This window comes from Streptomyces sp. NPDC058157 (assembly GCF_042884105.1).
GTDB lineage: Bacteria > Actinomycetota > Actinomycetes > Streptomycetales > Streptomycetaceae > Streptomyces.
In genome coordinates, this window is the sequence record NZ_JBHVUQ010000056.1 from 1 (window position 1) to 43,215 (window position 43,215).

36 protein-coding genes and 6 pseudogenes are annotated in these 43,215 nt (G+C 71.5%); 19 read left to right on the top strand and 23 right to left on the bottom strand.

Annotated features, from left to right (window positions below; translation table 11 throughout):
• Positions 1-62 precede the first annotated feature (62 nt).
• From ACFVXK_RS16565 to ACFVXK_RS16575, 3 genes are all read right to left on the bottom strand, one after another.
• Entirely contained in the window at positions 63-224 is a 162-nt protein-coding gene (locus tag ACFVXK_RS16565; protein ID WP_389612256.1) for a hydrophobic protein, read from the bottom strand.
• Between the two features lie 258 nt (positions 225-482).
• A complete protein-coding gene (locus ACFVXK_RS16570; RefSeq protein ID WP_389612258.1) occupies positions 483-848 on the bottom strand; it encodes a hypothetical protein in 366 nt (121 codons plus the stop codon).
• Positions 849-1,308: 460 nt separating this feature from the next.
• A complete protein-coding gene (locus ACFVXK_RS16575) occupies positions 1,309-1,494 on the bottom strand; it encodes a hypothetical protein (RefSeq protein ID WP_389612260.1) in 186 nt (61 codons plus the stop codon).
• A 167-nt stretch (positions 1,495-1,661) separates the two neighbouring features.
• Between ACFVXK_RS16575 and ACFVXK_RS16580 the strand changes: the two are divergent.
• The 4 genes and pseudogenes from ACFVXK_RS16580 to ACFVXK_RS16595 all read left to right on the top strand — a co-directional run.
• Positions 1,662-1,853: pseudogene (locus ACFVXK_RS16580) on the top strand (transposase); the annotation flags it as partial.
• A 180-nt stretch (positions 1,854-2,033) separates the two neighbouring features.
• On the top strand, positions 2,034-2,852 hold the full coding sequence (locus tag ACFVXK_RS16585) for a glutamate ABC transporter substrate-binding protein (protein WP_389612318.1): 819 nt from the start codon (positions 2,034-2,036) through the stop codon (positions 2,850-2,852).
• Positions 2,853-2,989: 137 nt separating this feature from the next.
• Complete coding sequence (locus ACFVXK_RS16590; RefSeq protein ID WP_389612262.1) at positions 2,990-3,418, top strand: hypothetical protein; 429 nt, start codon at positions 2,990-2,992, stop codon at positions 3,416-3,418.
• Positions 3,419-3,692: 274 nt separating this feature from the next.
• Positions 3,693-4,394 (top strand): histidine phosphatase family protein, encoded by a 702-nt coding sequence (locus ACFVXK_RS16595; RefSeq protein ID WP_389612264.1) that lies wholly within the window; start codon positions 3,693-3,695, stop codon positions 4,392-4,394.
• A gap of 533 nt (positions 4,395-4,927) precedes the next feature.
• Here the strand turns inward: ACFVXK_RS16595 and ACFVXK_RS16600 are convergent.
• From ACFVXK_RS16600 to ACFVXK_RS16620, 5 genes and pseudogenes are all read right to left on the bottom strand, one after another.
• Complete coding sequence (locus tag ACFVXK_RS16600) at positions 4,928-5,131, bottom strand: cold-shock protein (RefSeq protein ID WP_019072426.1); 204 nt, start codon at positions 5,129-5,131, stop codon at positions 4,928-4,930.
• 240 nt (positions 5,132-5,371) lie between these two features.
• Positions 5,372-5,716, bottom strand: coding sequence for a MerR family transcriptional regulator (locus tag ACFVXK_RS16605; RefSeq protein ID WP_384583095.1), 345 nt, complete (start codon positions 5,714-5,716; stop codon positions 5,372-5,374).
• Between the two features lie 1,718 nt (positions 5,717-7,434).
• Positions 7,435-7,843, bottom strand: a pseudogene (locus tag ACFVXK_RS16610) (DUF2267 domain-containing protein).
• A pseudogene (locus ACFVXK_RS16615) lies at positions 7,836-8,006 on the bottom strand (DUF2267 domain-containing protein); the annotation flags it as partial. The pseudogenes ACFVXK_RS16610 and ACFVXK_RS16615, both read right to left, overlap by 8 nt.
• Before the next feature lie 106 nt (positions 8,007-8,112).
• On the bottom strand, positions 8,113-8,553 hold the full coding sequence (locus ACFVXK_RS16620; RefSeq protein WP_389612267.1) for an Hsp20/alpha crystallin family protein: 441 nt from the start codon (positions 8,551-8,553) through the stop codon (positions 8,113-8,115).
• A gap of 158 nt (positions 8,554-8,711) precedes the next feature.
• On the opposite strand from ACFVXK_RS16620, the gene ACFVXK_RS16625 reads away from it, so the two are divergent.
• Positions 8,712-9,347, top strand: coding sequence for an HSP18 transcriptional regulator (locus ACFVXK_RS16625; RefSeq protein WP_389612269.1), 636 nt, complete (start codon positions 8,712-8,714; stop codon positions 9,345-9,347).
• A 20-nt stretch (positions 9,348-9,367) separates the two neighbouring features.
• Here ACFVXK_RS16625 and ACFVXK_RS16630 read toward each other — a convergent pair whose 3' ends face one another.
• Entirely contained in the window at positions 9,368-9,850 is a 483-nt protein-coding gene (locus ACFVXK_RS16630) for a hypothetical protein (RefSeq protein ID WP_389612271.1), read from the bottom strand.
• Between the two features lie 1,570 nt (positions 9,851-11,420).
• On the opposite strand from ACFVXK_RS16630, the gene ACFVXK_RS16635 reads away from it, so the two are divergent.
• The gene (locus ACFVXK_RS16635) at positions 11,421-11,708 is read left to right on the top strand and encodes a helicase associated domain-containing protein (protein ID WP_389612273.1); all 288 of its coding nucleotides are present in this window, start codon (positions 11,421-11,423) and stop codon (positions 11,706-11,708) included.
• A 425-nt stretch (positions 11,709-12,133) separates the two neighbouring features.
• On the opposite strand, the gene ACFVXK_RS16640 is transcribed toward ACFVXK_RS16635, so the two are convergent.
• The 3 genes from ACFVXK_RS16640 to ACFVXK_RS16650 form a co-directional block, all read right to left on the bottom strand.
• A complete protein-coding gene (locus tag ACFVXK_RS16640) occupies positions 12,134-12,583 on the bottom strand; it encodes a hypothetical protein (protein WP_389612275.1) in 450 nt (149 codons plus the stop codon).
• 472 nt (positions 12,584-13,055) lie between these two features.
• The gene (locus ACFVXK_RS16645) at positions 13,056-13,184 is read right to left on the bottom strand and encodes a hypothetical protein (RefSeq protein ID WP_389612277.1); all 129 of its coding nucleotides are present in this window, start codon (positions 13,182-13,184) and stop codon (positions 13,056-13,058) included.
• Between the two features lie 9 nt (positions 13,185-13,193).
• Positions 13,194-13,535 carry a hypothetical protein gene (locus tag ACFVXK_RS16650; protein ID WP_389612279.1) on the bottom strand — a complete coding sequence of 114 codons (342 nt, stop codon included), beginning with the start codon at positions 13,533-13,535 and terminating at the stop codon, positions 13,194-13,196.
• A gap of 273 nt (positions 13,536-13,808) precedes the next feature.
• On the opposite strand from ACFVXK_RS16650, the gene ACFVXK_RS16655 reads away from it, so the two are divergent.
• The 4 genes from ACFVXK_RS16655 to ACFVXK_RS16670 all read left to right on the top strand — a co-directional run bounded on the left by ACFVXK_RS16655 (position 13,809) and on the right by ACFVXK_RS16670 (position 16,631).
• Entirely contained in the window at positions 13,809-14,492 is a 684-nt protein-coding gene (locus ACFVXK_RS16655) for a hypothetical protein (protein WP_389612280.1), read from the top strand.
• A gap of 349 nt (positions 14,493-14,841) precedes the next feature.
• Positions 14,842-15,258 carry a hypothetical protein gene (locus tag ACFVXK_RS16660; protein WP_389612282.1) on the top strand — a complete coding sequence of 139 codons (417 nt, stop codon included), beginning with the start codon at positions 14,842-14,844 and terminating at the stop codon, positions 15,256-15,258.
• A 108-nt stretch (positions 15,259-15,366) separates the two neighbouring features.
• Entirely contained in the window at positions 15,367-16,416 is a 1,050-nt protein-coding gene (locus ACFVXK_RS16665) for a sulfite exporter TauE/SafE family protein (RefSeq protein WP_389612284.1), read from the top strand.
• Entirely contained in the window at positions 16,413-16,631 is a 219-nt protein-coding gene (locus tag ACFVXK_RS16670; protein WP_389612286.1) for a heavy-metal-associated domain-containing protein, read from the top strand. The genes ACFVXK_RS16665 and ACFVXK_RS16670 overlap by 4 nt, the downstream gene beginning before the upstream one ends.
• A gap of 104 nt (positions 16,632-16,735) precedes the next feature.
• On the opposite strand, the pseudogene ACFVXK_RS16675 reads toward ACFVXK_RS16670, so the two are convergent.
• The 4 genes and pseudogenes from ACFVXK_RS16675 to ACFVXK_RS16690 form a co-directional block, all read right to left on the bottom strand.
• Positions 16,736-17,097, bottom strand: a pseudogene (locus ACFVXK_RS16675) (GNAT family N-acetyltransferase).
• 16 nt (positions 17,098-17,113) lie between these two features.
• Positions 17,114-17,425, bottom strand: a complete 312-nt coding sequence (locus ACFVXK_RS16680; protein ID WP_389612288.1) for an ArsR/SmtB family transcription factor — start codon at positions 17,423-17,425, stop codon at positions 17,114-17,116.
• An 82-nt stretch (positions 17,426-17,507) separates the two neighbouring features.
• Entirely contained in the window at positions 17,508-17,873 is a 366-nt protein-coding gene (locus ACFVXK_RS16685) for an ArsR/SmtB family transcription factor (protein ID WP_389612290.1), read from the bottom strand.
• A 271-nt stretch (positions 17,874-18,144) separates the two neighbouring features.
• Positions 18,145-18,447, bottom strand: coding sequence for a hypothetical protein (locus tag ACFVXK_RS16690; protein ID WP_389612292.1), 303 nt, complete (start codon positions 18,445-18,447; stop codon positions 18,145-18,147).
• 18 nt (positions 18,448-18,465) lie between these two features.
• Here ACFVXK_RS16690 and ACFVXK_RS16695 point away from each other — a divergent pair.
• From ACFVXK_RS16695 to ACFVXK_RS16720, 6 genes and pseudogenes are all read left to right on the top strand, one after another.
• A pseudogene (locus tag ACFVXK_RS16695) lies at positions 18,466-18,862 on the top strand (transposase); the annotation flags it as partial.
• 972 nt (positions 18,863-19,834) lie between these two features.
• Positions 19,835-19,918: a putative leader peptide gene (locus tag ACFVXK_RS16700; protein WP_389612320.1), complete on the top strand. Its 84-nt coding sequence runs from the start codon at positions 19,835-19,837 to the stop codon at positions 19,916-19,918.
• A 179-nt stretch (positions 19,919-20,097) separates the two neighbouring features.
• Positions 20,098-20,970, top strand: a complete 873-nt coding sequence (locus ACFVXK_RS16705; protein ID WP_389612294.1) for an ABC transporter permease — start codon at positions 20,098-20,100, stop codon at positions 20,968-20,970.
• Positions 20,943-21,689 (top strand): ABC transporter ATP-binding protein, encoded by a 747-nt coding sequence (locus ACFVXK_RS16710; protein ID WP_389612296.1) that lies wholly within the window; start codon positions 20,943-20,945, stop codon positions 21,687-21,689. Before ACFVXK_RS16705 ends, ACFVXK_RS16710 begins: the two co-directional genes overlap by 28 nt.
• A 101-nt stretch (positions 21,690-21,790) precedes the next feature.
• Positions 21,791-22,831, top strand: a complete 1,041-nt coding sequence (locus tag ACFVXK_RS16715; protein ID WP_389612298.1) for an ABC transporter substrate-binding protein — start codon at positions 21,791-21,793, stop codon at positions 22,829-22,831.
• Positions 22,831-24,040, top strand: a pseudogene (locus ACFVXK_RS16720) (LLM class flavin-dependent oxidoreductase); the annotation flags it as partial. The gene ACFVXK_RS16715 and the pseudogene ACFVXK_RS16720, both read left to right, overlap by 1 nt.
• 816 nt (positions 24,041-24,856) lie before the next feature.
• On the opposite strand, the gene ACFVXK_RS16725 reads toward ACFVXK_RS16720, so the two are convergent.
• Positions 24,857-25,126, bottom strand: coding sequence for a hypothetical protein (locus ACFVXK_RS16725; RefSeq protein ID WP_389612300.1), 270 nt, complete (start codon positions 25,124-25,126; stop codon positions 24,857-24,859).
• A 118-nt stretch (positions 25,127-25,244) separates the two neighbouring features.
• Between ACFVXK_RS16725 and ACFVXK_RS16730 the strand changes: the two genes are divergently transcribed.
• Together ACFVXK_RS16730 and ACFVXK_RS16735 are read left to right on the top strand one after the other, a co-directional pair.
• Complete coding sequence (locus ACFVXK_RS16730) at positions 25,245-26,309, top strand: aldo/keto reductase (protein WP_389612301.1); 1,065 nt, start codon at positions 25,245-25,247, stop codon at positions 26,307-26,309.
• 607 nt (positions 26,310-26,916) lie between these two features.
• Positions 26,917-27,648, top strand: a complete 732-nt coding sequence (locus ACFVXK_RS16735; RefSeq protein ID WP_389612303.1) for an alpha/beta fold hydrolase — start codon at positions 26,917-26,919, stop codon at positions 27,646-27,648.
• A 338-nt stretch (positions 27,649-27,986) separates the two neighbouring features.
• Here the strand turns inward: ACFVXK_RS16735 and ACFVXK_RS16740 are convergent, their stop codons facing one another.
• The 6 genes from ACFVXK_RS16740 to ACFVXK_RS16765 form a co-directional block, all read right to left on the bottom strand.
• Positions 27,987-29,438 carry an FAD-dependent oxidoreductase gene (locus ACFVXK_RS16740; protein ID WP_389612304.1) on the bottom strand — a complete coding sequence of 484 codons (1,452 nt, stop codon included), beginning with the start codon at positions 29,436-29,438 and terminating at the stop codon, positions 27,987-27,989.
• A 76-nt stretch (positions 29,439-29,514) separates the two neighbouring features.
• A complete protein-coding gene (locus ACFVXK_RS16745; protein WP_389612306.1) occupies positions 29,515-30,729 on the bottom strand; it encodes a LuxR C-terminal-related transcriptional regulator in 1,215 nt (404 codons plus the stop codon).
• Positions 30,726-32,477, bottom strand: a complete 1,752-nt coding sequence (paaN, locus tag ACFVXK_RS16750; RefSeq protein WP_389612308.1) for a phenylacetic acid degradation protein PaaN — start codon at positions 32,475-32,477, stop codon at positions 30,726-30,728. The genes ACFVXK_RS16745 and paaN overlap by 4 nt, the downstream gene beginning before the upstream one ends.
• A gap of 357 nt (positions 32,478-32,834) precedes the next feature.
• Positions 32,835-33,722, bottom strand: a complete 888-nt coding sequence (locus tag ACFVXK_RS16755) for an SDR family NAD(P)-dependent oxidoreductase (RefSeq protein ID WP_389612310.1) — start codon at positions 33,720-33,722, stop codon at positions 32,835-32,837.
• A 56-nt stretch (positions 33,723-33,778) separates the two neighbouring features.
• Positions 33,779-34,960, bottom strand: a complete 1,182-nt coding sequence (locus ACFVXK_RS16760) for an FAD-dependent monooxygenase (protein WP_389612312.1) — start codon at positions 34,958-34,960, stop codon at positions 33,779-33,781.
• Position 34,961: 1 nt separating this feature from the next.
• Entirely contained in the window at positions 34,962-42,188 is a 7,227-nt protein-coding gene (locus ACFVXK_RS16765) for an amino acid adenylation domain-containing protein (RefSeq protein ID WP_389612314.1), read from the bottom strand.
• Positions 42,189-42,385: 197 nt separating this feature from the next.
• On the opposite strand from ACFVXK_RS16765, the gene ACFVXK_RS16770 reads away from it, so the two are divergent.
• Positions 42,386-43,177, top strand: coding sequence for an alpha/beta fold hydrolase (locus ACFVXK_RS16770; protein WP_389612316.1), 792 nt, complete (start codon positions 42,386-42,388; stop codon positions 43,175-43,177).
• Positions 43,178-43,215: the final 38 nt, after the last annotated feature.

Below are 43,215 nucleotides of genomic sequence, written 5' to 3' on the forward strand. Positions count from 1 at the left end.
GGACCGCGCGGGGGCCCCCACCCCGGCATGGGGTGCGGGCCACCGCCATGCGCCGCGTACGGCTACCAGCGGTACCAGCGGCCGGTGCCGCCCTTGGGGCGGGCGACGAATCCGAGCAGCCAGAGGACGAGGACCGCGAGGGCTACCCACCAGAGCACCTTCACCGCGAAGCCGACCCCGAACAGGATCAGGGCGAGCAGAAGAACGAGAAGCAGGGGAACCATGATTATCAACCTCCGAAGCGGCTCCTGCCCTCCCTCCGCCCAGTCATGCGCATGATATTTATGGGTTTCTTATGCACCGGACGGGGCAGAAGGGTCCGCCGGATCATCCCGCCGCCCGGGCGAACCGGCCCGGTGGTGACGGCTTCGGCCGGCGCCGGTCCCGGGCGGCCGACGCATCGCCCGGCGCCCGGCCGACCCTGGCCGCCGTGGCGACGTAGGCCTCTCAGAGGTCGTTCCGGCAGCGCGGCCTGCCGACGGTCAGCCCCGTACTACGGTGAACAGCACCGATGTACGGATGCCGACGTGAGCGGCAGAGTCGGCCACCGTCGCAGCGAGCCAGCCGACGGCGTCACAGGACCACTCCGCCAACGCGCCGGAGAGAGTCACCCTCTGCGAGGGTGGACCGTCCCAGAAGCGGTCGTCGAGCGGCGGCGCCGGGAAGGCCGCTGGGGGAACGGCCTCGTCGATCCGGCCGGCGAACACATGCTGGTCCGCAGGGACGATGCGACGGGCGAGCTGTGGCGCCATCACGGAGATCGCCGGGTCGAGGCCGCCGTCGAGGCGCACCTTCACCGGCTCCCGCGCCCCGGGGTCGCACTCCCCGAGCCAGTCCGGTGTCCGCATGGAGGGCACCAGTGCGTACGGCGTCCGAGCCGAGGCATCGATACCCTGCACCGGCAGAAGAACCTGGACGGCGGTGAAGTGCGCGGCGCCGATCCGTTCTGTCGTGTCCTGCGCGCAGCGCAGGGGGGCGGCTCCATCCCGCGTCGTTCATGGCCCACAGCCCTGGCGCTGCATGCGTGCGCTGGCCGGAGGCGTTCACGTCCTCAGAGCCCGCCCTGTCGTCGAGCCAGCCCATCGCCGGCGACCGCTGATGGAACAGCTGGTATGCGTCGCGCTCCGACGCGGGATCGTGCCACGCGTGCGCGACGAGCTCTCCGTAGAGTGCGGCGAACATGGTTCCCGCGGTGCGGCGAGCGGCGGGCGCCACGCCCGGCTGCGCGACGGCGCCCTGCTCCGACATGCCGCTCCCCCTCCCGACGGGACTGGACGACCCACCGCCAATGGTGGCCGACAGAGCCCTTCAGTACACGCGGCAGTTCACTTCAGCCTGGTTCATGGGCTTCTCCCCGGTGCCGATCTCGCCGATCACATCGACGTCCACGTGATTTCGCCACGACGTGCGTTGGGTGTCGCGGCAGTCGCGGCGGGCGACCGTGCGCTGGACGCTGCCGCCCCCCGGCTTGAGCGTCTCGGTATCTCCGAGCATGCCTGCTGCCGCCAGGTGTTGTCGGTGTACCACTCATACAGGCAGGTGCACACCTTGGCGCGGTCGCCGCATTGACCTACAGCGGAATTCGGTATGCGGGAAGTCTCTGGACGGTCGTGGTGCGGGCGGAGCGGTTCAGCAGATGCCGGGCATGCAGCACGTTCCCCGGCGAGCACGGCGGCAACAGCCGCAAAGGCACCCGGGCGAAGACCGTCCTCGCCGATGTCGGCCCGGTGGGGACATCCGCGCCCCGGGACCGGGACGGATCCTTCGAGCCGAAGATCGCCAAGAAGCGACAGAGGTGCCTGACCGGCGTGGACGAGCTGGTCGTCTCCCGGTCCGCGAAGGGCCTGACCACCGCTCTGCGCACCGGTCGAGCCGGATCGTTACCTCAAGTTTTGCCAAGATCCAGTGACACCGCGGCGGCAGCATTCTTAGCTTCCTCGTACACGCGTCTTGACGCTTCTACGTACCCCGCGGTTCCCCGCGCACCGGCGATCCCGCTCCGCGTCCCGCGCCCCCGAGGAAAGAGTTGCAACATGAAGGTCCCCAAGGCTGGCGCGATGGCTGCTGTGATCGGCCTCGCCCTGACCGCCACCGGCTGCGGCGGTAACGAAGGACCCAAGGGGACCCTCTCCATCGGCATCTCCTTCGACCAACCCGGTGTCGGCCTGCGCGAAGCGGCGGGCACCTTCTCGGGATTCGACGTGGACGTCTCCAGGTACATCGCCAAGGAACTCGGCTACAAGCCGGAGCAGATCGAGTTCAAGCGGGTCGACACCTCCGACCGCGAGCTGCTGCTCCAGTACAACGAGGTCAAGTTCGTCGCCGCGACCTACTCGATCAACGACAAGCGCCGGGAGAAGGCCGACTTCGCGGGCCCGTACTTCACGGCCCACCAGGACCTGCTCGTCCGCGCCGACGACGCCACGATCACCAAGGCCGAGGACCTCAACAACAAGAGGCTCTGCTCCACCGCCGGCTCCACCTCGGCGCAGAACATCAAGCAGAGCCTGGCGCCGAAGGCCAGCCTGCTCGAGCTCGACGGCTACTCGGAGTGCGTGATCGCCCTCCAGGACGGCCTGGTCGACGCCATGACCACGGACAACGCGATCCTGGCCGGTTACGCCGCCCAGAAGGGCAACACGGGCAAGTTCCGCCTCGTCGGGCTGAACCTGAGCAACGAGAGCTACGGCATCGGCATCAAGAAGGGCAACCGGGACCTGCACGCCAAGATCAACGCCGCCCTCAAGAAGATGGTCCAGGACGGCTCCTGGGACGCGGCCGTGAAGAAGAACTTCGGCCGGGCCAACTTCAAGCACGAGCCCGCCCCGCAGATCACCTCCGCGAGCAGCTGACGACACCACGCCCCGGGCGTACGCGGACGCCTGCGCGTCAGTTGTCAGGCCTGTGGCTCCACTGGTGCGACGGCGGCCTCGGTATGCCGCTGCGCGGCCGCCTCCTGGTGTGCATCAGGCCGCGTACCCTCGGCCGCGTGCCTCGTCATTCGAAGAAGCCCCGTCGGTTGGTGGCCGACGGGCGCGTATACCTGTGGACGATGCGCCACAGCCACCGGAGGGACCATGACGGCCGGTCTGTGGACTGCCGCCAGATCATCACCCTGTCCCCGCAGCCGGCCGGCACCGGCGGGCCGCTGCGCATCGTCTTTGCCCACGGGCCAGGCCGATACGTCCCTGGCGGGGCTCCCCTCGGCTCCGGGGACGTGGGCTTCACCCAGGGCGCAGACCTGAACCTGCACGAGCCGGGCGCCGTCCGGGCCCTGCTCGACGTGGCACTGGACCGTGGGTGGCAACCGGCGGAGCGGCGGACGGTGGAGCGGCGGACGGTGGAGATCGACGGCTGGCCCCTGCTGGAGGCGGCGGCAGCCGCGCGAGCCGGGAACACCGGCCCCGACTGCCTGTAGGTGGTGACCGATTGCCCGGGTGATCGTGGAACGGTCGACGCCGAACCAACAGGCCAGACCTGTGATCTTCCGGTCGCCGACGATCGCTGCACGGCACACGTTCCCCACGACACGAACAGGATCAGGGATCACGATCCGGCGTCGCACCGCCAACCATGCACGAGGACGTTGTAGCGACTGGGGACGGGCGGGTCGGTTGCTCGGGCCACGACGAATGTGCTCCTCTGTGCTCGGCCCAGAGGTGGGCACCGCACCGAACGGGGAGTCACGAGGCATGGTCCACGACTACGAGGGACGGTCTTCTGCGCTCAGCCGCCGCAGTGTGATCGGGGGGCTGAGGGCGGTGCCCCTACTGGTGGCCGGCTGCGCCTCCAAGAGCAAGAGCGCCACCCCGCCGCCGTCCGCGCCGAGCCCATCGCCTGGCGCGACGACCGGTGGAGACGGCAGCGGCAGCGGCAGCGGCGACCTGGTCGTGATGATCATCCGGCACGGTGAGAAGCCCACCGGCAGCGAGAAGGGCAGGGACGACAACGGCAAGCCGGACAGTCACTCCCTGACCGACCGGGGCTGGGCCCGGGCCAACGCCCTGCCGCGGCTGTTCGCCCCGAAGCCGGCCGCCGGGCTGGAGCGGCCCGTCAAGGTGTATGCCGCCACCGATCAGGGGCCGGACGCCGGAGGCCACCGGATGCGACAGACCGTCACCCCGCTGGCCAGGCAACTCGGCCTGTCCATCGACCTCACCTACGCCGAGTCGAAGGAAACCGATCTGGCGGCGGCCGTCTCGGCGGCCGCCGGCCCCGTGCTGATCTGCTGGGAGCACTCCCGGATCCCCACGATCGCGAAGGCCCTCGCACCGCGCAGCGGTGCCCCCACCTCCTGGCCGGACCGCTTCGACCTGGTCTGGGTCCTCACCCGCACCGCAGGAACCTGGTCGTTCAAGGAAGTCGACCAGCGCCTCCTCGACACAGACGCCTGAGCGGGTGGCTCAGCACGTGCGATCCCGCTCCGCTCGATCGGGCGATGCGCGGCCGAGGTCAGCTGATGCCGACGGCGGCCAGCGCGGTGGTCCCGTCGGTGGCGACGGCACGCTGGGCCGGGGCGAGCCGGATGGTTCCGGCGCAGGCCGCCTGGAGCTGGGACTCGGCCCTTGTCGACGGCGGTGGAACCGCCCGCCTGGTAGCGGGGTTTCGGCCACAGGTTCTGCGGGCTGGTGGGGTTTCCACCGAGGCTGAGAATGATGGGGAGGTGTTCTTGGTCGGCCCGCTGTCGCTTGGCCTGTCCGCGCGTGGACATCCGCGCACCGCATCACCCGCTGTCGCGGGGCGGGGCGAACTCGTCTCGGCTGCCGGCCCGGACATGGATCGGGGCCGTGCGGCAAGAGCCGCGCGGCCCCGATCTCGTTCCTCCTACCTCCGCCCGCCACCCGCGTCAGGCGTGCTCGTTCGCTGCTCGAGGCGCCTTCTCTTCGAGCACGGTAAGCCGCTGGTCTGCGGGCGGTGGTGGACAGGGTCAGGCCGGGTTGATGTTCTCCGCCTGCGGGCCCTTCTGGCCCTGGGTGACGTCGAACGTCACGGCCTGGCCCTCCTGGAGCTCACGGAAGCCGGAGGAGTTGATGGCCGAGTAATGGGCGAAGACGTCCGGGCCACCGCCGTCCTGTGCGATGAAGCCGAAGCCCTTCTCCGCGTTGAACCACTTCACAGTTCCCGTAGCCATATCCGTGCCTTCCAGTCGATGGATGCCTCCCGCACCATGCGGGAGGCGGAGGTGATCGCCCTGGTCCCTGCGGCACAGCACAGCAACAGACCCTCGCCGAAGGCGTGGGCATAACGGCAACGTCCGAACCACGACAGCTGACCCAGACGGTACACGCAGACACACCCTGTCACCAGACCGGAGAGGTCGAGACACAGCAGCACCTCACCCCCGTGCCGGCGGCACCTGGCGCCGGCCGTTTCAGGGCGCGGCCGGATGCTCCTCGGCGGCACGGCGGTATTCGGCGTTGAGCCGCTGGGCCTCTTCAAGCTGGTCCTCGAGGATGACGATCCGGCAGGCGGCCTCGATGGGGGTGCCCTGGTCGACGAGTTCCCGGGCTCGGGCGGCGATCCTGAGCTGGTAGCGGGAGTAGCGGCGGTGTCCGCCGGCGGAGCGGAGCGGGGTGATGAGGCGGGCTTCGCCGATGGCGCGGAGGAAGCCCTGGGTAGTGCCGAGCATTTCGGCGGCCCGGCCCATGGTGTAGGCGGGGTAGTCGTCGTCGTCCAGGTGGCCGTCGAGCGGGCCTGTCGGATCCGGTGCTGTCATGGAACCTCTCTCGAAACGCGTGGAGGGGCCCTGACGCCTATCGCGCCAGGGCCCCGAAGGAACTGCTACACCATCTGCCGACCCTGATCATGCGTCGGCCTTCTGTGTCCGCCGCCTCGACCAGAATGCTGTCGGGGCTGCGGGGATCGCGGTTGCTTGACCGGAGACCACCTCACTATCGATGTCCTGCGGTACCCGGGATCTGCTTCCTCCCGGGCGATCCTGATGGCGTCTCGTTCCTCCGTTCTTCCCTCGGTGATCAACTGCTTTACCAACGGGTACTGCGAACTGCTTGTACTGCGTCCTGCACTGCTGGGTACTGCAACCACTGCGTCAACTGCTTGTACTGCCGCCGGCGGCCCCTGATCACTGCGGGCCGCCCGGTCCGGTGACCAGTCCCGTCGCCGTCCTGCAACCAACCTGGCTTCGAAACTCCGTCACCGTACCGTCATGCGCACTGCAACTACGGGTCTTACTGCCCGGCAGTTCGTCTCTGCCGGGCCCTTCGATCTCTTCGGGCTACGAGAAGAACAATACCGCCATCACCATCCAATGTCTATCTCGGCCAACGTAGATTTACGGAGACTCGCGGATGAGGTAATCGATGCCGAACAGCGCCCACCGAGGAGCATGGAAGCGGTGGCCGCAGGGTTGTCCTCCCCCGGACGGGGCACAAGCACGGGCGGTCCCAGGCGGGGCACTTCAGGGAGCCGGGGGCAGGCGATGGACATGATGAGCGTCCATGTAGGGGCCGCGTGCCCCACCGCCACTACCGCCGACGCTCGTGAGCGAACCCGAGACTTCCTCGAGGTCCCGGTCCCCCCGCTCGGGGCCGAGGCCGCCGACAGAGGTGGCCGTCCACGATCCGAGCCCGCAGGCGCCGCGTTTGCGGACCCCCGACCTGAACCGCGGCACGGGCGGCTTCGGCTGACCCATGGTCGACCGCCTCTCCCGCACCACCCGTGTCACCGAGGCCCCCACAGGCGGCAAGACCGTACGCGCCCTCCTGCCCCGATAGAGCCCGCCGCACCCGCCGCCCACACGGCGATGCTCCCCGGATGAGCCGACCTCGTTGAAGCCCACGAGACGTTCCTCGAGCCGGCCCCGCCTCGGGCCGTCCCGGCTACCCCAGGGCCAGGGCCACCACCGCCTCCGCGCACCCGCCGAGCAGGCCCTTGGGCCGATGCAAGGCCCGGGGACTCGGAAGGGTCACTTCCGGATACCTGGACGACCGCGACCTGGCGAACGAAGGTCAGACACGGGTCGCGAAGAGAGGCCGAAGATCGGCCCCTCGCCTCTTGAACGGTCGAGGCGGCGCCCTGCAGAGGCACCTCTCCTTGGCTATCCAGCGGTGCCCGGGAAGCAGCCAAAGCACAGATCGCCTGGCCGCCTGCGACGGCGGGTGTCCGAGAAGCGGAAGAATCGTTTTGATGAGGTGAGGCCGATCACGGGAAGAGCAAGTCGAATTGGCCGCAGCAGAAAGGCCCCCTCGTGATCCACGCTTCGCTGGTGACCTTCTCTCCTGAGCAGGCAGTGATCAGCTGTGCCTGGTGGGCAGACGGCCGAGCCCAGGGCGACCAGGCCAAGGGACATGCCCGCCGGGCCTTGGAGAGATCAAGGGCACCTTCAAGCACTGAGGCTCCGCCTCAGGCGACGGGTCCGGGACCGCAGCAGCGGTCCCGGACCCGTTTCTCATGTGCCGGGTGCCGGGGCGCCGGTCAGGCGGCGGCGGGCTCGGGGCGGCGCAGCTGTGCCCGGCCGAAGAGGAGGGGCGTAGTCGTCGGGGAGCTGGCCGAGGATGCGGGCGAGGAGGTCGAGGCCGGCGAGGCGGGTGGCGACGGCGAGTACGGCGCCGATGTCCCAGCAGGCGACAGCCGGGCTCACACCGGTGCGGGCTGCCAGGTCTTTGAGGAAGCCCCAGCCGGTGAGGTGCTGGGTGTCGGGGATCTGGGCGGTCAGGATGAGGGCGGCTTCGACGGGCAGCCGCTGGGCGAGGTCGACGCGTTCGTAGCCGGTGAGCTGGCGGCCGAGGGCGGCCAGGACCTGGTGGACGGCTTCCGCGGCACGTTCGCGGGTGGGGTAGGCGCCTTCGTAGCGCACTCGTTCCAGCATCTGGTCGAACGCCATACGCCTCGGGGAGCCGGGCAGCGAGCTCGGCCCGGACCGTCCCGACGAGGTGGGCGCCGAGCAGGGCCAAAACGACACGGGCAGCGCGGTCGGCTTCCTTCGCGGTCTCGTACTCGCCGCGCTCCTGGACGTGGGCCAGGAACGACTCCCTGCGCATCGACATCGACATCACCTCCGGGAAGGGGTGAAGCAGGTCACATGGGGTGGCGGAGGGCGGGTGCCGGAGGGGGATCGACTCTTGCCCGCCCTCCGCCGGCTGCTGGTGCGCTTCAGGCGGAGATCTGCCGGGGGCCGGTGTCGGCCGCGGTGCCGATGCTGATCTTGCGCGGCTTGGCGCGCTCGGCGATCGGGATCCGCAGGGTCAGGACACCCGCGTCGTACTCGGCTTCGATGTGCTCGGTGTCCAAGGTGTCGGCCAGCATGATCTGGCGGGAGAAGACACCCAGCGGCCGCTCGGAGAGTTCCATCTTCACCGAGTCGGCCTTCGCAACCGGGCGGCGCTCCGCCTTCACGGTCAGCATGTTCCGCTCGACGTCGATGTCGATCGCCTCGGTACTCACGCCGGGGAGGTCGAAGGCGATCACGTACGCGTCGCCCTCGCGATAGGCGTCCATCGGCATGACCGACGGCTTCGACCAGGTCCCCGACGCACCCGACAGCTGCTGGACGATCCGGTCCATCTCGCGGAACGGGTCGGTGCGCATCAACATCGCGAAACACCTCCAGTTGGTTCAGGCAGAAACTGCCAATGCGCTTCAACGTGCCACCGTTGTAACATGTCATCGAAACGATGACAAGCAGGCAGTCATCTGGAGGATGACAAGACGACGAGTGTGCCGTGACCCCGGCAGATACACCCCCCGTACCCGTGTCCTTCCACGCCGCCGCAGCGGCCTTGGAGGCCATCAACCGGTCCGTGGAAGAGGCACAGCAGTCCTCACCAGCGACGCCGACCGCAGCACCGCCCGCCGAAGCCTCCGGTCCGCACCCGGCCCTGGCCGCACTGCTGATGCTCCGCGAGGTCCGCGAGCAGCTCGCCGGCTGGGAGAGCGGCCTGATCGAAACCGCCCGCGGGAAGGGAGCCAGCTGGGCCGACCTCGCACAACCCCTGGGCGTCGCCAGCCGGCAGGCCGCCGAACGCCGCTACCTACGCCTGCGTCCCGGCGCCGCCGGAAGCACCGGCGAGGAACGCATCCAGGCAACCCGCAACACCCGCGCCGCCGACCGCACCGTCACCGCCTGGGCACGCGCCAACGCAGCCGACCTCCGACGCATCGCCGCACAGATCACCGCCCTCACCGGCCTCCAGACCGGCGCCGACCACGCGATCGGCGAGCTGAACCTGACCCTCGCCGACAACGACGCCGCCCGCCTGGTCCAACCCCTGGCCGCTGCCCGAGCACACCTACGACCCCAGGACGCCCACCTCGCCGAACACATCGACACCCTGACCCGGCACACCGAGCAACTCCGCCAAAACACCCGTGACCAGCGGAGCGCGTAACACACAACCTCGCCTCCCCCTCACCTGGGCATCCTCACCGTGCGTTCGGGGTGGGCGGCGGTGACGTAGTGCATGGCGGTCTTCTCTGTGATCCCGAAGAGCCTCATCAGCCGGAGGGGGTCTGCGGTTTCGGCTGCCTCGTTGAGGATGCGGTCCTGGCGCAGGCCGACCAGGGTCAGCCCTTGGGGCACGCCGTCTCGGAGCAGGGTCTTGCCGACAGGGGGATGGTCAGGGGCGAGCGCCGATCTCTGGCTGACGATCAGGCGTGGGTTGGTAGACGCAGGCCATCGGCGGTGCCGGCAGTCAAGCCAGTCGGCCGCGGTCTGGTGGGTGAGTTCGTCCAGGTAGAGGGTGTGCCGTCGAAGGCCGCGGCGGATGACGAGGGTGCCACGCGCGAGATCCAGGTCGCAGGTCAGGATCGTGCGGAGCTCGTGGACGGGCACGGCGTGGACAGCGGCCAGGACGAGGACCAGACGCCCGAGCGGCGTCTTCGTCTGCCGCAACGCGTTGGCCAGCAGGTCGCTGGGGATCGGCTTGGGGATCCCCGTCGGGCTGCCGACGCGGGTGCTGGGCGGGATCGCGGAAGACCACCCGTTCCCGCTTCAGCGTCCTGAACAGGCTGCGCAAGGCAAGGGCGAGCTGCCTGCGGGCACGTCCGGAATGGCAGGTCACGGCCGCGTCGACGTGATGCCGGGTGACCTCTCGAAGCGAGAGCACATCGGCCTCTGCCCAAGCGGTGAGCACGGGCTGGAGGGAGGCCAGGTACGGGCGAATCGCGTCGTAGCCGCGGACCTCGCCCTCGTGGCGCCCCCGGCTCCGTAGCACCTTCACCCACTGCCCTACCTCGTCGGCGAGGATCTCCGGCAGCGCGGCGAGGGTGATGTCGATCCACGTCAGATCGACGTCGCGATGGAGGTCGGGGTCCTGGAGGAGGATGCCCCGGTCGCGCAGGAACTGGCAGACGGTCTTGGCCGTGAGATCTGGTCCGTTCCGGGCCAGGTCGTGGATGTCCCGCTCGGAGATGGCGGCTTGGGCGCCGCACCAGTGGACGAGGATGCTCAGGGTGCGGATGTTGCTGTTGTGACTGGGTGACTGCCGCTCGTTCAGAACCCGGCTGAAGTCCTCGACCAGCCGTGCAGCCGTCCCGTTCAGCACCAGTTCGGCCGTGTTCCGCCCTGGAGAGGCGGCAGCAGTCGCGTCCAGTCGCGCCGGATGGCAAACAGCTGCTCCTGCCCGGCAGCGGTGTGCACCGGAGCGAGCGGCAGGTTCCGCGCGGGACGGCTCGTCGACCGGGATCGGCGGGGGCGGTCCAGACCCGCGGACGGCCACATCGATCAGCAGCTGTGTGTACCGGGTGGTGGCGGGCTGGGCGTCGTCGAGGAGACGGTACGGGCGGCAGCCGCGGCAGCGGCCCTTCCGCAGCGGGAGTTCCTGCCGGTGGCAGCGTGCGCAGGTGCCCCGCGTCAGCTTCTCGCGCCAGTGCCGACAGGGCGTGCAGCGGGAACCGTACTGTCCAGAGGGCATCCACGCCTGGCAGTCCGCACACGACCGCGGCGACCTGCACCGGGGTCGTGTGCGGACTGCCACGGTCCGGGGTGGGCGCCGGCTCGCTGGGAGCAGTCGCAGGGGTTCCGGCTCGGAAGCCAGCAGCCCGGCCCGCTGGAGAACGAGGCGGGTGGTGTCGCGGCAGGCGGGCAGGTCCCGGAGGAGCACCTCGGGCAGGAGCCGGGTGCCTTCGGCCGCGCGGACCGCCAGCGCTAGTCGCAGCAGCGCGGCCTTGCGGTAGCGGTTCCCGCGGCTCAGTCCCTGTTCGGCGGCGATCTCCTCGAGCACCGCCTGGGCTTTCTCCCACCCGGGAACCGGCCGGTCCGCGACCGCCCGGACCGTGTCTGCTGTCAGAGTCCTGGGGATCGTGAACAGCGGGATCTGCCCCCATGCGCCCGGCTCCAGCACCGCGGGCCGCTGCTCGGCGCCCGCGCGCTGCTGCTTGAGTCTGAGGTTCCGCACCTCGCTGGTCCGCGGGCCGGTGCCGCCGGCCCGGCTCAGCCGGCGGGCAGAGTCCGCGCGGTCGTGATGGACGCCGACCGTCAGCTGGAGATCACGCGGCGGTGCCCCCTCGATTCCCAGGGCCCACTCGGCGTCGTCCAGCAGGGCCTGGCAGCGCTCACGCAGTGGGTGGAGCGGGAAGGCGCGGACCGGCGGGTGCCCCGGGCGCACGGGGAGGAGATCGCGGTCGTTGGCGACGCGGAGCCGGTGATCGTGAAGCTGGGCGAGTGGGTCTCCAACACCGAGAGCCGGCGGAACAAACTCACCGCCGGCCAGCTCGCTGCCCTCGCGAAGCTGGGCGTGGACCGGGCGTGACAGGCGCCTTCGCGCCGCGCCGACCCGCTAGGGCGGCCTCACGCCAATCCCTCGGGTCGGGGACTTGCAAACCGCGGCGGACGCCGGACGGGGGCCGGCCGAAGGCTGAGCCGTACGTCCCGGCCGGGGTGGCTACATCCGCCGACCGGGCCTGACATACCCGGACCTCCGAGCTCGCCGCGATCGATGAGGACCGGAACCCGGCGACACTGGGGCTCTGGTCCGACAGCCACCGTCCGAGGGGGTAGGCGCCTTCGGTGTGGGGTACGGGACCTCGTGGACTGGCAGCGGCATTACGTTACGCCTACCTCGCCCAGCTCCTGGACGAAGGCGCCCGCCTCTGGCCAGGCGAGGAAGGACAGAACCCGTGTACGCGATGTCCACGGGGTTCTGCGCTGCTTGGCTGGCCGAGCGGGACGTCGACGTTACTTCTTGCACTTGGCCTTGAAGGCGTCCAGCAGAGCCTTGCCCGCATCGGAGTTGTCACGTACGTACACGCTGCCGCTGACGCTGATCGAGGTGCTGCTGGTTGAGATGGGCTCGGTGCCGGTCCGCTTGTTGCGGGTGTCGTCTCCGGCGACCGTCCAGATGATCTGGGACTGATCCTTGTTGAACTCGCCGGTGCTGGTCACGTCCGCCTTGTCGTAGACACCATCGCACTCGTACTCGTGATGCGAGACATTGTTGCCCTTGACGACCAGCTGGCCGAGGTCGGACGTGCCGTTGACGTCCTTGATGTAGTAGGTACCGTCGAGCTTGCCAGCGCTGTCACTGCTTCCGCTGCAGGCGGTGAGTATGAGTGAGCCCGCGGCCAGGGCGGCGATGGATACGGCGATCTCGGCCCGCGTCCTACGTGCAGTCCTGGTGATGCTCATGGCGTTCTCCCCTAGTTCGTAATGAAAGTCGGTTTAAGACAGAAGACCAGTCAAAATAGCCTATGAGTAGGTGACTTCGGCTGACCCGGACCCTCTGTCAGGCGCCTTCTCGGGGGTTGACGAGCCGATGCTCAGTCAGCCTGTCCGGGGGCCGCGGCGGCGGGGGGGTGGAGCGGGAGCGGGCAGCCGTCGCCCAGGCGCGGGGGCCGTCGGGAACCGGGACACCGGGCGTGGCGGTCAGGGCCCGCAGCATGGCACCGACCATGCGGCCGCCGAGTTCACCGGGCGGGCCCTGCGGACGTCAGCCAACGGGCATGACGAACTTCGTGGCTCCGGACGCCGAGCGGAGAGAGCCTCTACTACGCTCGGACATGCGGAAGCCACCCTCAGCTGGGCGGTCACGCAACCCGGCACCGCCGCGCTGAACCCTCGGCGGTGCCACCCTTCACATGCCGCGCGCTCGCGGCCGCGCTCACGCCACGGCGGCCCCTTCCCTCTCGCTCGTGTCCGCGGCCGGGGCGATCGCGAACCAGGCGGTGGGGTTCTCCACGACCAGGCCCTCCTTCACCAGCCGCTTCAACCGGGACTGGGTTGTCTCCACCCGCCGCCCCTATGAGGTGTCAGAGCGCCAGCATCCGTTCACGGCCACCGTCAACTCCAGTGGCCCCGACGAGTCCGGCGGGGTACCGGGATCCGGGACTCCGCCGGGCAGCGCTTCGGACGTCGGCGCATCCGCGGAGTCCACGCCACCTGCCGCAGCCTGCTCCGGCGCCTGAGGTCCGGTGCTGCCGTCGCCAGCGTGATCCTCTCCTGTCAGGGAACGGAGGGTCTCGCGCGTGATCGTCAGGTGGACCAGCCGCTCCTCGGCTGCCGCAACCTTTTCGCGAAGCACGGACAACTCCTCGCGCATGATGGCCTCTTCCGTGTCCAGACGCTCAAAGAGCGACGTCATCGCGGCCCTGCCTTCACCCAGCCGACACCTGGACCCCACGGCACTGGAAGCCCCAGTCATACCCAGGGCGAGCCACAAGATCGCAGAAGGAGACCGCAGATGCTCCCAAACGTCCAAGCCCGCCCACCTCGCGCCCGCTGTCCTTCGCTGACCAGACAACTGCCGCTCGCACTGCAGGCCGCACCCTGTGCTCACAGCAGACGGCGCCAGTTGTCGCAAGTGGCGGCAGAAGATGGGTCTGACCTGCTTCGTTCCCACGCCCCAGGAGACCCGATGTCGGTGACGCCGGATATGTTGCGCCCACACGAGCACAGTGCTGGAGGAGCCATGCCACCTGAGGAAACACCTCTCGCCGCACTTCTGTCCGTCATGCCCGCCCATGACGGTGCGGATGAGCAGGTGGACTGGGACGCGATGCGACGAGCTTGGGGAGTCGGATTCCCTTCCGACTACACAGCCTTCATGGCCACCTACGGAGCTGGGGGCATAGATGACGCGTTCGGCGTTTTCACTCCCGAAGCGACTACACAGGCACCAGACGGCCCGGGATTCGGAAGCATGGCGGGCGAGACCGCCATCATGCGGCACATATGGGCGACCGAAGGAGGACCCGACGGTGTCAGCGCAAGCCCTGATTCCGTCATCGCCTGGGGCAGCAGCTGCGGAGCTGACATCACCGGCTGGGTTGCCGTTGCTGAGGACCCCGACAAATGGCAGGTCATCGTCTGGGAACGGCACGGCTGGCCCCACTGGAAGATCTACGACTGCGGAATGGTGGAGTTCCTCCGCCGCCTGTTCGCCGAGGGCTTCGACGCGTGCCCGCTCAGTGATGCGTCTCTCTGGGGAGAGCCCGCACCGCACTTCGTCCACTGGCGCGAGGAACAACGGCGCTGGGAGTCCGGCATCGACCCCTACACAGGCGAACCCAACCCGTACTTCGGCATGGAGTTCGACTGATCGCGCGTTCCTACCTCCAGCCCCAGCACCCTGCCCCGGGCAAGCCCGGGCGGGGAAGCACGGCCCTGCCTTTAGGCCGCTGAGCCGCGCTGGGCGCTGGGGGCCGGACCGTCCGGGCCAGTCGACGCCCCGCGCTTCGGCGCCCACAAAGCCCACGCCGGCTCCACCCAGGGTGGGTTACTCCACCGGCAGAAGGCTGAAGCCAGTCTCCTGTTCGCTCAGCTCGACCGCGCCGTGGACGCACCGCGCCCGCACCCGCTCGCGATGCTGCCCCTGGCCTGTTACGGGGCCGTGCGTGTCTGCCGGCCCGGCGTCCGGTTGAAGGCGCGGCCTCGCTAGCATCACGGGCATGCCCATCCGTTCGGCCCGGCGCCCGCAGCCGGCACTCGCCACCCTGCTGGCCGGTGTGCTGCTGCTGTGCGCGTGCCTGATGTCGGGGCCCGGCCATGCGGACACGATGCGCATGCCCCCCGTGATGGGCGGCATGGCCATCGGTTTGGGCACGCCCGCCATGGCGGACGGAGCGGCCGCTTCCCATGGACCGGCTGTAGCAGATCAAGGTGGTGACGGCTGCCCGGCGATGGCCATGGAGTGCCCGCTGGCCTCCGCACAGCCCCCGGCTCCCGTCAGGTTCACCGCGCCCGGCCCCGCCGTCCTGGCAGAGGCTCCCGTCCTCGCCGCCCGGTCGGCGCGCCCGCTGGGAGTCTCCTGTGGCTGGCCTCGGGCTCCCGATCCCGTCTCGCTCCTCTGCGTCAGCCGGACCTGAGCAGTCCCGGCTCCCGCCCCCAGCCCTTCACGGGCCCTTCGGGCCGGCGGGTGCCTTGCCGTGTCCTTGCTCCGGCTTCCCCCTTTCTCAGAGGAGACCTCTTCCTCCATGGCTTCCACCAGCACCCTCTTCCTCACCGGTGTGACCACCGGCCTCTTCGCCGGCGGCGCCTCCTGCGCCGCCGTCCAGGGCGGCCTGCTCGCCGGCGCCGTCGGCCGCCGCGCCACCGCCTGGTCGGCCGAAGCGTGGGAGCGCAGCGGGCTGCTCACGCCCGTCGCCGCATTCCTCGGCGCCAAGCTCGCCTCCCACGCCCTCCTCGGTGCCGTCCTCGGGCTCGTCGGCGCCGCCGTCCAGCCCGGCCCGCAGGCGCGTGCGGCCCTGCTCGTGGCCAGCGCCGTCCTGATGGCGGTGTTCGCCCTCGACATGCTCGGCGTGCGGGCCGTGCGGCACCTGGTGCCGCGGCTGCCTGCCTCCTGGGGCCGGCGGGTGCGCCGCTCGGCGAAGTCCACCGCGGTCACCACCCCGGCCGTCCTCGGCTTCCTGACGGTCCTGATCCCCTGCGGGGTGACGATGAGCGTGGAGCTGATCGCCGTCACCTCCGGCTCCCCGTACACGGGGGCGGCGGTCATGGCCGGCTTCGTCCTCGGCACGGGGCCGCTCTTCGCCGTCCTCGGATTCCTCCTGCGCTCGGCCGCCAAGCTGTGGCAGGGCCGCCTCACGGCGGTCACCGGCGTCATCGTCCTGCTCGTCGCCGTGTGGACCCTGGGATCCGGACTGCGCCTGGGCGGCTGGTGGCCCACCCCCGCTCCTTCGGCGGTCGCGGCCGGCGTTCCCGCCCAGACGGTACGGACCGATGCCGACGGCACCCAGACGATCACCCTGCAGGTCCGCACGAACTCCTACACACCCAGCGCCGTCACCGCCCGGGCCGGGGTACCCACCAAGCTCGTCGTCGCGACCCACGGCACGAACGGCTGCGTCCGCTCCTTCGTCGTCCCCGACCGCGGCGTCCAAGAGGTCCTGCCCGTCACCGGCGAGAAGGCCATCGACCTCGGCACACCCAAGGTCGGCACCCTCTCCTTCACCTGCGGCATGGGCATGTACGGCGGCCAGATCACCTTCAACGACCCCGGCCAGAACCCGGAGACCGCCAAGTGAGCACCACCCGCATGACCTTCGCCGTCACCGGCACGCACTGCAACAGCTGCGGCCTCCTCATCGACGACGAAATCGAAGAACTCCCCGGCGTCACCACCAGCTTCACGGACGTACGCACTGAACGCACCGTCGTCGAGTGCGTCAACCCCGTGGACCCGGAACTGATCATCGCCGCCATCGCCGAAGCCGGATACCAGGGCCGCCACCTCGACTGAAGCGGGGGCCGCCGCCCGCATCCGCGCACCCGGGCGGCGCCCCCTGTCCGGCGCGGCCCCGATCCACGGGAGAGGGATCTGCCCGAGTAGGCCGGTGCAGTGCTTCAGCGGATCTGCGGGCTGCGGCGTTCCAGCAGTACGACGTCACGCCACACCCCGAGGTGTCGGCCGATGCGCTCACGGGTTCCGATCACCCGGAAACCCGCCCGCTTGTGGACGGCGAGGCTGGCGGTGTTCTCGGGGAAGATCCCGGACTGGATCGTCCAGATCCCGGCGGCCTCGGTCGACTCGACCAGCGCCGCGAGGAAGCGGCGAGCGGCGCCGCGGGCGCCGGGGTCCGGTGCGCGGACAGCTTCCCGGCGTCGAAGACGTCCCAGGCTGGTGCCTGGGTCTCGAAGGTGGCGTTGCCCTCCTCGATTCCGGCCTGGTAGATCGCCAGTACCTGCTGGGCGTGCCCGGCCGTCATCGCCGCGATGCGGATCTCAGCAGTCACCGGCGGGTGCCTCCTCGCCGAGGATCGCGGACACGGCGCGGGGGAAGACGCTCTGGCAGGTGCGGTTGACCGTGTAGAGGGTGGAAGTGCTCTGGCGTTCGGCCAGGACGAACCGCACCTCGGCCAGGATCTTGAGGTGGTGGGAGACCGTCGACTGGCCGACCTCGGCCCGCTCCACGATCTCGCCCACGCTCATCGCCCGGCCCTCGCCGGCCAGCAGGTGCAGCAGGCGCACGCGGGTGGGGTCGGCCAGGGCCTTGAACCAGCCCGCATACACGCGGGCGTCATCTTCACTGAGCACGAACAGGACCTCCTTCATCGTTAATCGACGATAATCGATGAACGATGAAGGAGGCTACCGATCGACCCGACCGGGAGGAGCCCTACGCCGCCTTCGCGGCGCCGGACAGCAGTGCGCCCATGGCGGCGAGGACGGAGGGCTCGACCCGGTAGTACACCCACGTGCCCCGGCGCTCGGAGGACAGGAGGCCGGCCTCCTTCAGCTTCTTCAGGTGGTGGGAGACCGTCGGCTGGGACACCCCGACGTCGGAGATGTCGCACACGCACGCCTCTCCGCCCTCATGCGAGGCGACGGCGGAGAACAGGCGCAGGCGGACGGGGTCGCCGAGCGCCTTGAACATCTTCGCGGCGGTCTCGGCCTCGTCGGCGGACATGGGGCGCTCGGTCAGCGGCGGGCAGCACACAACGACATCGGGCTCCAGGAGCGGCAGAACCTTCGCATTCGACATACGTCTATTTTGACATATGTCGAACCAAGGCGGCAGGGGGGTCACGTCCGGGCCGAGTGTGCGGCGAGGCGTCGGGCGGCCCGGCCCGTACCCCGGCCCACGCCGCGCAGGCTGTTCGAGGACAGGCTGCGCTGCCACTCCAGCCCAACGAACGCGAGACCCGGGTGAGCGTGGGAGGCGCCGCCGCGGTGCCGGGGTCGCCCGGCTGTATCCAGTGCGCCGTCCAGGCCGGTGAGGTAGGGAAGGTGGGGCCGGTGGCCGGTCGCCGGGATCACCGCGTCCACTCGCTCCATCGCCCCGTCCGCCCAAGTGACCGTGTCGCCGTCCAGGGCGGTGAATATCGGCCGGCGGTCGGGCAGGCCCGCGGCGAGCGTGGTGCGGTAGCGGCCGCCGTCCAGGACGGGCTGGGCGGGCGGGGTGCGCAGCAGCCGGCCGCGCGGGGCCGGGCCCGGGTCGCGAGCGTGGTCCGGCTGGTACGGGCGAGCTCGGAGGCGGCCTGCACCGCGGAGTCGCCCGCGCCCACCACCACGACCCGCCGCCCGGCGAACGCCTCGGGACTGCGGCACTCGGCCACGTGTAGAAGGCGGCCGGTGAAGTGAAACCGGTCTACACCGCTCCGACCGAGGACGCTGCCACCAGTCGATTCCTGCGAATTCTGCGAGGAATGGGGGCAGAAGTATCCGGCGATCGTCCGGCTGTGGGAGAACGCGTGGGCCGAGTTCCTTCCGTTCCTGCAGTTCGACGCCGAGATCCGCCGAATCGTCTGCACCACGAACGCGATCGAGTCCGTGAACGCCCGCATCCGCCGGGCGGTCAGGGCCCGTGGCCACTTCCCCTCGGAGAACGCGGCCATGAAGTGGGTCTACCTCGCGGTGCTGTCCCTGGACCCGACCGGCGCCGGCCGCAAACGCTGGACCACCCGCTGGAAGCGAGCCCTCCCGGCCTTCGACATCGCCTTCGACGGACGCCTCACCAGCAACCACATCTGACCTACAAACCAACCGGCCGTCCGCTGATGCCTTGCCCGTGTTGCGCCGCTCCGTGGTCCGGCGGCTTGCCCGGTCCCGACTGGATTTCGGCCCCGCCAGCACAGCCGGCCGTCCTCGTCGGTCCAGTACTGCTGGACCCAGACCTGCCGCAGCAGCTCAACAGCGGGCAGTGCCCGGAGCCCGGGTGGGGCACCGGCGTCATGAACAGCTCGCAGGATGTTCATGTCGTCCTGGCCGACCCGCAAGACGTATGCGATCAGGGCATCGCCTTCCCACGGAGGCCGCTCATAACGGGCTGGGCGGCCATAGCGGTCACCCCAGGCCGCCGTGGCGAGCCCGGCCAGCCACTCCTCACCATGGGCCACCAGCTGTTCCAGAGCCATCCGTAGTGTCTCGCCGACCAGTTCACCCCGGTTGAGCCGGCGGACGGCCGCCAGCACGTGGGTCGAATCGGTCCGGACCCGACCACTGCGTTCGACCAGACCCGCGGCCACGAGACGTTCGACCAACACCGCCAGCAGCCGGTCAGCGCGATCTCCTTCGGCCAGCCGGTCACGGAACTCGCTCAGCACGGAAAGTCGAAGCCGTCCGTTCGCCGGACACCGAGCGGCGACGTCCTCGTCGACGAACAACTCGTCCAGGCGATCACGAATCCACAGCGCCGCAGTGCCCCGCGAGTTGCCGCCCGACAAGAGCAGCACAACGACCGCCCTCACGAACAGCATGTCGAGTGCGGTTCACCCCGCCGAGCGAAGATCATCAACGGCATCCAGAAGTCGTGCCAGAGTCAAGCCATCGCGTCAGCTCACCGCGCGGTGCCACAAGATCCATTGCCCGACGAACTGCAGTCGTCCCTTCCGGGCCTTCTCTTCCGGCCTGCGCGCCCCGCGTGGCGCCCGGTATCAGGGACGGCCAGTCCAGTGTGCGAGACGCCGTTGACCCGCGCCCGGCCGGATGGCTAGGTTTCGCCGCATGTTGCGTTCAGTCATGCTCACCACGCGCGGTCACGTCGACCTGCTGCGGGTGGCTTCCGCCGCCTGTTGCCGCGGCTGCTGACGCCCTCTTCCTGACGCCCCTCCGTCTCTGACGCGTCACGAGCGCTCCGCGCTCTCCCCCGGCATGCCCGCGCGCGCCTGAACCGCCCTGAAGATCCTCCCTGCCCCCTCCACGCCGGGGCGAGGTCTGCCAGGGCGGTGCGTGCCCCTGCCTCCCCACCTTGTCTTCGTGGAGCCTCCATGACCATCGGCCACGCGCCACCGGAAATATCCGCCACACCGGCATCCGACCCTTCACCCCCGGACTCCCCCGCACTGGTGGCGGTCAAGCCGTCCTCCGCCCGGCGGCGTACCGTACCCCGCTGGATCCGCAGGACGACCGGGCCCCTGCTGCTGGTCGCGCTGTGGCAGCTGGCCAGCACCCTCGGGTGGCTGCCGGCCGACGCCCTCGCGCCACCGTCGACCATCGCCTCCACGGGGGCGGACCTGATCGGCGACGGGACGCTTCCCGGGGCGATGGCCGTGTCCTTGCAACGCGTCTCGATCGGGCTGGTCATAGGCGGCACGGCAGGGACGGTCCTCGCGCTGTTGTCCGGACTGTCCCGGCTCGGCGAGGACCTCATCGACGCGAGCGTGCAGATGCTGCGCACGGTGCCGTGGGTCGGCCTGATTCCCCTGTTCATCATCTGGATGGGCATCGGGGAGGCCCCCAAGGTCGCGCTGATCGCCCTCGGCACGGCCTTCCACCTGTACCTCAACGTGTACGCGGGGATCCGCGGGGTGGACGAGCAGCTGATCGAGGCGGGCCAGGTACTGGGCCTCAGCCGTTGGGGTCTGGTGCGGCACGTGGTGCTGCCGGGGGCGCTTCCGGGCTTCATGACCGGGTTGCGCTACTCCCTCGCGACCGCGTGGCTGGCGCTGGTGTTCGGGGAGTCCATCAACGCCGACGCCGGTATCGGCTTCCTCATGAACCAGGCGCGGGAGTTCTTCCGCACCGATGTGATCGTCGTGTGCCTCGTCGTCTACGCCTTCCTCGGCCTGGCCGCCGACCTCGTCGTCCGCACTCTCGAAAGGCTGCTGCTGCAATGGCGACCGACGTTCACGGGGCAGTAGCCGCCACTTCCTCCGCGGCCACGGACGCCGGCACCGCCGTCCGGGTCACCGCTCTGACCCGCTCCTTCGACGGGCGGGCCGTCATCGACGGGCTCGATCTGACCCTGCGGACCGGCGAGTTCACCGTGCTCCTCGGGCGCAGCGGCTGCGGCAAGTCCACCCTGCTGCGCGTACTCGCCGGCCTGGACCGGGAGATCGAGGGCGATGTCCTCGTACCGGAGCGGCGGGCCGTGGCCTTCCAGGCGCCCCGGCTGATGCCCTGGAAGCGCGTCTGGCGCAACGTTCTGCTCGGCCTGCCCGGCAAGCCGGGACGCGAACGCGCCGAGCTGGCCCTGGCCGAGGTCGGGCTGGAGCACCGTACGGACGCCTGGCCCAAGACCTTGTCCGGTGGTGAGGCCCAGCGGGCGTCCCTGGCCCGGGCGCTGGTGCGCGAACCCGATCTGCTGCTGCTGGACGAGCCGTTCGGCGCCCTCGACGCCCTCACCCGGATCAAGGCCCAGCAGCTGGTGGCCCGGCTGTGGCAGCGGCGCGGCTGCGCGGTGCTGCTGGTCACGCACGACGTGGACGAGGCCGTGCTGCTGGCCGACCGCGTGCTGGTGATGGACGGGGGACGGATCGCCTACGACACGCAGGTCCCGCTGGAGCGGCCGCGCGAGGTCGGTGACCCGGGCTTCGCGGCGTTGCGCGCCCGGCTGCTCACCGAACTCGGCGTCGTCTGAGTCCTGTTGGCTCAAGGGCCCGCGCCCGTAGGGCTGTGGCCCGAAGACCCCGTCCCCACCCAGAAGATCTTTCACCCGTCAAGAGAACGAAGAGAAGCGACATGACACGCCATTCCCTGCCCGTGCTCGCCGCCCTGGTCCCGCTGTCCCTGGTCCTGACCGCCTGCGGCGGGAACTCCGCGACTGACAGCGGCCCGACCGCCGCTGGGGACGCCAAGAGCACCACGAAGGTCACGCTCAGCGTCGGGGACCAGAAGGGCGGATCCGAGTCGCTGCTGAAAGCCGCCGGCGAGCTGGAGAACCTCGACTACACCATCAAGTGGTCCACCTTCACCTCCGGTCCGCCGCTGCTGGAAGCCGTCAACGCCAAGGCCGTGGACATCGGCGGCGTGGGCAACACCCCGCCGGTGTTCGCCGCGGCCGCCAAGTCGAAGATCGCCGTCGTGGCGGCCACGCACGGCTCCTCCTCGGGTGAGGCGCTCCTCGTACCGAAGGGCTCCACGCTCCAGTCCGCCGCCGAGCTGCGCGGCAAGAAGATCGCTGTGGCGCAGGGCAGTTCCGCCCACTTCCAGCTCATCGCGAGCCTGGAGCAGGCCGGCCTGAAGCCCACGGATGTGACGATCAACTTCCTCCAGCCCGCCGACGCGCTGGCCGCCTTCAACAGTGGCAGTGTCGACGCCTGGGCGGTCTGGGACCCGTACACCTCCCAGGTGCTGCGGACCGGCGCCCGCGTCCTCACCTCGGGCGAGGGTGTCGTCAACGGCCTCGGATTCCAGGTCGCGGCGCCCTCCGCCCTGGAGGACCAGGCCAAGTCCAAGGCCATCGGCGACTACCTGGCACGCGTCCGGCGCGCCCAGGACTGGGTGTTCAAGCACCCGGAGGAGTGGGCGAAGGTCTGGTCGAAGGAGACCGGCCTCCCGTACGAGGTGGCCTTCGACGCGGTCAAGCGCAGCAACGGCACCCGCGTGCCGGTCGCCGTGGACGACGCGGCGGTCGCCTCCGAGCAGAAGATCGCCGACACCTTCACCGAGTTGAAGCTGATCCCGGGCAAGGTCGTCTTCAAGGACGTCGTCGACACCCGCTTCAACGGCGACCTGCCGCCCTCCACCACCGCCCCGCGCACCTACGGGAAGGACTCCTGATGACGGTCCGTCTGCACTGGTTCCTGCCCACGGGCGGCGACGGCCGCACCCTGGTGGACCGGCACGCCTACGCGCACAACACCGCGGCGCCCGGGCTTCGCGAGCCGGACATCGAGTACCTCGCGCAGATCGCGAAGGCCGCCGAACGGCTCGGCTTCGAGGCGGTGCTGACCCCGACGGGGACCTGGTGCGAGGACGCCTGGCTGACCACCGTGGCGCTCGCGCAGCACACCGAGCGGCTGAAGTTCCTGGTGGCGTTCCGGCCCGGGCTCATCTCGCCGACGCTGGCGGCCCAGATGGCCTCGACCTACCAGCGCATCACCCGCGGCCGGCTTCTGCTCAACGTGGTGACGGGCGGCGACTCTGCGGAGCAGCGGCGCTTCGGGGACCACCTCGACCACGACCGCCGCTACGAGCGCACCGCCGAGTTCCTGTCGGTCGTACGGGGGGCCTGGCGCGGGGAGCCGTTCGACTTCCACGGCGAGCACTACCGGATCGACGGGGGGCTGACCGCACTGCCGCCCGATCCGCTGCCGGAGATCTTCTTCGGCGGGTCCTCGGCAGCAGCGGGCCCGGTCGCCGCCGAGCACGCCGACGTTTACCTGACCTGGGGCGAGCCGCCTCAGCAGGTGAAGCAGAAGATCGACTGGATCCGCTCGCTGGCCGAGGAGCGGGGGCGGACGGTCCGCTTCGGCATCCGGCTGCACACCATCTCGCGCGACTCGGCGAAGGAGGCCTGGGGCGCGGCGGACCGGCTGCTCGGGGACCTGTCGGACGCGGACATCACGAGGGCGCAGACGTTGCTGGGCTCCAGCGAGTCGGTGGGGCAGCAGCGGATGCTGGCCCTGCACGGCGGCTCGCGGGACGGCCTGGAGATCTCCCCGAACCTGTGGGCCGGGGTCGGGCTGGTCCGCGGCGGCGCGGGTACGGCCCTGGTCGGCAGCCACGCGGACGTGGCCGACCGGATCGATGAGTACCACGCGCTCGGGATCGAGAACTTCGTCCTTTCGGGCTATCCGCATCTGGAGGAGGCGTACTGGTTCGGCGAAGGGGTGACCCCGGAACTGGCGGCGCGCGGACTGCTCGGGTCCTGAGCCGCCGGGCACGCCGGCCTCTCCGGCGTGCCGGCCTCTCCCGGCCGCCGGCCCTGCGCGCCGTCGTGGAGGAGAAGCCGGCGCTGAGCCGATCGCCGCAGCAGCTGGCGGCCGGCTGCGGCGCCGGTTCCGCGAGGAGGCCGAGGTGCGGGTCACGAGGCGATCCATCTGGCGCTTCGCGACCCGCGCCGACGCCTCGACCATCGACCGGCCGCTGACTCGAAGGCTGCGGACCGCCCGTCCGATCCACCAGCCGACGGGCACCCGGCGTCCATCTGGCCGGGTGCGGCAGTTCCGGGTGAGGGCCGCCGCCACCCAGGGCGGCCTGGCAGCCTCCAGACTGCCGAGGCGTGCGATGCGCGGCTGTGTGCCCGCAGCCGCCCCATCCTGGACGGGCTGGGCATCACCGACGCCCCGGCCACCGGCACCGCCGTCAACGTCACCGTGGCAGTAAGCGTCCGGGTCCTTGCACATCGGCCCGACGACGACAGGGACGACTTTGACCACGTCATCGAGGCCGGCCCCCACCTGGCTCCGGGACGCCTCGTCGTGAGGGGCTGCAGCGACTGCCTCCCCGACGCAGCACGATGCCACGTGCCTCCGACTGGATTCGGGTCCGAGCTTCCCGACGGAACCTCCCTGCTGCCGTCGATGCGGACATCGACTGTCCCTTGATGCACGCTCTGACGGTCGCCTCGTGACCCCGGCCGAAGCCGCTCAGCGTCGCCTCAGCCCCCCGGGCGCCCTCGCGGCCAACCGCGCCTGACGCGGGCGGCTGCCTGCGGAACCGTCGAGCCGGCCGGAACGTCGGAGCCCTGTCTCCGGTGACAGGAGTGGTCGGTGTGTGGTGTGCGAGAGCGTGGGGTTGTCTCGGTCTGCCGCTGGTCGTACTGGTGGGTGCAGCGACTGCCTGCGGGGGCAGCGGTGGTGTTCAGGGGGGTGCCGGGGCGCAGGGCCCGTCGCTGCTCGTGTCCACCGGGCGTGCGGCCGGCTCGGGCTCGCCCGACGCCCGGGAATCTCCGTCGGGTGCATAGTCGGTGCTCACCCCTGCCAGTTCGGCGACCTCCTCCCGGCGCAGCCCCGCCGTTCGCCGGGGCTGCCGACGCGACGGCAGGCCCAGCCGGTCGGGGTCGAGGCCTTCGCGCCTGCTCCGCAGGAAGGCGGCCAGCTCCTGGGTGGCGTCCATGGTTCGCATCGTCATGACCGGTCCAACCGTCAGGGTAGGACCGGTCTTCCCAGGAAGGGCCGTCCCTTACCCCCGCGGCCGCCGCCGCCGCAGACTCGGTCCCGGCAAGAGACCACGAGCACAGGAGGACCTGATGGCACTGGCCCTTGACGAATACCGGCTGCTGGGCCGCTCGGGACTGCGGATCTCACCGCTGGCCCTGGGTACCGCGACCTTCGGGACCGAGTGGGGCTGGGGTGCCGAGCGGGCCGAGGCCCGCAAGCTGTTCGACCACTATGTCGGGCTCGGCGGCAACCTCCTCGACACCGCCGACACCTACACCGACGGCAGCTCCGAGCGCCTGTTGGGCGAGTTCGCCCGCGAGGAGCGCGAACGCCTGGTGCTGGCGACCAAGTACTCCACGCTGCGCCGCCCCGGCGACCCCAACTCCGGGGGCGGTCACCGCAAGGCCCTGTTCGGCTCGGTGGAGCAAAGCCTGCGGCGGCTGGCCACCGACTACATCGACCTGCTGTACCTGCACGTCTGGGACTTCCGCACGCCCGTCGAGGAGATCCTGCGCGGCCTGGACGACCTGGTCCGGCAGGGCAAGGTGCTGTACGTGGCGATCTCCAACACCCCGGCCTGGCAGGTGTCCCGGATGCAGGCGATCGCGGACCTGCGCGGCTGGTCGCCGCTGGTAGCGCTGCAGCTCGAGTACAGCCTGATCGAACGCACCGCGGAGCGCGACCTGATCCCGATGGCACGGGAACTGGGCCTGGGCGTGGTCCCGTACTCACCGCTGGGCGGCGGGGTGCTCAGCGGCAAGTACGGCCGAGGCGACCTGGCTGGGACGAGCCCCGGCAACGACGACAGCACCCGCAGGAACCACAATCTCGCCTTGGGCACCCTCACCGAACGCAACCTGGCCATGGCCGGCGTCGCCCGGGAGGTCGCCGCAGACCTGCGTCGCACCCCGGCCCAGGTCGCGCTGGCCTGGACCCTGCGGAACCCGGGCGTGGCAACCACCCTGATCGGGGCGCGCACTCCTGCCCAGCTGGAGGAAAACCTGGGCGCCCTCGAGATCGAGTTCACGGCCGCCCAGATGGCCCGTCTGGACGCGGCGAGCGCGATCCAGCTCGGTCAGCCACACGACCTGCTGGCGAGCGACCCCATCCGCCAGGTGACCACGGGCGGCCTGCGGATCGAGACCCGCCGCTGATGGCCGGCCGTCCACAGCGAGAGCCAGGGTCTGGCGCCTTGATCGGTTCACTGTCCGGGCGGACCGTGTTCGGACCGCTTCAGCCATCGGACTCCGTCGAACCCATTGACGTCTACCGTTCTCACGCCCCAGGTCGAAGGTGCGCCTCGCCGGCGTCGGCCGAACTGGTCGCAACACTCGTGACCTGGTATCAACTCCCAGCGTGTCACGGCGCAGCCAGGCGCCTCATCCGGGACTGGTGACAACACGCTTGCCTTCGTGCTTCGGCTCAGGAGTTGTACCGAAGTACGAAAGCTGTCCACACGATCGGTACTGACCTGCGGTCTTGTAGGGATGAAGCACTGCCGGTGTCACCGGCTCAGCAAGCTGCTTGTCACCGCTGTTGGCGCAGCAGGGTTGCCGTCACCGGGTTCCGCTGCCCTCCGAGCTGCTCACCGGCAAGAACTCTGCCGTCCGCACCGCGCCAGTGGGACCGATCGCCGACTGTGACGGATCGCCGGAGTCGGCCGGTTGCGTGTCCCCGTGTGCCAGTGGTTTGGCGTCTCGGTATCGGTGAGCTCCCCCGTTAGGGTCGGCCTGAGGAGATCGCAGATCTGGGGGATTGTTCATGACGGCAGCGGACGCACCGCCCATTGTCTTCGTACACGGGACGCGGTTCAGCGCGGGGCAGTGGAGCTCGCAGCTCGCCGCGCTGCGTGAGGAATTTCCGGTGGCAGCCGTTGACCTCCCGGGCCACGGTGGCCGCTCTGATCAACCCTGGAGCCTGAACGCGGCAACGGAAGTTATCGGTGCCGCAGTGGAGTCACTCGGCAGCGGTCCCGCTCTGGTCGTCGGACACTCATTGGGCGGGTACACCTCGCTGGAGTTCGCCCGATGGCGTCCACGGCAACTGCGCGGCCTCGTTCTCGCGGGGGCCAGTGCCTCGACCCGCGGTGCGTGGGCGGTGCCGTACCGATGGGCCGCGGGGCTCGTGCCACGCGTATCCGCACAGCGGCTGACACGATGGAACGACCGGCTGCTGCGTCGGCTCTACCCGCCCGAGGTGGTGGAGGCGACCATACGATCCGGCTACGCGTTCCACACGCTGCCGGCAGCCTGGGGCGAGGTGCTCGGCCGTTTCGACGCGAGCGCCATGCGGCACGTGGCGGCTCCCGTCTTGATCCTGAACGGCGAGAAGGACACCGTCTTCCGGACCGGCGAGCGCGACTTTGCCCGCGCGCACCCCGACGCCCGAGTCGAACTGATACCTGGGGCCCGGCATCTGGCGAACTTCGACGCGCCGGATGCCTTCAGCGACGCCGTCCGCCGCTTCGCCCGACAGTTGCCCGCCCGCAACTGAGGACGCTGTCGGGCCAAGCACCCGGGCAAGCCAAAGTGACAACCGGCCTGCCTTGGTGACGACTACCGTGCCTCGGCACAGTCGTAGAGGGGGATCCGGGTCACCCCGCCCTGCCGCTTGTAGCCGACCTCCACCGAACCGGCCGGGGACAACCAACCCGAGCCGGCCGGTGATCAGATCGAAGTCCGTACGGCGCACCCCGAGCCGGCGGGCGGCCTGGTCCGGTCCGAGAGGCACCTGCCGGTCCGGGAGGGCGGGCCGGTCCCGGCAGCGCCCGCCGGCAGAGGAGGGGGAGGTGAGCGCCGCACCGGCCGGCGTCCGGGGGCCCGGAGGCTCGGTCAGCGGCGGAAGCTGGAGGGGTCCAGCGAGGCGAGGCGCCTGACGAGGGACGGGACGGGGCGGCCGTGGTCCTCGCGGTGTTCCACCGCCCGCAGGGCGGGGATGACCAGCCTAGCTCCCGGGTAGCGGACCGGTTCCGGGGGGAGCCAGCCGCCCGGCGGGCGGGTGAAGGCGGAGCCGGACCACTCGTCCTTCGTGCCCAGGACGAGCGAGGCCAGCACCTTGGCCATCAGCCGGGACGGGCCCACACCGTCCCCGGAGTAGCCGGTGGCGTAGCAGACCCCGGGGACGGTCTTCAGCCAGCCGGCGAACGGCAGCGAGGTGGTCGAGTACTCGACCGGCGCGGTCCAGGCCATGTCCACCGGGGCGTCGGCGAGTTCCGGGAAGAGCCGACCCAGCTGCGCGTGGAGCTCGGCGGGGCGCAGGGCGTCGCCCCACAGGGTGTCGGGTCCCGCATGGCCGTAGGCCACGCCGGAGCCGCCCTTGCCGAAGACCAGCCTGCCGTCCGGGGTCGTGCGGTAGTAGTTCAGCCGCCGCCGCGCGTCGCAGACCGAGGTCCCGCCGTCCCAGCCGAGCGCCGCGAGCCGCTCCGGGACAGGCCGGGTCAGGACTGTGTCGCTGGCCACGGTCACCATGCGGCGGCCGAGGTCCTCCAGCTGTGCGGCCCAGGCGTTGACGGCCAGGACGACCCGGTCCGCGAACACCCGGCCGTACGGCGTGTGCGCGGTGGTGGCGCCGCCGGGCGCGTTGCGCAGGGCGGTCAGCGGGGTGCGTTCGTGGATGCGGACGCCCTCGTCCAGTGCGACGCGGCGCATCCCACGGGTCAGCTTGGCGGGCTGCAGGGTGGCGCAGCCCGGGTCGATGACGCCGCCGAAGTGGCTGCGGGTGCCGACGGTGCGGCGCGACTCCGCCGCGGAGACCTCGTGCAGCGGCTCGACGCCGGCCCGCCGCAGGTCCTCCAGGGTATGCCGCCAGGCCCCGCGCTGGGCGGGGGCGGAGGCGGCCCACAGCCAGGGGCCGCGCCGGTGCTCGATGTCGATGCCGTGGGATCCGGCGAAGTCGAGGATCTCGTCGACGGCCTGCGCGGAGGCCTCGCCGATGCGGCGTGCCTCCTCGTGGCCGCCGATGGCGACCAGGCTGCTGAACCGTGCCCACATCGGCATCAAATAGCCGGCGTTGGCGCCGCTGGCGCCCGCTCCGCACACGTCGGCCTCGATCAGCACGACGTCCGTGCCGGGGGCCCGCCGCAGGATCTCCAGGGCGGTCCACAGACCGGTGAAGCCGCCGCCCACGACGAGCACGTCGCAGCGCACCTCCTCCACCAGCTGCGGTGCGCGGCCGTCGTCGGGTTCGGCGGCCAGGGCGTCGCGGAGCCAGGCGGTGCGCCGGGCCGGCGGCGGGGTGCCGGGGCGGGGCCAGGTGCCGGTGAGGAGGAGGTCGGGATCGGTCACGGGTACGGCTCTCCACGGTCGGTACAGGTGTACGGGTGTACGGGTGTACGGGTTGGGGGGAAGATGCGCGCGGGGGTCAGTTCTGGCGGGCGCGGGCCGCACTGCCGGTGGGGTCCAGGTGCTCCGCCGCCGTCAACAGGTCGATCCGCGAGCTCACCCCGTAGGCCTTGAACAGCTTGCGCAGGTGGTAGTTGACGGTGTGCGGGGACAGCGCCAGGCGCCGGGCGATCTGCTGGTTGGTGAGGCCCTCGCGCACCAGCCCCACCAGCTCCCGCTGCTGCCGGCTCAGTTCGGGTCCGGCGGGCAACGCCGGCGTGAGCCCCGTCGTGGTCCGTAGGGCCGCGGCCTCCCGCTGCAGGGACACCCGCAGCGACTCGGGCACGGACTCGACGACGAGCCGGCGCAGCAGCGGCCCGGCGAAGACGGCCCGGCCCCCCTCGTGGCGCACGACACCGGTGGCCGCGACCTCCTCCAGGGCCGGGAGCAGGGCCGAGACCGAGGTGCGCAGCAGCAGGGCCACGTCCTCGTAGACGACCTCGCACCCCAGGACGGCCGCGACGCGCAGCAGCTGACGGCACTCGGGGGAGAACCGCTCCAGGGTGGCCCCCGCCCGCAGGGACAGCCGGGCGGGCAGCCGGGTGGTCAGCAGCCGGGCCTCCCCGTCCACGGTCGCGAGGGATCCCTCCTCCCGGAGCCCGGCGAGCAGTTCGAGCAGCAGCCGCGGGTGTCCGCGGGCCTGGTCCAGCAGCCGGACCAGGTCGGGCGACGGTTCGACGCCCAGCAGGTCGCGGGCCAGGTCCAGGGCGTGGGACGGGCTGAGCGGGCCGAGGGACAGCCGCTCGCTGCGCCCCGTGGGCCCGGGCGGCAGGACGGGGCCCGTGCCGGGCCGGTGGGAGACCAGCCAGACGACGGGCCGCTCGTCGCCGCCCGGCTCGCGGGCGTGGGGCCTCGGCGGGGTATCGGGGGCGGGCCGGGCGTCGTCGACGAGGACGAGGACGGGCCTCGTCGCGGCGGGGCAGCGGCCCGGCCGGCCCCGGGCGTGGCCGGCCGCGGCGCCGCGGCGGCGCCCCGGCGGCCGGTCCGTCCACGGGTCGGGGTGGTAGCGGACGTAGCCCAGCCCCTCGGCGAGGGCGGCGGCCTCCCGCAGCAGCCGGGTCTTGCCGATGCCCGGCATCCCCTCGACCGTCAGCAGGGCGCGCCCGGCGCGACGGCCGTACTCCAGGAGCTCGCGGACGGTCCGCATCTCCCGCTCGCGGCCGCGCAGCGGCAGGTCGGTGAGGGTGCCGTTCATATCGAACCGCCGTAGCGGCGCACGCCGACGGTGTGGAAGCGCGCGGTCACGAACCCGGGGTCGCAGTACACCGCGTTCCCCGACGGGTTCATCCCCGTGCCGTGCAGATCGGAGTAGACGGCCGACTGGGAGATGTACCAGTCGCCCATCAGGTTGGCCGAGAGCATCACCCCGGCCTCGGCGCAGGCCCGTTCCATCGCCGCCTCCACCTGCGGCGAGGTGGAGTAGAGGCCGACGGAGAGCGCGCCGCACTCGCGGGTGGTGCGAGCGACGAGCTCCACCCCGGCCGCGGCGGAGTCCACCGCCACCGCGAAGACCACCGGGCCCTGCCACTCGGACAGCAGGACGGCCCGGTCGGCCTCCCGGCCCGCGTCGAGGGTCACCACGGCCGGGGTACGGACGACCGCCTGCGGGTGGCGGGGGTCGCGCACCGCGCGGGAGGGCACGGCCACGGGCCCGGCCGCTCCGGCGGCGACCCGCTCGACCCGGTCCCGGACCGCGGGCCCGAGCAGCGCACCCAGGATCCCGCACGCCCGCGCATCGTCGTCCAGCAGTTCGGCGAGGGCGCCGCCCAGGTCGGCGACGACCTCGGCGAAGGAGCGGTGCCCCTCGTCGGTGCCGATCCCCTCCCGGGGGATCAGCAGGTTCTGCGGGCTGGTGCACAGCTGCCCGCTGTAGAGGGAGACGGAGAAGGCGAGGTTGGCGAGCATGTCGCGGTAGTCGCCCGTCGACTCGACGAGCACGCTGTTGACCGCGGACACGGAGGTGAACACGCGTGCCTGCCGCGCGTTGTCCTCCAGCCAGGTCCCGAAGGCGGTGGTGCCCGCGTAGTCGACGAGGCGCACCTCCGGCCGGACGGCCAGCCGCCGGGCCAGTCCCTCGCCGGTGTGTTCGGCGGCCAGGCAGACCAGGTCGGCTGGGAAACCGGCCTCGGTGAGCACCTCGCGGGCGATGCGGACGGTGAGTGCCAGCGGCAGGACGGCCGCCGGATGCGGTTTGACCAGGACGGGGTTGCCGGTGGCCAGGGAGGCGAAGAGGGCCGGGTAGCCGTTCCAGGCGGGGAAGACGCTGTTGCCGATGACCAGCGAGATGCCGCGGGGCACCGCCGTGAAGGTCTTGGCGATGCTCAGGGTCCGGCCGTCGCCCATCGGCTTGCGCCAGAGCGCGGAGGCGGGCATCCGGGTCTGCTCCTCCAGGGCGCGGGCCACCGCCTCCAGACCGCGGTCCTGGGCGTGCACCGCCCCGGCGTGGAACGCCATCAGGAAGTTGTGGCCGCTGGTGTGCACAGCCGCGTGGGCGAACTCGGAGCTGCGGGCGTTGATGCGGTGCAGGATCTCGGTGCACACCTCCGCCCGGGTCCGGGGGCCGGCGTCGCGCCAGGCCGGCAGGGCGGCCTGCATGGCGGGCAGCAGGACGTCGGGGTCACAGTGGGGGTAGGAGACCTCCAGCAGGCCCCCGTACGGGGAGCGTTCGCCGCCCGTGTCGGGGGCGGGGCCGACTGTACCGTCGCGGCCGGGCTGGCCGAGGGCGAACTCCCGGCCGAGGAGCGCGCGGAACGCGGCCTCGCCGGCCTCCCGCGCGCCCGGGCCGTAGGAGCGCGGGTCCTCCGGGTCCTCGGAGTACGGGGACCAGTGCGCGCGGGTGCGGAGGGTCTGGCGGGCCCGCTCCAGGGTGTCGGCGTGGCGGGGGGCGGGAGGGGCCGGTTCGGCGTGGGTTCCGGGAACGGGCGGCGGCAGGGTGTGCGCCATGGTCCACATCCTTGTCGAACGGGTGGGGGGGGCGGTCCGAGGACGAACCGTGCAAGGTCGAAACTCCTGAAGATCACGGTAAATCGGCACTTTCGGACCCACGTCGGAGTCTGGTCACGGTGGGATTTGACGGGCCCTTCACACGGCCAAGGGCGGAATTGACTCGTCCGGTGTGGGGGTCGGGGCTCTGGCGGAACCTGAACCACAGGCCGGACGAGGCCCTTTGCGCCGCCCGCCGGGGAGGGGAGAACAAAACGTGATGATGGCCATATTGCGCTACAACTCACTGCTATCGGCCGTGCGGTGGCTCGATAGCGTCGCTCGGCCCTCCCCGGCGGGCGTACCGACTGGCGGGTTCTACTCGGTGATCGGCCGCAGGTACCGGTCGAGCGCCGCGTCGGGCAGCACCCGGGCGAGCACGCTCACCCTGCGGGCGTCCGGCCCGACCCGGTAGCGGGTCCGGGGCCGCCGGGCCGTGAGGGCCACCCGTACCGTCCGCGCGAAGTCCTCCGGGCGGGTGGTGCTCTCCCGCGCCTGCTTCTCGTTCTGGTGCAGGAAACGGCCGAAGGGGACCCGGTACAGCTCGGCCACCGCTTCCGGAACTCCGTCCATCGAGGCCCGCGCCACGTCGGAGACCTTGCCCCAGATCGGCGTCATGATGGCCCCCGGCTGCACCAGGGCGACGTCCACCCCCTGCGGGGCCAGCTCGCGGCGCAGGACGTCGGTCAGTGCTTCCTTGGCGAACTGGGCCGCCGCGTACGCCCCGAGGAAGGGGATCGCCACACTGCCCAGGCCCGAGGTCACGTTGACCACCCGGCCGCGGGTGCGCCGCAGCAGCGGCAGGAACGCCTGGGTGACGGCAAGCTGCCCCACCACGTTGGTGTCCAGCTGCGCGCGCAGCCGGTCCGGCGAGACGCACTCCAGCGGCGCCGACACGCACATCCCGGCGTTGTTCACGAGCCCCCACAGACCCGCCTCGCCGACCTCGGCCGTGACCCGTTCGGCCGCCGCGGCCACCGACTTCTCGTCGGTCACGTCCACCGCCACGGGCACGATCCGGCCCGAGCCGCCGGCGGCCTCGGCGAGAGCGGTCCCGTCAGCCTCCCTGCGGACCCCGGCGAAGACCCGGAAGCCCGCGTCGGCGAGCTGGAGCGCGCAGACCCGGCCCAGGCCGGAGGAGGTCCCGGTGACCAGGACGGACCGGCCGCGCGGGGACAGGGCGGGGCGCTGCGGGACGGACGGCACGAACTTCCTCCTCGGGGAGCCGGCGGAGCCGGGGGAACCCGGAGATCCGGGGGCGGTCATCCGGCCACCGCCGGGAAGGTGAGGGCGTCCTCCAGCGTGCGGGTGAGCCTGCGTCCCGGCATGAACCGGAAGTAGGCGTCCCGCACCGGCCGCCGGATGGGGTCCTCGGACTGCTCGAAGGTGCTGATACCGCGCGAGGCGGCGACCATGCCGCGGGTCCGCTCGCGCCGCTCGTCCTCGTACCGGCGCAGGGCCCGCGGCAGGTCGCTCGCACCGCGCAGCGCCCGGCCGAGGACCACGGCGTCCTCGATGGCCATGCCTGAGCCCTGGCCGAGGCTGGTCAGCATCGGGTGCGCGGCGTCGCCCAGCAGGGTCACCGGGCCCCGGCCCCACCGCTCCAGGAAGGCGCGGTCCCGCGAGGGCACCGCGATGATCGACTCCTCGGGGGTGGCGATGACGGCCTGGCGCACCTCGTCGGCCCATCCCTCGTAGCAGTGCAGGATCTCCGCCTTGCCGCCCTTCCAGTCCCGCGAGAGCTCGGCCGGCATGTTCTTCGTCCCCCACCAGTACAGCCGCCCGCCGCCCATGTCGACGAGGCCGAAGCGCTTGCCGCTGCCCCAGAAGTGGGTGACCGAGCCCGGCGTGAACCGGGGGTGCGAGAACGGTACGACCGCGAGCCAGCAGACATAGCCGCTGTCCTGCGAGTCCTCCGGACCCACCAGCTGCCTGCGCACGACCGAGTGGAAGCCGTCGGCTCCGATCAGCACGTCCCCCTCGGCGGTGCTGCCGTCGTCGAAGGACAGCCGTACCCCTCCGCCCGGCACTCCGTCGGTCTCGAAGCCGGTCGCGGCCGCGCCCAGCCGGATGGGGATGCCCTCGGCGGCCTCCAGCAGCGACTGCTGGAGGTCGGCCCGGGTGATGAGGACGCTCGGCACCCCCAGTCGGCCGATGATCTCCGGGAACGGGAACTCCCGGATCAGCCTGCCCGTGGCCGTCTTCACCTGATAGGAGCGCAGGGCCTCCCCGCGCTTCTCCAAGTCGATGCCGACGCCCAGCGAGTTCAGCGCCCCGACGGCGTTGCTCATGACGGACAGCCCCGAGCCCGCGGCCCGCAGCTCGCCCGCCCGCTCGTGGACCTCCACGTCCAGGCCCGCCTCGCGCAGGGCGATCGCGGCGGTGAGGCCGCCGATGCCCGCCCCGAGGACCAGGGCCTTCCTGCGGTCTGTCTGCTTCGTCATCTCACTGTCCGATCAGTTCGGTGACGACCCGGACCATGTGGGCCACGTACGGCTCCTCCATGATCGTGAGGTGGTCGCCGGGTACGTCCACGACGTCGAGCCTCCCGCTGGTGCGCTCCCCCCAGCCGTTGCTGGGGTCGGCGTGCATGCTCTCGATCGCCGTGTGCATGGAGTTGAGTACGTCCGGCAGCGGCTCGGACGCGTGGATGAGGACCATGTCCTGGTCGACGACCTCGGGCCGGTAGGCGAACGCCGCCTTCCAGTTGGCCTCGTACACGTGGAACAGGCGCCGCACGACGGCCCCGCCGCTTCCCGCGGGCAGGACGCCCTCGTCGATGGCCAGCCGGGCGATGAAGTCGAACTTCTCGTCCAGCGTGCTCAGTTCGGCCGGAATGAGCTCCAGCGGCGAGTCCCCGCCGCGGCGCAGCCACAGCAGCTCCCAGAAGAACCAGCCCAGCAGGGCCTCGTCGCCCGTGGTCAGCCGCCGGCCCGGGTTGAGGGCGGTGGTGTCCAGCAGGACGAGCCGGGCGATCTCCTCCCCGGCGGCCCGCAGCTGCCGGGCCATCTCGAAGGCCACGAACCCGCCGAAGGACCAGCCGCCGATGACGTAGGGACCGCTCGGCTGCACCCGGCGTACGGCCTCGATGTAGCTCGCCGCGATCTCCTCCACGCTGCGCAGCGGCTCGGTGCCCGGATCGCCGCCCGCGGCCTGGAGGGCGTAGAACGGCCGGTCCTCCTCCAGGTACTTGGCGAAGCGGAGGTAGCAGAGCACGTTGCCGCCCATGGGGTGGACGAAGAACACCGGGCGCTTGGACCCGGCCGGGCGGATCGGCACCAGCGGATCGAAGGCCGTCGTCGCCCCACCCGCACGCAGCCGCCCCGCCAGCTCGGCCACGGTGGGCGCCGAGACGAACTCGGACAGCGGGACGCTGATCCCATAGCGCTGCTCGATCTGGACCACCAGGCGCATCGCGGTGAGCGAGGTCGCCCCGAGGTCGAAGATGTTGTCGTGCACCCCCAGCCCGGTCAGCTGGAGCAAGTCACCCACGAGCTCCACCAGGGTCTGCTCGTACGCGTCGCGCGGCGCGGCCGCGGTGTCCTCACGGCCCGCGGCGGACAGCGGGGCCGCCCGCAGGGCGGCGTCGTCCCGCTTGCCGCTCGGGGTCAGCGGCAGGGCCGCCACCCACTCGAAGTGCGAGGGCATCATGTACTCGGGCAGCACCGTCCGCAGCTGCTTGCGCAGCAGCGCGAGATCCGCCCCGTCCGGGTCGCCGGTCAGGAAGGCCGCGAGGAAGGAGTCGTTGCCCTCCCGGCGGCGGGCCACGACGGCGGCCTCCGAGATCCCCGGGTGGCCCGCGGCGAAGCGGGTGATGGCCAGCTCCACCTCGGCCGGCTCCACCCGGTAGCCGCGCACCTTGACCTGCGCGTCCGCCCGGCCCAGGCACACCACGTTCCCGTCCGGCAGGACGAAGCCGAGGTCGCCGGTGCGGTACAGGAGCTCCCCCGCCGCCGCGTTCGCGGGGAAGGGGTGCGGGACGAACCGCTCGTCGGTGAGGTCCTGGCGGCCGACGTACCCCTCCGCCAGGCAGGCGCCCGCCAGGTACAGCTCGCCGCGCACCCCGGCCGGGACCGGACGCATCCCGGGGTCCAGGACGTGCACCCGCGAACCCGTGATGGCCCGTCCGATCGGCGGGAGCGCCGGGAACGCGGCCGGATCACCCGTCATCGTGTACGTGGTCACCACGTGCGACTCGGTCGGCCCGTACTGGTTCTCCAGCAGCACCCCCGGCAGAGCCGCGCACAACCGCCGGATCTCGTCGGTGACGCGCAGCTGTTCGCCGGAGGAGAGCAGGGCCCGCAGGGAGCGCGGGACCAGGCCGAGCGCGTCGGAGGCTTCGGCGAGCTGCTGGAGCGCGACGTACGGCAGGTACAGGCGCTCGACCCCCGCCCGGTCGAGCAGCCGCAGCAGGGCGGGCATGTCGCGGCGCTCCTCCTCGGGGAGCAGCAGCAGGGTCCCGCCGCCCGCGAGCGTGGAGAAGATCTCCTGGAACGACACGTCGAAGCTCAGCGGCGCGTACTGCGCGGTGACCCCGCCGGCCACACCGCTGGGGACGGAGTTCTGCCAGGCGACCAGCTGGGCCAGCGAACGGTGCGGCATCGCCACGCCCTTGGGCGCTCCGGTGGAACCGGACGTGAACAGGACGTAGGCGATCGAGTCGGGTGTGATGTCCTCGGTCACCTCCGCCGGGATGCGCGGCAGGTGGGGCCGCCCTTCCTCTTCGCCGAACAGGTCCTCGGCGGCCAGGACCAGCCCCGGGACGTCCACGACCGAACGGTGCTCGGCGCCGGTGACGACCCGGAACGGCCGGGCCTGCTTGATCATCGAGGTCAGCCGGTCCACCGGATAGCTCACGTCCAGCGGCACGGTCGCGGCGCCGGCCTTCATCACCCCGAGGATCACGGCGACGGTCTCCGGGGAGCGGTCCATGGCGATGCCGATCCGGTCACCGGTCCGGGAGCCCAGCGCGAGCAGTTCGCGGGCCACCCGGTCGGCGGCCCGATCCAGTTCGGCGTAGCTCCAGCGGCGGTCGCCGAAGACCAGTGCCGTGGCCCCGGGGGTCCGTGCGGCCTGCGCGGCCACGGCCCGTACGACGTCCGGCGGCGCGGCGGCGGTCCCCGTCCGCCCTTCCGCGGCGGGTTCCGCCGCGGGGGCCAGGAAGCCGAAGTCCGGTGTCTCGTCGGGGTGGTGGACGAGGCGGTCCAGGATCGCGGTGAACCGCTCGGCGTACAGGTCGGCCTGGGCCGGGGTGAACGTCAGCCCGTGGTGGTCCAGCCGCAGCCGCACGGAGCCGTCCACCGGATCCGTCATGGCGTTGACGAGCAGCTGGAAGTTGGTCTCCTCCCAGGTGCGGAAGTCCAGCAGCCGGACCCCGGGCAGTTCGAACACCGTGGCCAGCTGGCGGAAGTGGATGTAGTTGAAGGCGGTCTCCAGGACGGCGGCGCCCCGGTCCTCCTGGATCGCGCTCAGCGGGTACCGGCGGTGGGCGTGGCTCTGCTGCTCCTGCCGGAACGCGGCGCGGACCACGTCCGCCCAGCTGTCGGCGGCGATGCCCAGCCGTACGGGCATCGTGTTGAGGAAGAGGCCGGCGATCCGGTCGCCGCCCTCCAGTTCGGGCCGCCCGTGGGTGACCAGGCCGGTGGTGATGTCGTCGGAGCCGGAGAACAGCCCCAGGGTCAGGCAGTGCGCCGCGAACAGCACCGACTTCACGGGCAGGGCACGCTCCCGGGCGAACAGGTTCACCTGCGAGGTGAGGCCGGCCGGCAGGTCCACGATCCGGGTGATCTGCGTGTCCGGGCCGGGCGCCTCGTGGCCGCGGAACGGCTCCAGCCGCAGCAGCGGCGCGTCGCGCAGCCGCTCCCGCCAGAAGGCCCGGGTCCGTTCCGACTCCAGGGCCTCGCGCTCGGCCCGCACATGGTGCGCGGCGGACGGCAGGATCGTTTCTGCTACGGGATCGACGGGGTGGCCCAGGCCGTGCAGGTAGTCCTGGAGCAGCTCGGCGACCAGGGTGGCGACGCTGCCGCCGTCGAGGATGGCGTGGTGGAAGCTCAGCACCATTTCGAGGGTGTCCGGGCGGACGTGGGCGCGCAGGTGGTACAGCGGCGCCTGCTCGAACACGTAGCGGTGGTGGCGCCGTTCCTCGATGTGCGCACCGATCTCGGCCAGTGCCTCGGTCTCCTCCCGGCCGCGCAGGTCGACGACGTCGAACCCGCCGGTCACGCGGTGGTCCACGATCTGCAGCGGTTCGGAGAACGAGCCCAGGTCGAAGGAGGAGCGCAGCACGGGGTGGCGCTCGACCAGCCGCTCGAACGCCCGCCGGAAGCCCTCCTCGTCCCACGCGGCCGTCACGCTGTACTGGAAGACGTCGCGGTAGACGGCCGAGTCCTGCTCGGCCCGGCTGTGGTAGAGCAGCCCGAGCTGGAGGCGGGTCAGCGGGTACGCGTCGGCCCGGCCCTCCAGGCGGGCCCGGTCCACGCCGGAGACCAGCGCGAACGGGGGGAGCACGGGCTCGGGAGCGGGGGCGGCGTCCCTGGTGGCGAGGGCCGCCAGCTGGGCGACGGTCGGCTGCTGCACCAGGTCCGTGAGGGAGAACACGATGCCGGCCCGCTCCGCCCGGGAGCGGATGCGCAGCATGGTGATGGAATCCCCGCCGAGCGCGAAGTAGTCGTCGTGGACGCCGACCCGGTCGGCCCCGAGCACCTCGGCCCAGATCGCGGCGAGGGTCTCCTCGGTGGCGTCGCGCGGGGCCGTGTACCCCCGGCCGGAGGTCACCGAGGGGGCGGGCAGGGCGCGGCGGTCGGCCTTGCCGTTCGGGGTGAGGGGGATGGCGTCGATCCGGATGAAGTGCGCCGGGACCATGAACTCGGGCAGTACGGCGGCCAGGTCCTGGCGCAGCTGGGATGCGCCGAGCTCGGTGTCGGCGACGTAGTAGCCGACCAGGACGAGGCCGCGGTCGCCCGACTGGTGGTCGACCACCACGGCGTCGCGCACGCCGGGCACGGAGGCGAGCCGGTTCTGGACCTCGCCCAGCTCCACCCGGTTGCCGCGGATCTTGACCTGACCGTCGATGCGGCCGAGGTACTCCAGCGTGCCGTCGGCCAGCCATCGGGCCAGGTCGCCGGTGCGGTAGAGCCGTCCGCCGGGGACGAAGGGGTCCTCGGTGAACTTCTCCGCCGTCAGCTCGGGCCGCTCCAGATAGCCGCGGGCCACGCCGACGCCGCCGATGCACAGCTCCCCGGGGACCCCGGCGGGCTGGAGGCCGCCGTGCGCGTCGAGCACGTACAGCCGGGTGTTGTCGATGGGCCGGCCGATGGGGACGCGGCGGACCGAACCCTCGCCGGCGGGGCAGTCGTAGAAGGAGACGTCGACAGTGGCCTCGGTCGGGCCGTACAGGTTGACCAGACGGGGCGCGTCCGCGCCGCGGCCAGCGAAGACCCGGTTGAACTGCTCCACGCGCGCCGCGGGCAGGGCCTCGCCGCTGCAGAACACCCGGCGCAGGGAGCCGGCTTCGGCGCGCAGCTGCGGGTCGTCCTCCAGCAGGTCCAGGAACGGGCCGAGCATCGAGGGGACGAAGTGCAGGGTGGTGACGCGCTGTTCGGCGATGGTGCGCAGGATGCCCCGCGGGTCGCGCTGGCCGCCCACGGGCAGCAGGGCCAGGCCGGCGCCCTCGATCGCCCACCAGAACAGCTCCCAGACGGAGACGTCGAAGGAGATGGGGGTCTTCTGGAGCAGGACGTCGTCCTCGCCGACCGGGTAGGCGTTCTGCATCCAGGCCAGCCGGTTGACCACCGAGTGGTGCTCGACCATGACGCCCTTGGGGCGGCCGGTGGAGCCCGAGGTGTAGATCACGTAGGCGAGATCGCGCGGGCCCGCCTGCTCCGCCACCGGCTCGTCCGGCCCGGTCAGCAGTTCCGCGGTGGCGAGAACCGGCACCGGCAGGTCCCCGGCCCGGGCGGCGTCGTCGGCCAGGACGGCCTTGGCCCGGCTGTCCTGGAGCAGGAACGCGATCCGCTCGGCCGGGTAGCCGGGGTCGACGGGGACGTAGGCGCCGCCGGACTTGAGCACGCCGAGCAGGGCGACGATCAGCAGCGGGGAGCGGTCCATGAGGACGGCCACCCGGACCCCGGCGCCCACGCCCCGCCGGCGCAGGGCGTGCGCCACCTGGTTGGAGCGGGCGTCGAGCTCCGCGTACGTCAGCGACGGAGTGCCGTCGGCGGCGGTGACGGCGGTACGGCCGGGCGTCCGGGCGGCCTGCTCGGTGATCAGGGAGTGGACGGTCCGGTCGTGGGCGTAGGGGGTGTCGGGCCCCTGCCACAGCCGGGTCAGCTCCTTGTGCTCGGCCTCGTCGAGGACCGGCAGGGTCACCGCGGGCCGGTCCGGTTCGGCCAGCCCGGCGGCGAGCAGCCGCAGCAGGTGTCTCGCGACGGCGGTGACGGGGTGGTCCTCGGCGAACACGTCCACGGCGTAGTCGAGGTCGACCCGCAGCTCCGCGTCGTCCTCGAAGGCGTGGACCATCACCGCCAGGGCGTCCTGGTGGTGCACGGGTGCGAGGACGACGGAGTCCAGCGCGGCGCCCGGCAGCGGGGCGGGGCGGGGGTGGCGCAGGTAGGACAGGGTGATGTCGAACAGGCGGCGGGAGCCGGCACCGGCGGCCGGGAGGTCGCGCAGCACGTCCCCGAGGGACAGCCGCTCGTGGCCGCGCAGCGCGTCCGTACCGCGCCGGACGGCCGCCGCCAGCCCGGGCAGGGTGGTCTCCGAGCCGACCGGCACGCGCAGCGGCAGGTTGTTGGCGAGCTGGCCGACCGTGCCGAGCTCGGCGTCCGTGTGGCGGTTGCGGAACGGGACCCCGAGGACGAGTTCCTCCGTGCGGTGCACGCGGCTGAAGTAGGCGGCGAAGGTGGCCGCCAGGTACGCGAACGGGGAACCGCCGGCGTCCCGGATGCGCCGGACCAGACCGGCGTCGACGGTGAAGGTGTGCCGGGCCCGGCGCCGCCCGCCGACGGGTGCCACGGTGGCGCGGGTGAACAGGGCGGGCTGGACGCCCGCCAGCGTCTCGCGGAAGAAGGCCCGGTCCTCCTCGAAGGCGGCGGACCCCCGGTAGGCGGCCTCGGCCTCCACGAGGGAGGCGACCGGGCGGCCCGCCGTGGAAGCCGCCACGGGAGCCGCGCGGCCGGTCAGCGCGGAGTAGCGCTCCCACAGGTCGAGGCTGACCCGGTTGAGCGCCCAGGCATCGGCGATCAGGTGGTGGGCGTTGAGGTGCACATGGACGACCGTGGCGCTCTCGCGCAGGATCGCGGCCGTGAACAGTCGCGAACGCCGCAGGGTGAAGGGCCGGGTGAGGGAGTCCTCCCGCCAGGCGGCGCAGGCCGCCGCGGGATCGGCCTCGCCGGACAGGTCGACGTACGCGACCCAGGGGCCGGCCACCTCCTCACCGTCGGCCGCGGCGACCCACTGGCAGGGGGTCCCCTCGTGTTCGTCGAAGCGCAGCGAGAACGCGTCATGGGAGCGCAGGGCCCCTTCGAGGGCCTCCTGCAAACGGTCCGCGTCGGCCTCGCCGGCCAACCGCTCGTGCAGGACCACGTTGAACTGGGGGTCACCCGGCGCGGTGGACTCGGCGACCCAGATGTCCTGCTGATAGGCGGACAGGGGGAGCTGGCGTATAGCGGGCATCGGCCTTCCTTCGCTAATTCGGACGGCCGGATGTTTTCGCCGTCCGATGCCCAGGAGCCTACGTTTCCCGCAATCCGGTACACCACTACTCGTATGAGTAGACGCGGACTACCCGTTCAAGTAGCCCGGCCGGGGAATATGTGATCCGCGCAATATTGGTTCAAGGATTTCCGTAGATGGTCGCTAACATCTCCCTCATGACCTCCACACCTCCTTCCCGGAAATCCGTCCTCGTGCGGGGAAGTGGCCCTGGACTGCTGCTCGCGCATGGTGCGGGCAGTGACATCGAGGACAGCTTCGGCCCCGTCATAGAAAATCTCGCGGCCCGCCGGACCGTCGTCGGGCCCGATTATCCGGGCTCCGGTGATAACCCGCTCCCGGACGTTCCCCTGACGCTCGACATGCTGGCCGACCACATTGTGGAAAGCGCTGTGCAATCCGGCGTGCATTCCTTTGCAATATCCGGATTCTCGATGGGGACGACGGTGGCCGTACGGGCCGCCGTACGCCATCCCGAACGCGTTACCGCGCTGGTTCTCTCGGCCGGGTTCGCCCGGCGCAACGCACGTCTGAAGCTGGTGGTCGACACCTGGCGGGCGCTGGGCGCGCCGGGCGGCGACGGCCGGGTCCTGGCCTCCTACCTCTCGCTGCTCGTCGGCGGCACCCGCTGGCTCGACGCCCGCTCCGAAGGAGAGGTCGGGGAGCAGCTGGAACTGTTCGCCGCCGGCATGCCGCCGGGTACCGACGCACAGCTCGCGCTCTTCGACGAGCTGGACGTCCGGGCCGATCTGGCCCGGATCGATGTGCCCGTCCTGGTCGTCTCCCCGTCGGGCGACCTCCTCATCACTCCCATTCACTCCCGCGAACTCGCGGAGGGGATCCCGGGGGCCCGGCTCGCGAGCCTCGACTGCGGTCACGCCATCGCGGCGGAGCTCCCGGCCGAGTGGGCCGCGCTGATCGACGGGTTCCTGTCCTCCGTCGGGGGCTGACCGGCCGGCCCCGGGCGGGGCCGGCCGGTGTGTGAGCC

What these genes read in the sequence shown, in the direction of transcription:
- ACFVXK_RS16770 (WP_389612316.1), top strand. Translation starts at nt 42,386, where the DNA reads ATGACCTCCACACCTCCTTCCCGGAAATCCGTCCTCGTGCGGGGAAGT.
- ACFVXK_RS16605 (WP_384583095.1), bottom strand. Translation starts at nt 5,716, where the DNA reads ATGACAGCACCGGATCCGACAGGCCCGCTCGACGGCCACCTGGACGAC.
- ACFVXK_RS16735 (WP_389612303.1), top strand. Translation starts at nt 26,917, where the DNA reads ATGACGGCAGCGGACGCACCGCCCATTGTCTTCGTACACGGGACGCGG.
- ACFVXK_RS16700 (WP_389612320.1), top strand. Translation starts at nt 19,835, where the DNA reads ATGTTGCGTTCAGTCATGCTCACCACGCGCGGTCACGTCGACCTGCTG.
- ACFVXK_RS16760 (WP_389612312.1), bottom strand. Translation starts at nt 34,960, where the DNA reads ATGACGAAGCAGACAGACCGCAGGAAGGCCCTGGTCCTCGGGGCGGGC.
- ACFVXK_RS16765 (WP_389612314.1), bottom strand. Translation starts at nt 42,188, where the DNA reads ATGCCCGCTATACGCCAGCTCCCCCTGTCCGCCTATCAGCAGGACATC.
- ACFVXK_RS16600 (WP_019072426.1), bottom strand. Translation starts at nt 5,131, where the DNA reads ATGGCTACGGGAACTGTGAAGTGGTTCAACGCGGAGAAGGGCTTCGGC.
- ACFVXK_RS16660 (WP_389612282.1), top strand. Translation starts at nt 14,842, where the DNA reads ATGCCCATCCGTTCGGCCCGGCGCCCGCAGCCGGCACTCGCCACCCTG.
- ACFVXK_RS16715 (WP_389612298.1), top strand. Translation starts at nt 21,791, where the DNA reads ATGACACGCCATTCCCTGCCCGTGCTCGCCGCCCTGGTCCCGCTGTCC.
- ACFVXK_RS16640 (WP_389612275.1), bottom strand. Translation starts at nt 12,583, where the DNA reads ATGAGCATCACCAGGACTGCACGTAGGACGCGGGCCGAGATCGCCGTA.
- ACFVXK_RS16725 (WP_389612300.1), bottom strand. Translation starts at nt 25,126, where the DNA reads ATGACGATGCGAACCATGGACGCCACCCAGGAGCTGGCCGCCTTCCTG.
- ACFVXK_RS16710 (WP_389612296.1), top strand. Translation starts at nt 20,943, where the DNA reads ATGGCGACCGACGTTCACGGGGCAGTAGCCGCCACTTCCTCCGCGGCC.
- ACFVXK_RS16635 (WP_389612273.1), top strand. Translation starts at nt 11,421, where the DNA reads ATGGACGCCGACCGTCAGCTGGAGATCACGCGGCGGTGCCCCCTCGAT.
- ACFVXK_RS16585 (WP_389612318.1), top strand. Translation starts at nt 2,034, where the DNA reads ATGAAGGTCCCCAAGGCTGGCGCGATGGCTGCTGTGATCGGCCTCGCC.
- ACFVXK_RS16565 (WP_389612256.1), bottom strand. Translation starts at nt 224, where the DNA reads ATGGTTCCCCTGCTTCTCGTTCTTCTGCTCGCCCTGATCCTGTTCGGG.
- ACFVXK_RS16730 (WP_389612301.1), top strand. Translation starts at nt 25,245, where the DNA reads ATGGCACTGGCCCTTGACGAATACCGGCTGCTGGGCCGCTCGGGACTG.
- ACFVXK_RS16570 (WP_389612258.1), bottom strand. Translation starts at nt 848, where the DNA reads ATGCGGACACCGGACTGGCTCGGGGAGTGCGACCCCGGGGCGCGGGAG.
- ACFVXK_RS16745 (WP_389612306.1), bottom strand. Translation starts at nt 30,729, where the DNA reads ATGAACGGCACCCTCACCGACCTGCCGCTGCGCGGCCGCGAGCGGGAG.
- ACFVXK_RS16620 (WP_389612267.1), bottom strand. Translation starts at nt 8,553, where the DNA reads ATGTTGATGCGCACCGACCCGTTCCGCGAGATGGACCGGATCGTCCAG.
- ACFVXK_RS16685 (WP_389612290.1), bottom strand. Translation starts at nt 17,873, where the DNA reads ATGTCGAATGCGAAGGTTCTGCCGCTCCTGGAGCCCGATGTCGTTGTG.
- ACFVXK_RS16655 (WP_389612280.1), top strand. Translation starts at nt 13,809, where the DNA reads ATGTCGGTGACGCCGGATATGTTGCGCCCACACGAGCACAGTGCTGGA.
- ACFVXK_RS16705 (WP_389612294.1), top strand. Translation starts at nt 20,098, where the DNA reads ATGACCATCGGCCACGCGCCACCGGAAATATCCGCCACACCGGCATCC.
- ACFVXK_RS16650 (WP_389612279.1), bottom strand. Translation starts at nt 13,535, where the DNA reads ATGACGTCGCTCTTTGAGCGTCTGGACACGGAAGAGGCCATCATGCGC.
- ACFVXK_RS16595 (WP_389612264.1), top strand. Translation starts at nt 3,693, where the DNA reads ATGGTCCACGACTACGAGGGACGGTCTTCTGCGCTCAGCCGCCGCAGT.
- paaN (WP_389612308.1), bottom strand. Translation starts at nt 32,477, where the DNA reads ATGGCGCACACCCTGCCGCCGCCCGTTCCCGGAACCCACGCCGAACCG.
- ACFVXK_RS16665 (WP_389612284.1), top strand. Translation starts at nt 15,367, where the DNA reads ATGGCTTCCACCAGCACCCTCTTCCTCACCGGTGTGACCACCGGCCTC.
- ACFVXK_RS16575 (WP_389612260.1), bottom strand. Translation starts at nt 1,494, where the DNA reads ATGCTCGGAGATACCGAGACGCTCAAGCCGGGGGGCGGCAGCGTCCAG.